Source organism: Burkholderia sp. BCC1993, assembly GCF_905339865.1.
GTDB lineage: Bacteria > Pseudomonadota > Gammaproteobacteria > Burkholderiales > Burkholderiaceae > Burkholderia.
The window spans coordinates 284,024-341,133 of sequence record NZ_CAJPGZ010000009.1 but is presented as its reverse complement, the minus strand read 5'-3'; the positions used below and the strand labels follow the sequence as shown (position 1 = coordinate 341,133).

Annotated in this window: 49 protein-coding genes and 1 pseudogene (1 of these 50 cut by a window edge); 20 read left to right on the top strand and 30 right to left on the bottom strand. The window is 67.4% G+C overall.

The genetic code is table 11. The annotated features are described in order from the left end of the window. Window positions 1–35: 35 nt before the first annotated feature. Window positions 36–830, bottom strand: a complete 795-nt coding sequence (locus U4Y91_RS17705; protein ID WP_321797673.1) for an AraC family transcriptional regulator — start codon at window positions 828–830, stop codon at window positions 36–38. Window positions 831–1,492: 662 nt separating this feature from the next. Between U4Y91_RS17705 and U4Y91_RS17700 the strand changes: the two genes are divergently transcribed. Next, window positions 1,493–2,629 carry a branched-chain amino acid ABC transporter substrate-binding protein gene (locus tag U4Y91_RS17700; RefSeq protein WP_321806119.1) on the top strand — a complete coding sequence of 379 codons (1,137 nt, stop codon included), beginning with the start codon at window positions 1,493–1,495 and terminating at the stop codon, window positions 2,627–2,629. Window positions 2,630–2,950: 321 nt separating this feature from the next. Then, window positions 2,951–4,261: an MFS transporter gene (locus U4Y91_RS17695; protein WP_321806118.1), complete on the top strand. Its 1,311-nt coding sequence runs from the start codon at window positions 2,951–2,953 to the stop codon at window positions 4,259–4,261. A 126-nt stretch (window positions 4,262–4,387) separates the two neighbouring features. Here the strand turns inward: U4Y91_RS17695 and U4Y91_RS17690 are convergent, their stop codons facing one another. The 4 genes from U4Y91_RS17690 to garD form a co-directional block, all read right to left on the bottom strand. Further along, window positions 4,388–4,825, bottom strand: coding sequence for a DoxX family protein (locus U4Y91_RS17690; RefSeq protein ID WP_124497162.1), 438 nt, complete (start codon window positions 4,823–4,825; stop codon window positions 4,388–4,390). A gap of 226 nt (window positions 4,826–5,051) precedes the next feature. Continuing rightward, complete coding sequence (locus tag U4Y91_RS17685; RefSeq protein ID WP_321806117.1) at window positions 5,052–5,507, bottom strand: RbsD/FucU family protein; 456 nt, start codon at window positions 5,505–5,507, stop codon at window positions 5,052–5,054. 79 nt (window positions 5,508–5,586) lie between these two features. Next, window positions 5,587–5,979 carry a nuclear transport factor 2 family protein gene (locus tag U4Y91_RS17680; protein ID WP_321806116.1) on the bottom strand — a complete coding sequence of 131 codons (393 nt, stop codon included), beginning with the start codon at window positions 5,977–5,979 and terminating at the stop codon, window positions 5,587–5,589. Window positions 5,980–6,198: 219 nt separating this feature from the next. Continuing rightward, complete coding sequence (gene garD / locus U4Y91_RS17675) at window positions 6,199–7,752, bottom strand: galactarate dehydratase (protein ID WP_321806115.1); 1,554 nt, start codon at window positions 7,750–7,752, stop codon at window positions 6,199–6,201. A 233-nt stretch (window positions 7,753–7,985) separates the two neighbouring features. Here garD and kdgD point away from each other — a divergent pair, with 233 nt between their 5' ends. Continuing rightward, the gene (kdgD, locus tag U4Y91_RS17670; protein WP_321806114.1) at window positions 7,986–8,900 is read left to right on the top strand and encodes a 5-dehydro-4-deoxyglucarate dehydratase; all 915 of its coding nucleotides are present in this window, start codon (window positions 7,986–7,988) and stop codon (window positions 8,898–8,900) included. 118 nt (window positions 8,901–9,018) lie between these two features. Here the strand turns inward: kdgD and U4Y91_RS17665 are convergent, their stop codons facing one another. Next, the gene (locus U4Y91_RS17665; protein ID WP_321806113.1) at window positions 9,019–9,573 is read right to left on the bottom strand and encodes a hypothetical protein; all 555 of its coding nucleotides are present in this window, start codon (window positions 9,571–9,573) and stop codon (window positions 9,019–9,021) included. A 289-nt stretch (window positions 9,574–9,862) separates the two neighbouring features. Continuing rightward, window positions 9,863–11,440, bottom strand: a complete 1,578-nt coding sequence (locus U4Y91_RS17660; protein WP_321806112.1) for an aldehyde dehydrogenase (NADP(+)) — start codon at window positions 11,438–11,440, stop codon at window positions 9,863–9,865. Window positions 11,441–11,680: 240 nt separating this feature from the next. Between U4Y91_RS17660 and U4Y91_RS17655 the strand changes: the two are divergent. Both U4Y91_RS17655 and U4Y91_RS17650 read left to right on the top strand, forming a co-directional pair. Then, window positions 11,681–11,944 (top strand): annotated as a pseudogene (locus U4Y91_RS17655) (MFS transporter); the annotation flags it as partial. A gap of 120 nt (window positions 11,945–12,064) precedes the next feature. Continuing rightward, window positions 12,065–12,913 carry a helix-turn-helix transcriptional regulator gene (locus tag U4Y91_RS17650; protein WP_321806111.1) on the top strand — a complete coding sequence of 283 codons (849 nt, stop codon included), beginning with the start codon at window positions 12,065–12,067 and terminating at the stop codon, window positions 12,911–12,913. Between the two features lie 6 nt (window positions 12,914–12,919). Here U4Y91_RS17650 and U4Y91_RS17645 read toward each other — a convergent pair whose 3' ends face one another. Next, window positions 12,920–13,546 carry a LysE family translocator gene (locus U4Y91_RS17645; RefSeq protein ID WP_321806110.1) on the bottom strand — a complete coding sequence of 209 codons (627 nt, stop codon included), beginning with the start codon at window positions 13,544–13,546 and terminating at the stop codon, window positions 12,920–12,922. Between the two features lie 174 nt (window positions 13,547–13,720). On the opposite strand from U4Y91_RS17645, the gene U4Y91_RS17640 reads away from it, so the two are divergent. Continuing rightward, a complete protein-coding gene (locus U4Y91_RS17640; protein ID WP_044845745.1) occupies window positions 13,721–14,185 on the top strand; it encodes an Lrp/AsnC family transcriptional regulator in 465 nt (154 codons plus the stop codon). Here the strand turns inward: U4Y91_RS17640 and U4Y91_RS17635 are convergent. The 11 genes from U4Y91_RS17635 to U4Y91_RS17585 form a co-directional block, all read right to left on the bottom strand. Further along, entirely contained in the window at window positions 14,182–15,552 is a 1,371-nt protein-coding gene (locus U4Y91_RS17635) for a dihydroorotase (protein WP_321806109.1), read from the bottom strand. The two genes, U4Y91_RS17640 and U4Y91_RS17635, sit on opposite strands and share 4 nt — an antisense overlap. A gap of 3 nt (window positions 15,553–15,555) precedes the next feature. Then, on the bottom strand, window positions 15,556–16,116 hold the full coding sequence (locus tag U4Y91_RS17630; RefSeq protein WP_321806108.1) for a carbonate dehydratase: 561 nt from the start codon (window positions 16,114–16,116) through the stop codon (window positions 15,556–15,558). Continuing rightward, window positions 16,113–16,694: a 6-carboxytetrahydropterin synthase gene (locus U4Y91_RS17625; RefSeq protein WP_321806107.1), complete on the bottom strand. Its 582-nt coding sequence runs from the start codon at window positions 16,692–16,694 to the stop codon at window positions 16,113–16,115. The genes U4Y91_RS17630 and U4Y91_RS17625 overlap by 4 nt, the downstream gene beginning before the upstream one ends. Then, entirely contained in the window at window positions 16,688–17,608 is a 921-nt protein-coding gene (gene folE2 / locus U4Y91_RS17620; RefSeq protein WP_321806106.1) for a GTP cyclohydrolase FolE2, read from the bottom strand. Before folE2 ends, U4Y91_RS17625 begins: the two co-directional genes overlap by 7 nt. 60 nt (window positions 17,609–17,668) lie before the next feature. Continuing rightward, window positions 17,669–18,877 (bottom strand): zinc metallochaperone GTPase ZigA, encoded by a 1,209-nt coding sequence (gene zigA / locus U4Y91_RS17615; protein ID WP_415750469.1) that lies wholly within the window; start codon window positions 18,875–18,877, stop codon window positions 17,669–17,671. 178 nt (window positions 18,878–19,055) lie between these two features. Then, window positions 19,056–20,267 (bottom strand): acyl-CoA dehydrogenase family protein, encoded by a 1,212-nt coding sequence (locus U4Y91_RS17610; RefSeq protein ID WP_321806104.1) that lies wholly within the window; start codon window positions 20,265–20,267, stop codon window positions 19,056–19,058. Further along, entirely contained in the window at window positions 20,264–21,115 is an 852-nt protein-coding gene (locus tag U4Y91_RS17605; RefSeq protein WP_321806103.1) for a hypothetical protein, read from the bottom strand. Before U4Y91_RS17605 ends, U4Y91_RS17610 begins: the two co-directional genes overlap by 4 nt. A 54-nt stretch (window positions 21,116–21,169) precedes the next feature. After that, window positions 21,170–21,826, bottom strand: coding sequence for a methionine ABC transporter permease (locus tag U4Y91_RS17600; protein WP_044845749.1), 657 nt, complete (start codon window positions 21,824–21,826; stop codon window positions 21,170–21,172). After that, entirely contained in the window at window positions 21,819–23,027 is a 1,209-nt protein-coding gene (locus tag U4Y91_RS17595) for a methionine ABC transporter ATP-binding protein (RefSeq protein ID WP_321806102.1), read from the bottom strand. Before U4Y91_RS17595 ends, U4Y91_RS17600 begins: the two co-directional genes overlap by 8 nt. Before the next feature lie 18 nt (window positions 23,028–23,045). Then, entirely contained in the window at window positions 23,046–24,464 is a 1,419-nt protein-coding gene (locus U4Y91_RS17590; RefSeq protein WP_321806101.1) for an LLM class flavin-dependent oxidoreductase, read from the bottom strand. Window positions 24,465–24,474: 10 nt separating this feature from the next. Next, a complete protein-coding gene (locus U4Y91_RS17585) occupies window positions 24,475–25,305 on the bottom strand; it encodes a MetQ/NlpA family ABC transporter substrate-binding protein (RefSeq protein ID WP_321806100.1) in 831 nt (276 codons plus the stop codon). A 431-nt stretch (window positions 25,306–25,736) separates the two neighbouring features. On the opposite strand from U4Y91_RS17585, the gene U4Y91_RS17580 reads away from it, so the two are divergent. The 5 genes from U4Y91_RS17580 to U4Y91_RS17560 all read left to right on the top strand — a co-directional run bounded on the left by U4Y91_RS17580 (window position 25,737) and on the right by U4Y91_RS17560 (window position 32,078). Then, a complete protein-coding gene (locus U4Y91_RS17580; RefSeq protein WP_321806099.1) occupies window positions 25,737–27,101 on the top strand; it encodes a 2-hydroxycarboxylate transporter family protein in 1,365 nt (454 codons plus the stop codon). 272 nt (window positions 27,102–27,373) lie between these two features. Next, window positions 27,374–29,260, top strand: a complete 1,887-nt coding sequence (locus tag U4Y91_RS17575) for a sensor histidine kinase (RefSeq protein WP_321806098.1) — start codon at window positions 27,374–27,376, stop codon at window positions 29,258–29,260. Continuing rightward, window positions 29,250–30,611, top strand: a complete 1,362-nt coding sequence (locus U4Y91_RS17570) for a sigma-54 dependent transcriptional regulator (protein ID WP_321806097.1) — start codon at window positions 29,250–29,252, stop codon at window positions 30,609–30,611. Before U4Y91_RS17575 ends, U4Y91_RS17570 begins: the two co-directional genes overlap by 11 nt. A gap of 25 nt (window positions 30,612–30,636) precedes the next feature. Further along, window positions 30,637–30,966, top strand: a complete 330-nt coding sequence (locus U4Y91_RS17565; protein WP_321797707.1) for a DUF3579 domain-containing protein — start codon at window positions 30,637–30,639, stop codon at window positions 30,964–30,966. Window positions 30,967–31,226: 260 nt separating this feature from the next. After that, window positions 31,227–32,078, top strand: a complete 852-nt coding sequence (locus tag U4Y91_RS17560; protein ID WP_321806096.1) for an alpha/beta hydrolase — start codon at window positions 31,227–31,229, stop codon at window positions 32,076–32,078. Between the two features lie 95 nt (window positions 32,079–32,173). Here U4Y91_RS17560 and U4Y91_RS17555 read toward each other — a convergent pair whose 3' ends face one another. Next, window positions 32,174–32,614 carry a PACE efflux transporter gene (locus tag U4Y91_RS17555; protein ID WP_321806095.1) on the bottom strand — a complete coding sequence of 147 codons (441 nt, stop codon included), beginning with the start codon at window positions 32,612–32,614 and terminating at the stop codon, window positions 32,174–32,176. Window positions 32,615–32,712: 98 nt separating this feature from the next. Between U4Y91_RS17555 and U4Y91_RS17550 the strand changes: the two genes are divergently transcribed. Continuing rightward, complete coding sequence (locus tag U4Y91_RS17550) at window positions 32,713–33,603, top strand: LysR family transcriptional regulator (RefSeq protein ID WP_321806094.1); 891 nt, start codon at window positions 32,713–32,715, stop codon at window positions 33,601–33,603. A gap of 192 nt (window positions 33,604–33,795) precedes the next feature. On the opposite strand, the gene opcM is transcribed toward U4Y91_RS17550, so the two are convergent. The 4 genes from opcM to U4Y91_RS17530 are packed head-to-tail and all read right to left on the bottom strand — an operon-like array spanning window position 33,796 to window position 40,705. Next, the gene (opcM, locus tag U4Y91_RS17545) at window positions 33,796–35,337 is read right to left on the bottom strand and encodes a multidrug efflux transporter outer membrane subunit OpcM (protein ID WP_321806093.1); all 1,542 of its coding nucleotides are present in this window, start codon (window positions 35,335–35,337) and stop codon (window positions 33,796–33,798) included. 10 nt (window positions 35,338–35,347) lie between these two features. Next, window positions 35,348–38,548 carry a multidrug efflux RND transporter permease subunit CeoB gene (ceoB, locus tag U4Y91_RS17540; RefSeq protein ID WP_321806092.1) on the bottom strand — a complete coding sequence of 1,067 codons (3,201 nt, stop codon included), beginning with the start codon at window positions 38,546–38,548 and terminating at the stop codon, window positions 35,348–35,350. Window positions 38,549–38,594: 46 nt separating this feature from the next. Beyond that, window positions 38,595–39,812, bottom strand: coding sequence for a multidrug efflux RND transporter periplasmic adaptor subunit CeoA (gene ceoA / locus U4Y91_RS17535; protein ID WP_321806091.1), 1,218 nt, complete (start codon window positions 39,810–39,812; stop codon window positions 38,595–38,597). 32 nt (window positions 39,813–39,844) lie between these two features. Then, window positions 39,845–40,705: an alpha/beta hydrolase gene (locus U4Y91_RS17530; RefSeq protein ID WP_044845763.1), complete on the bottom strand. Its 861-nt coding sequence runs from the start codon at window positions 40,703–40,705 to the stop codon at window positions 39,845–39,847. A gap of 173 nt (window positions 40,706–40,878) precedes the next feature. Between U4Y91_RS17530 and ceoR the strand changes: the two genes are divergently transcribed. The 4 genes from ceoR (at window position 40,879) to U4Y91_RS17510 (ending at window position 44,675) form a co-directional block, all read left to right on the top strand. Next, window positions 40,879–41,883, top strand: a complete 1,005-nt coding sequence (gene ceoR / locus U4Y91_RS17525; RefSeq protein ID WP_044845764.1) for a putative multidrug efflux transcriptional regulator CeoR — start codon at window positions 40,879–40,881, stop codon at window positions 41,881–41,883. Between the two features lie 417 nt (window positions 41,884–42,300). Continuing rightward, window positions 42,301–42,597, top strand: coding sequence for a DUF4148 domain-containing protein (locus tag U4Y91_RS17520; RefSeq protein WP_321806090.1), 297 nt, complete (start codon window positions 42,301–42,303; stop codon window positions 42,595–42,597). A 1,018-nt stretch (window positions 42,598–43,615) separates the two neighbouring features. Then, on the top strand, window positions 43,616–43,903 hold the full coding sequence (locus U4Y91_RS17515) for a M35 family metallo-endopeptidase (RefSeq protein ID WP_321806089.1): 288 nt from the start codon (window positions 43,616–43,618) through the stop codon (window positions 43,901–43,903). 13 nt (window positions 43,904–43,916) lie between these two features. Next, entirely contained in the window at window positions 43,917–44,675 is a 759-nt protein-coding gene (locus tag U4Y91_RS17510) for a hypothetical protein (RefSeq protein WP_321806088.1), read from the top strand. Window positions 44,676–44,787: 112 nt separating this feature from the next. Here the strand turns inward: U4Y91_RS17510 and U4Y91_RS17505 are convergent, their stop codons facing one another. The 3 genes from U4Y91_RS17505 to selD form a co-directional block, all read right to left on the bottom strand. Further along, window positions 44,788–45,867, bottom strand: a complete 1,080-nt coding sequence (locus U4Y91_RS17505; RefSeq protein ID WP_321806087.1) for a purine nucleoside permease — start codon at window positions 45,865–45,867, stop codon at window positions 44,788–44,790. Between the two features lie 92 nt (window positions 45,868–45,959). Next, on the bottom strand, window positions 45,960–46,160 hold the full coding sequence (locus U4Y91_RS17500) for a hypothetical protein (protein ID WP_321806086.1): 201 nt from the start codon (window positions 46,158–46,160) through the stop codon (window positions 45,960–45,962). Between the two features lie 72 nt (window positions 46,161–46,232). After that, window positions 46,233–47,297, bottom strand: coding sequence for a selenide, water dikinase SelD (gene selD, locus U4Y91_RS17495; RefSeq protein ID WP_321806085.1), 1,065 nt, complete (start codon window positions 47,295–47,297; stop codon window positions 46,233–46,235). A gap of 115 nt (window positions 47,298–47,412) precedes the next feature. On the opposite strand from selD, the gene U4Y91_RS17490 reads away from it, so the two are divergent. Then, window positions 47,413–48,249 (top strand): DMT family transporter, encoded by an 837-nt coding sequence (locus U4Y91_RS17490; RefSeq protein ID WP_321806084.1) that lies wholly within the window; start codon window positions 47,413–47,415, stop codon window positions 48,247–48,249. 94 nt (window positions 48,250–48,343) lie between these two features. Here the strand turns inward: U4Y91_RS17490 and U4Y91_RS17485 are convergent, their stop codons facing one another. Continuing rightward, complete coding sequence (locus tag U4Y91_RS17485) at window positions 48,344–49,852, bottom strand: PLP-dependent aminotransferase family protein (RefSeq protein WP_321806083.1); 1,509 nt, start codon at window positions 49,850–49,852, stop codon at window positions 48,344–48,346. Window positions 49,853–49,978: 126 nt separating this feature from the next. On the opposite strand from U4Y91_RS17485, the gene U4Y91_RS17480 reads away from it, so the two are divergent. The 3 genes from U4Y91_RS17480 (at window position 49,979) to U4Y91_RS17470 (ending at window position 54,136) form a co-directional block, all read left to right on the top strand. Beyond that, window positions 49,979–51,262, top strand: coding sequence for a 4-aminobutyrate--2-oxoglutarate transaminase (locus tag U4Y91_RS17480; protein ID WP_321806082.1), 1,284 nt, complete (start codon window positions 49,979–49,981; stop codon window positions 51,260–51,262). Between the two features lie 89 nt (window positions 51,263–51,351). Further along, window positions 51,352–52,821 (top strand): NADP-dependent succinate-semialdehyde dehydrogenase, encoded by a 1,470-nt coding sequence (gabD, locus tag U4Y91_RS17475; RefSeq protein ID WP_321806081.1) that lies wholly within the window; start codon window positions 51,352–51,354, stop codon window positions 52,819–52,821. A 115-nt stretch (window positions 52,822–52,936) separates the two neighbouring features. After that, on the top strand, window positions 52,937–54,136 hold the full coding sequence (locus tag U4Y91_RS17470) for a hypothetical protein (protein WP_321806080.1): 1,200 nt from the start codon (window positions 52,937–52,939) through the stop codon (window positions 54,134–54,136). Window positions 54,137–54,207: 71 nt separating this feature from the next. On the opposite strand, the gene U4Y91_RS17465 is transcribed toward U4Y91_RS17470, so the two are convergent. After that, window positions 54,208–55,752, bottom strand: a complete 1,545-nt coding sequence (locus tag U4Y91_RS17465) for a methyl-accepting chemotaxis protein (RefSeq protein ID WP_321806079.1) — start codon at window positions 55,750–55,752, stop codon at window positions 54,208–54,210. 431 nt (window positions 55,753–56,183) lie between these two features. Beyond that, on the bottom strand, window positions 56,184–57,110 hold the 3' portion of the coding sequence (locus U4Y91_RS17460) for a methyl-accepting chemotaxis protein (protein WP_321806078.1). 618 nt of this gene lie beyond the right edge of the window; only the last 927 of its 1,545 coding nucleotides appear in the window; the start codon falls outside the window, past its right edge — the gene reads right to left on this strand; the stop codon is at window positions 56,184–56,186.

Here is a 57,110-nt window from a genome sequence, read left to right as displayed (position 1 = left end):
CCCTTCAGATCCGCCGGCCCGGCCGGCGCGTCACTTCACCCTGCCCGGTCCTGCAGCATCAGCCGGTATTCCGTCGGCGTCACGCCGACCGTCGCCTTGAACTGGCGCGTGAACGCGCTGTGATCCGTATACCCGCATAGCGCCGCGACGTCGGTCACCTTGTCGTGCGTGACCAGCAGCGCCGTGGCCGCATCGAGCCGCGTCTTCAGCAGCACCTGGCGCGGCGTCAGGTGAAACACCTTGTGGAAGTAGCGCTCCAGCTGCGCGACCGACATCCCCGCCATCTGCGCGAGCTGCTTCAGGTTCAGCGGCTGCACGTAGTGATCCTGGATGTGCTGCACCACGTCGGCGAGCTTGCTGTAGGCCGGATGCGAGCCCTCGTGCGCCTTCAGGTCGCGCGAGATGCCCGCGAGGCCGACCACCTTGCCGGCCGCGTCGCGCAGCGGCTCCTTGCAGGTCAGGCACCAGCCCGGCTGGCGGCCCGGATACAGATGCAGCTCGAGCTGGTCCATCAGCTGCTGGCCCGCGGTGATCGTCGCCATGTCCTGCTCGAAATAGGTCTTGCCGAAGCGGCGCGGAAACACTTCGTCGGTCGTCTTGCCGAGCAGGTCGCGCTTGTCCTTGTAGCCGCAGCGCATCGCCAGCGTGCGGTTGACGAGCGCGTAGCGGCCGTTCGCGTCCTTCACGAAGAACGCGACGTCGGGCAGCGCGTCGAACACCGGCTCGAGCAGGCGGAAGTGCGCGAGCATCGCGCCGAGATCGGCGTTGTCGGGCTGGTAGCGCAACGTATCGGACAGGCTCATGGGCGGTGCGGCAAGGAAGGTCGTCATCCCGGCATCTGCGAAGGGGGTGGCTGATGGCGTCGATTATAGGAGCGCCGTCTCGAACGCGTCGCGGCGATCGCGGGTCAGCGATCGGGCGGCCCGGCGAATGGTGGCAAGCGCAACGCACCGCCGATCGGCACTGATCGGGCGACCGCGTGGGCCGGCAAGCACGTCATGCACCGTGCGGTTGTGCGCGCAACCACTGCGCCGCACGCATGTCCGGCGGGCACGATTTCGCATCGGCACGTTGCCTGGCGTCGCGCACGGCCGGCGCCGCCGACGCTATCGGCTCACCCCGCTGGCGCCGGGACTACGCGCGCCCGAACCCGCCATCCTAAAAATGCCGGCGTGTCGCGTCTTGGCGCGTTTGCGCACTCTGCATGACGATTTCAGCATATATCAGGGTTATCGACGATATGCCGAAATCGTCGCCGGCTGCGCTCCGAACGCGCAAGACGCGCGCATTTTCGCTACCTAGACTTCAATCAACGGTTACGAGACGACATCCCGCCGCCGCCGCGCACGCCGATTCCGGCACAACCCGCGCAGCGCATGGCACACCCCGCACGGCTTTCGGAAAGGCCTGCAACCCGATACGTCTCGCCCGGTTTACCGCGCCGGCCGGCTGGCCGGCGGCGGCCCAACCATGCCATCAAGGGGAAGTGAAAGTGAAGCTGAAGGTATCGCACGTCGCGCTGGCTGCTGCCTGCGCACTGTCGGGCGCACACGCCATCGCCGCCGACGTCGTCAAGATCGGTTTCGCCGCACCGCTGACGGGGCCGCAGTCGAACTACGGCGCGGACATGCAGAAGGGCGTGCAGCTCGCGATCGCCGATTTCAACGCGACGAATCCGACGATCGGCGGCAAGCCGGTCACGTTCCAGCTCGACTCGCAGGACGACCAGGCCGACCCGCGCACCGGCACGACGGTCGCGCAGCGGCTGATCGACGACAACGTCCGCGGGGTCATCGGCCACTTCAACTCGGGCACGAGCATTCCGGCGTCCGACCTGTACGATCGCGCGGGGCTGCCGCAGATCTCGATGGCGACGTCGCCGCAATACACGGCGCGCGGCTACAAGACGACCTACCGGCTGCTGACGAGCGACGCGCAGGCCGGCCGCATCGTCGGCATGTATGCGGTGAAGACGCTGCACTTCAAGCGCATCGCGATCATCGACGACCGCACGGCCTACGGCCAGGGCATCGCCGACGAATTCGCGAAGGCCGTGCAGGCCGCGGGCGGCACGATCATCAAGCGCGACTTCACGAACGACAAGGCGCTCGACTTCTCCGCGATCCTGACCAACCTGAAGGGCGTCAACCCGGACGCGATCTTCTACGGCGGCGGCGATGCGCAGTCGTCGCCGATGATCCGCAAGATGCGCCAGCTCGGGATGAAGTCCGCCTTCGTGACCGGCGAGATGTCGCGCTCGCCGACGTTCCTGAAGGTCGGCGGCGATGCGGCCGAAGGCGCGATCGTCTACATGGGCGGGCTGCCGAAGGAAAAGATGCCGGGCTTCGCCGGCTACGCATCGCGCTACAAGGCACGCTTCAATGAAGACGTGATCACCTATTCGCCCTACTCTTACGACGGCACGATCGCGCTGCTCACCGCGATGAAGGACGCGAACTCGACCGACCCGAAGGTCTATACGCCCTATCTCGGCAAGGTGTCGATCAAGGGCGTGTCGGCCCCGAGCATCGCGTACGACGCGAAGGGTGACCTGAAGGATGCGCCGGTGACGATCTACAAGGTCGAGCACGGCGCGTTCAAGCCGGTCGACACGATCGCCGGCAACTGATCGCGCAGGCCCTGTCACGCGCGGCGCGGCAAGCGGTTCTCCCGCCTGCCGCGCCGCGTTCGTTTCGGGCTCGACGAAGTTCGAAGCATGCCTCGGCGCGGCCCCGCGCGCGCGCATTTCGCGCTCCTGTAGAATCCCCCCACCCGCTTTGACGCTTCGTCTGCGTCGTGCCCCATCCCGGTGCGACGGTGCGTGTCACATGCCCCATCCGGCACTCGACGCACGCTCGACGACGCAGGCCGCGCCTTGCCAGTCCATGCCGATAGCGGGTTCTGGAGACGCAGCACCGACAACAACATTCGAAAACCGATCGTCCTGACCATGCAAGCTTCCGAATTGAGCGGCGTGCCTCGCGCCGCCGAACGCGCGCTCACGCGCAGCGACTACAAGACCCTTGGCCTTGCCGCACTCGGCGGCGCCCTCGAGTTCTACGACTTCATCATCTTCGTGTTCTTCGCACCCGCGATCGGGCAGCTGTTCTTCCCGCACGACATTCCCGACTGGCTGCGCCAGTTGCAGACGTTCGGCATCTTCGCGGCCGGCTATCTCGCGCGCCCGCTCGGCGGTGTGATCATGGCGCACTTCGGCGACCTGTTCGGCCGCAAGCGGATGTTTACGCTAAGCGTGCTGATGATGTCGGTGCCGACGCTGCTGATGGGCCTGCTGCCGACCTACGACTCGATCGGCATCCTCGCGCCGGTGTTGCTGCTGCTGTTCCGCGTGCTGCAGGGCGCGGCGGTCGGCGGCGAAGTGCCGGGCGCATGGGTGTTCGTGTCGGAGCACGTGCCGTCGCGCCACATCGGCTATGCGTGCGGCACGCTGACCGCGGGCCTCACGGCCGGCATCCTGCTCGGCTCGCTGGTCGCCGCCGGCATCAACAGCCGTTACTCGGGCGCCGAAGTCACCGCGTTCGCGTGGCGCATTCCGTTCCTGCTCGGCGGCGTGTTCGGCCTGTTCTCCGTGTACCTGCGCCGCTGGCTGCACGAGACGCCGGTGTTCGCCGAGATGAAGGCGAAGAAGGCGCTCGCGGCCGAGATTCCGCTGAAGGCGGTATTGCGCGACCACGGCCGCGCGGTGATCGTGTCGATGCTGCTGACGTGGATGCTGTCGGCGGCGATCGTCGTCGTGATCCTGATGACGCCCGCGCTGATGCAGAAGCAGTTTCACCTGACGCCCGCGACCACGCTGTTCGCGAACAGCATCGCGACGCTGTGCCTGACGGCCGGCTGCATCACCGCCGGCTCGCTCGCGGGCTGGATCGGCGCAAAGCGCGTGCTCGGCATCGGCGGCCTCGTGCTGGCCGCGTGCTACTACCTGCTGTTCGCGCAGGTCGCCGCCGACGCGTCGACGCTGCCGCTGTACTACGGGATCGCCGGCTTCATGGTCGGCACGATCGGCGCGGTGCCGTTCGTGATGGTCAAGAGCTTCCCGGCCGTCGTGCGCTTCTCGGGCATCTCGTTCTCGTACAACGTCGCGTATGCGATCTTCGGCGGCCTCACGCCGGTGATCGTGTCGCTGATGATGAAGTCGAATCCGCTCGCGCCGGTCGTGTACGTCGCGGCGATCTGCGTGCTCGGCGCGATCGCCGTGCAGTTCTCGAAGGATGCGAAGGACCCGAAGGACGCGCGCTGAACGTCGGCGCGCACGCGCCGGCCGGATGAACAAAGGGCCGAATCCCGCGGCGTGCGGGATTCGGCCCTTTTGTTTGGGCTTCAGCGCGGCGACGTGTGCGCGTCACGTCGTCCAGCCTGGTTCAATTCAGCGCAGCGCGCCGTACGACGAACTCGGCCGGCGCAGCGCGTCGATGCTTGCGCCGCCGGCGCCGGTCACGAACAGCAGCAGGAAACCGCCGGCGATCGCGACGTTCTTCCAGAAGTGGATCACCATGTCGTGCTGGACCGCGGCGTCCGTCGCGTCCCAGAAATTGTGCCCGACCATCGCGGTCGCGATCGTATAGAACGCCATCAGCAACGCGAGCGGCTTCACCTTGTAGCCAACGATCAGCAGCAGGCCGCCGAGCGCTTCGATCGTGACGACGACCGGCCCCATCACCTGCGGATAGGGCACGTTCAGCCCATGCAGGTAGCCGATGAAATCGCTGTAGCCGAGCAGCTTCATCACGCCGCCCCACAAGAACAACGCCGCCAGCGCCAGGCGTGCGAAAAAAATGACGCCGGAATCGACGGAACGCGTCATGCCTCTCTCCTCGTATGCAATTCGGCCGTCCGCACGGGGCGCGCCCGTGCGGTTCGGGGTCGCGCGGCCCTGCTGGGCCGGCGGCAAATGGGCCAGCATAGAGGGTCTTTCCGCGGTGTCCAAGAAAAAGGTTGTAGCAAATCTTTACACTGCGGCGGTCATGCAGGCGCGGCGGCACCGCGAAAAACGGCGTTCGGCCCTGGCGGACAAATAACGGGAACAGGCCCTAACCGGCGTCGCTCAACAGCACGCCTTTCTTGAAGATGAAACAGCCGTAGCCGCGCGACTCGCCGGTGACGATCACCGCATACGCCTGCTGGGCGCGCTCGTAGAACGCGAAACGCTCGACGCCCGTGAGCGGCACCGCGCGCCCTTCCGCGCGATCGACCTCGGCCTGCACTTCGCGCTGCACGGGCGGCACCGCGGCCGGATCGCCGACGACTTCCATCCGCCACGCGGGTGTGTCGACGAAGGTGTCGAGCGGCAGCACCGACAGCACCGCGCGCGCGACGCGCGCCGAGTCGGCGCCGTCGATGCGCAGCGCGCGGCCGACCACCGTGTGCTCGGCGACGGATTCCGCCGGGAAATTCGCATCGCAGATCACCACTTCATCTCCGTGGCCCATCGCGCGCAGCGCGTGCAGGACGTCGGCGTGCAACAGCGGATCGAGATTCTTCAACATGTGGGAAAGGCTCCGGGATCGGGAACGAATTGCATAACGTTACCCGATCCCGGCCGCCGCCGGGCATGCGTCGCTCGCATCACGACGCCGCGGCCGGCATTTCGTCGATGAAACCCGTGACCGACTTCAGGCGGCCCGACGCATCGACGGTGCCGAAATCCGAACCTTTCACGACCGCCACGCCTTCGGGCGACACGAGCGCCCACGAGAAACGCAGGTGCTGGCCGAACCCGTCGACGTCGGTCGTGCGGCGAAAGCGATACGCGGGGAAGCGCTCCTGCACCGCGGCGATCATCGTGTCGATGCCCGCGTGGCCGTCGCCGGCCATCAGCGGATCGCGATAGGCCGCGTCGCTCGCGTAGGTCGCATCGATCAGCGCGCGCCGGCGTGCGACATCGAGCTCGTTCCAGGCATCGAAATAGCGGTCGATCAGGTCGGCGTGAGCGGACTGGGCGGTTTGGGCGGTGTTCATGGCGAGGTTCCTTGTGTCGATCGGGGGACGATGTCGCGAACGTTTCGTGTTCGCGTGCCGCCATCGTCGCCGGCCTCGCGTGGGCGGTCGATTACGTGCGAGGTAAGGAATTCGGGCCGGCCGCGGAAAGCACGCATGCGCCGAACCGCGAACCCGCCGCCGCCATCAAAAACGGGCGCCCGAAGGCACCCGCATCGTCTGCCGTCGCAACCGCGCGCGTCAGGTCACCGGCGCCGGATTGAACAGCGTCAACGCATTCGCGAGCTTCCATTGCTCGGCCCACGTGCGGCGCTTGCCGCTCGCGACGTCGAGCATCAGCCGGAACAGTTCCCAGCCCACGTCCTCGATCGACGCCGCGCCGGTCGCGATCTGCCCCGCGTCGAGATCCATCAGGTCGTGCCAGCGGCGCGCGAGATCGCTGCGCGTCGCGACCTTGATCACCGGCACCTGCGCGAGACCGTACGGCGTGCCGCGCCCCGTCGTGAAAACGTGCAGGTTCATCCCCGCCGCGAGCTGCAGCGTGCCGCAGATGAAATCGCTCGCGGGCGTCGCCGCGTACAGCAGCCCCTTTTGCTTCGCGCGATCGCCGGGACGCACGACGCCCGCGATCGGCGCGCTGCCCGACTTCACGATCGAGCCCATCGCCTTCTCGACGATGTTCGACAGGCCGCCCTTCTTGTTGCCGGGCGTCGTGTTCGCGCTGCGGTCGACGCGGCCGCGCTGCAGGTAGCGGTCGTACCAGTCCATCTCGCGGATGATCTCGCGGGCGACGTCCTCGTTTGCCGCGCGCGACGTGAGCTGCGCGACGCCGTCGCGCACTTCGGTCACCTCCGAGAACATGATCGTGGCGCCCGCCCGCACGAGCAGGTCGGCCGCGAAGCCGACCGCCGGATTCGCGGTGAGCCCCGAGAACGCGTCGCTGCCGCCGCACTGCACGCCGACGACGAGATCCGACGCCGGGCAGGTTTCGCGACGGCGGCGGTTCAGCCGCTCGAGATGCGATTCGGCCATCTTCATGATCGAGTCGATCATCGAGTTGAAGCCGACGTGCGCGGCGTCCTGCAGGCACACGACGCCGCCGTTGTCTGTCGCGCCGTCGGCCGCCACCGGAATCGAGCCCGGCGGCAGCAGGCGCTCGGGCTGCAGCTTCTCGCAGCCGAGGCTCACCGTCATCACCTCGCCGCCGAAGTTCGGGTTCAGGCTGATGTTGCGCAGCGTGCGGATCGGTATGTCGGCATCGGGCGCATCGATCGCGACGCCGCAGCCGTACGTGTGCTCGAGCCCGACCACGTCGTCGACGTTCGGGTAACGCGGCAGCAGTTCGTCCTTGATCCGCTTCACCGCGTGCTCGACGACGCCCGACACGCACTGCACGGTCGTCGTGATCGCGAGGATGTTGCGCGTGCCGACCGAGCCGTCGGCATTGCGGAAGCCCTCGAACGTATAGCCTTCGAGCGGCGCCAGCGGCGGCGCGGCACGCGTGGCGAGCGGCAGGTCGTCGAGCCCCGGCGGCTCGGGCATGCGCATCGTGCGCTCGTTGACCCAGCTGCCGCGGCGCAACTCGGCGAGCGCGTAGCCGATCACGACGTTGTAGCGGACGATCGGATCGCCGGCCGCGAGGTCGACCAGCGCGACCTTGTGCCCTTGCGGCACGCCTTCGCGCAGCGTCAGGCCGTCGGCGAACGTCGCGCCCTCGGGCAGGCCGCCGTCGTTGACGACGATCGCGACGTTGTCGTCCGGGTGCACGCGGATATAAAGCGGGGAAGCAGTCATCGGAATTCCTGGGAGGCTACCGGCCAAATCGTTAGTCATCATATGACATTCAACACCAAGCTGCGATGCTGCGTAAACCCTTATCCGGAAAGACCCTATCTTCCGCCAGCCGGCAAACCGCTTGCGCCGCGCTTTCTTGCGTTGTACGATGACATACAACGACATCGCCAATATGGCCCGGATGCCGTACCCGACGAACCCATCAGCACTCGCGCTGGACGGACGACCCAACCATGACTTCACCGCAAGAACTCAAACAGATCATCTCCCACGGCCTGCTGTCGTTTCCGCTGACGGATTTCGACGCGGACGGCAGCTTCCGCCCGGCCACCTATGCCGAGCGTCTGGAATGGCTGGCGCCGTATGGCGCGACCGCGCTGTTCGCGGCCGGCGGCACCGGTGAATTCTTCTCGCTCACGCAGCGCGAGTATTCGGACGTGATCCGCGTCGCGACGGAAACCTGCAAGGGCAAGGTGCCGATCCTGGCCGGCGCCGGCGGCGCGACGCGCGTCGCGATCGAATACGCGCAGGAAGCCGAGCGCCTCGGCGCGAGCGGCGTGCTGCTGATGCCGCACTACCTGACCGAAGCCAGCCAGGAAGGCATCGCCGAGCACGTCGAGCAGGTGTGCCGCGCGCTGAAGATCGGCGTCGTGGTGTACAACCGCGCGAATTCGAAGCTGAATGCCGACATGCTCGAGCGCCTCGCCGATCGTTGCCCGAACCTGATCGGCTTCAAGGACGGCGTCGGCGAAATCGAGAGCATGGTCACGATTCGCCGCCGCCTCGGCGACCGCTTCGCGTACCTCGGCGGCCTGCCGACGGCCGAAGTCTACGCGGCCGCGTACAAGGCGCTCGGCGTGCCGGTGTACTCGTCGGCCGTGTTCAACTTCATCCCGAAGACGGCGATGGCATTCTACGAAGCGATCGCGAAGGACGACCACGCCACGGTCGGCCGCCTGATCGACGAGTTCTTCCTGCCGTACCTGCAGATCCGCAACCGTCGCGCGGGCTACGCGGTCAGCATCGTGAAGGCGGGCGCGAAGCTCGTCGGCCACGACGCGGGCCCGGTGCGTGCGCCGCTCGTCGACCTCACCGACGCCGAAATGGCCGAACTGGACGTGCTGATCAAGAAGATGGGCCCGCAGTAAGCGGCGGGCTGACCAACGGCACGCGATCCAGTGCGTGCCGGCCCGCACGGGACCGGCGGTTCCGCCCGGCGCCCCTCTTTCGACGGCCGCCCCGTGCTTCGCGGGCCGGCCGTTTTCATTACATCTGTGCGATGGTTCCGACGATCCGGTAGCGCAGGCTGCCGAGCCTGAGCCGGGTCGCGGCGATATCGGTGCCGGCCGCCGATCGCCGGAAGCGCGTGTTCGGATCGTCGGCACGAATCTGATCCAGCACGTCGGGATCCACGACCGCATCGAAAAACCGGCCGAGCGTGAGCGTCGCATACTGTTTCGCGGTCGCGAGCTGGCTGTTGGCCTGCATCAGCGCCTCGGTGCGCAGGCCCGGATCGCGTTCGTCGATGCTGCGGCGATGCTTCAGCGCAAACACCAGCGCCTCCATGTCCAGCCGGAACCGCTTGACGGCCTGGCCGAACCTGAGCGAATGCGGATCGGAGCCGGTGACGGGCCGCCCCTGATTGACCGTCACGTCGAATTCACTGCCGCCCAGGTCGCGCTGCAATTCGAACAGCGCATTGGCGAGTACGCGCCCTTCGCTGGTCTCGCCGATCTGGGTGCGCACCGTTTTCGCGACGTCGCCGATCGCTTTCCACAATCCGGCCGCGAACAGGTGGTCGCCACGCTTGCTGATATTCATCGGAGGGCTCCTTGTTGGTTTTTGTCGGTCTCTCAGGCTCGCCTGCGGACCGGCGGGTCCGAGGCCTCGCTACTGTAGGAGAAATTCCGGCGGCGTGGAAGCCGCCATCCATCTCGTCAAGGCGGCGCATTATGAGAAGCATCATTCGATGCCCCCCGCTCTCTAATCGAGCAAAACCAGCCCTCCATCAAAAAGGCGGCGGAGTACCCGTGGGCACCGTCCGCCGCCTTGTTTCAACCTTGCCGGAACGCGTCCCTCCCGGGACGCGGCCTTCAGTCGTCCTGCGCCTTCACTCCGCCTTCCCGTCCCGCAGCCGCGGAATGTCGAGCGGATTGCGTTCCTGCAGCCCTTCCGGCAGCAGGTCGTCCGGGAAGTCCTGATAGCACACGGGCCGCAGGAAACGGTCGATCGCGGTCGCGCCGACCGACGTGACGGCCGGGTTCGACGTCGCCGGGAACGGCCCGCCGTGCACCATCGCATCGCACACTTCGACGCCGGTCGGGTAGCCGTTGACGAGCAGGCGCCCGGCCTTGCGTTCGAGGATCGGCAGCAGGCGGCGCGCGAGCGGTTTGTCGTCGGCGTCCAGTTGCAGCGTGGCCGTCAGCTGGCCCTCGAGTGCGTCGAGCACGCGCGCGACTTCGTCGAGATCGCGGCAGCGCACGATCAGCGACGCCGGCCCGAACACCTCGTGGCTGAACGCCGGCTCGGCCAGGAACGCCTGCGCGGCGACTTCGTACAGCGCGCCACCTGCCTGGCATTCGGTCTGCGCCGCCTCGCCCGCGCCGATTTCGCGCACGCCCGGCAGTTCGGCCAGCTTGCCGCGGCCGTTGCGATACGCGTCGGCGATGCCGCGCGTCAGCATCACGCCGGCCGGCTTCTTCGCGAGCGCCTGTGCGGCGACGGACTCGAAGCGGTCGAGATCGGGGCCGTCGACCGCCAGCACGAGACCCGGGTTCGTACAGAACTGGCCGGTGCCGAGCGTCAGCGAATCGACGAAGCCGGTCGCGATCGCGTCGCCGCGCGCGGCCAGCGCGGCCGGAAACAGCACGACCGGGTTGATGCTGCTCATTTCCGCATAGACGGGAATCGGTTGCGGGCGCGCGTTCGCGAGCTGCACGAGCGCCATGCCGCCCTGCCGCGACCCGGTGAAGCCGACGGCCTGGATCGCCGGATGGCTGACGAGCGCCGCGCCGATCACGCGGCCGGGGCCGATCAGCAGCGAGAACACGCCGGCCGGCATCCCGCATTTCGCCACCGCCGCGCGGATCGCGCGGCCGACCAGCTCGGACGTGCCGAGGTGCGCCTCATGGGCCTTCACGATCACCGGGCAGCCGGCCGCGAGTGCCGACGCGGTATCGCCGCCGGCCACCGAGAACGCGAGCGGGAAGTTGCTCGCGCCGAACACGACGACGGGCCCGAGCCCGACCTTCTGCAGCCGCAGGTCCGAGCGCGGCAGCGGCGTGCGCGCGGGCTGCGCGGGATCGATCGACGCGGCGAGGAAGCGCCCGTCGCGCACGACGCGCGCGAACAGCCGGAGCTGGCCGACGGTGCGGCCGCGCTCGCCCTGCAGCCGCGCGACGGGCAGGCCCGTTTCGGCGTGCGCGCGTTCGATCAGCGCGTCGCCGAGCGCGACGATTTCGTCGGCGATCGCCTCGAGAAACGCCGCGCGGGCCGCGAGCGGCTGCGTGCGATACGCGTCGAAGGCGTCGCGCGCGAGTTCGCACGCGCGCTCGACATCGGCCTGCGTCGCGACGCCGAAGGCCGGCGCATCGATCGGCGCGCCCTTCGTCGGGTCGAACGCGCGCAGGGTACCGGCCGAGCCGGCCACCGCGTCGGCGCCGATCAGCATCTCTCCAGTCAGTTGCATGGGTGTGCTCCGTGGTTCGGGAATGGTTCGCTCATTGTAGCCCAACAGATACGATGTCTGCTGATGATATGGCGAGATTCCCGTCGCACTTCCGTTACTCGACCGCAGGCCGCAAACCCTTATCCATTCGGCCAAAGCAGGAAATTCTTGCCTCTCGCATTGCCATCCGAAGGGAAAACCCGAGGTTTCTGCACGCCCTCTTTGCAGGTGAGATTTCGCTCATGTCATACGACGACATACATTAGAGCCCCGATCAGACCACCTCCCGCGATCTTCCGATCGAACTCGCCGGCAGCGCGCGCGCCGCACCGCCGTGCGCTACTGGATCCTGAAGCTGCTGTTCGTCGTCACGACACTCACTATGCGGACCGCGCGACGCTGTCGATCACCGGCACGCCGATCCGCAAGGCGTTCGGCATCGATCCGGTGACGATGGGCCACATCTTCTCGGCGTTCAGCCGGGCGTACGTGCTCGCGCAACTGCCGAGCGGCTGGCGCCTCGATTCGTCGATCGAGTTGCTCATCGAGCGCAGGCAGCGGGCGGCATCGGCGCTGCACACCGATCCGGAATGCTTACCTCGCAGGTAATGCCCGGCGCGCGCGGGATTGCCTATCATCTTCGTCATGAACTCGACCGCCACCTTCCAATCGCTGCCCCCGTCCGCCGGCCGCGCATCCGGCATCGGCTCGCTGCTGCGCACCTGGCGTCAACGCCGGCGCCTGAGCCAGATGGCGCTCGCGCTGGAGGCCGACGTGTCCGCGCGGCACCTGAGCTTCGTCGAATCGGGGCGTGCGCAGCCGAGCCGGGAGATGGTGCTGCATCTCGCGGAGCGCCTCGACGTGCCGCTGCGCGAGCGCAATGCGCTGCTCGTCGCGGCCGGCTATGCGCCGCTGTTTCGCGAGCGGCCGTTCTCCGATCCGCAGCTCGATGCGGCGCGCCAGGCGGTCGAAGCCGTGCTGCGCGGCCACGAGCCCTACCCGGCACTCGCCGTGGATCGCCACTGGACGCTGCTCGCCGCGAACCGGATGCTCGGCGCACTGGTCGCGCAGGCCGATCCGGCGCTCCTGCGGCCGCCCGTCAACGTGCTGCGGCTGAGCCTGCATCCGGACGGCCTCGCGCCGCAGATCGTCAACTGGCACGAATGGCGCGCGCATATCCTGCACCGGCTGCAACGGCAGATCGACGCGAGCGGCGACCGCACGCTGCATGCGCTGCGCGACGAACTCGTGGCCTGTCCGGCACCGGCCGGCCAGCCCGACGACACGCAGGCACGCGCCGACTACGCGGACATCGCGGTGCCGCTGCGGCTGCGCACGGCAGCCGGCGAACTGACGTTCTTCAGCACGACGACGGTGTTCGGCACGCCGGTCGACGTCACGCTGTCGGAACTCGCGATCGAGGCGTTTTTCCCCGCGAATCCGCAGACGGCGGACGCGATGCGCGCGCTGGCGGACGGGTTGCCGACGCAGTGAGCATCGTCAACGACGCTCGAACGCCAGCTTCACGCCCAGCCCGAGGAGGACCGCGCCGCTCATCCGGTGCATGCGGGTCAGGATGCGCGGATTGCGCCGGATCGACGTCGACAGCAGGCCGGCGAACAGCGCGACCGGCCCCTTGACGAGAAACGTCAGGCCGGCAAACGTCGTGCCGAGCACGAACAGCGCCAGCATCGGATGCGCGGCGCCCGCGGGGACGAACTGCGGCAGGAACGCTAGATAGAACAGCGCGACCTTCGGATTCGACACGTTGGACAGCGCGCCCTGCGCGAACGTGCGCAACCCGGACGCCGGCGCGTCGCGACCGCTCGCGAGCGTCAGCTCGCCCGACGAACGCAGCAGCGTGATGCCGAGGTACAGCAGATACAGCGCGCCGATCATCTTCAATGCAGTGAACAGCCATTCGGATGCCTGAAGAAGCGCACCCAGCCCGAGCGTCGCGAGCATCGTATGCACGAGCAGCCCGACGCTGACGCCCGCCGCGGTCACGAGGCCCGCCCGCGTGCCGCCGGATAGCGTGCGCGACATCACGAGCACCATGTCCTGGCCCGGCGTCAGAATGATCAGAAGGGAAGTGGCCATGAACGGCAACCAGGCTACGTGCGGCATCGGAACTCTCCTGAAAACGGCGCCGGGCGGGACGGGCGGGAATCGCGCGCGTCCGCTGAGCCGGGCAGTCATCGGATTATCGGCAACTTGCCGTGGAGAATGGCTGCGAAGTCGGCTACTTTCGAGGCATGATTTGGCGTTATTCTCCAACATCGACATCATCGGTAGTCAAAAATGCCAATCAAGCTGGATGCCATCGATCGGCGCATTCTGCGTGCGCTGCAACGGAACTCGAACCAGACGAACGCCGAACTCGCGCAGCAGGCCGGCCTCTCGCCCACGCCCTGCCTGCGCCGCGTTCACCTGCTCGAGGAACAGGGCGTAATCGACGCGTACGTCGCCCTGTTGAACCCGGCGGCCGTCGAGCTGCGGTTCACGGCATTCGTGCGCGTCACGCTGGAACGCCAGGACAAGACGACCGTCGAGCGCTTCGCGCGCGAGATGGAGCAGGCGCCGGAAGTGCTCGAATGCCATCTGATGGCCGGCAGCTACGACTATCTGCTGCGCGTCATCGCGAAGGATCTCGACGACTATCAGCGCTTTCAGATGGAGACGCTCACGCAGATCGAAGGCGTACGCAACGTCGAAACCGAGATTCCGCTGAAGCGCATCAAGCAGACGGTGCGTCTGCCGATCTAGGCATCCAGAAACGTCACGGGCTGCCCTGCCGGCTGCCCGTTCAGCACACCGTCGCGCACGGCGACCTGCCCGCGCACGACCGTATGCACGGGCCAGCCCGTGACCGCGCACCCATCGTAAGGCGTCCACCCGCTCACGCTGGCGATCCAATCGTCGCGGATGATCCGCCGCGCGCGCAGGTCGACGATGCTGAAGTCGGCGTCGTAGCCGGTCGCGATGCGCCCTTTCCCCTCGATGCCGAAGATCCGCGCCGGCCCGGCGCTGGTCAGGTCGACCAGCCGTTCGAGGCTCAGGTGACCCGCCTGCACGTGGTCGAGCATCAGCGGCAGCAGCGTCTGCACGCCGGTCATGCCGCTCGGCGATTGCGGGTAAGGCCGGCGCTTTTCGTCGCGCACATGCGGCGCGTGATCGCTGCCGATCACGTCGACCACGCCGTCGCGGACGGCCTGCCACAGCGCATCCCGATGATGCCGTTCGCGCACGGGCGGATTCATCTGCGCGAACGTGCCGAGCCGCTCGTAGCAATCGGGCGCATGCAGGCTCAGGTGATGCGGCGTGACCTCGACGGTCACGCGCCGCCGGTGCTGCGCAAGAAACGCCATTTCCTCGGCGCTGGACACGTGCAGCAGATGCAGCCGGCGGCCCGTCTCGGCGGCGAGTCCGACGATGCGCCGCGTCGCAGCCAGCGCGCTTTCCTCGTCGCGCCAGCGCGGATGATCGCGCACGTCGCCGCTCGCTTCCACGAGCGCCCTGCGTTCGCGCAGCCGCGCTTCGTCTTCCGCGTGCACGGCCATGCGCCGCCGCCCGTTTCGCAGGATCCGGCGCAACACCGTTTCGTCGTCGGCGAGCAGGTCGCCGAACGAACTGCCCATGAAGACCTTCACGCCCGCGCAGCCGGGCAAAAGCTCGAGCACCGGCAACCGTTCGGCGTTCACAGCCGAGCCGCCGATGTAGAACGCGTAGTCGCACCACGCACGGCCGCGCGCGAGATCCAGCTTCGCGTTCAGATCCTGCTCGTCCAGCGTCAGCGGATGCGTATTGGGCATCTCGAAGATCGTCGTGACGCCGCCGAGCACCGCGCCGCGCGTGCCGGCCTCGATGGTCTCCTTGTGCGTCAGGCCCGGTTCGCGGAAATGCACCTGGCTGTCGACGACGCCCGGCAACACATGCAGCCCGCCGGCATCGAGCAGGACATCGGCGCTCCATGTTCCGTGCAACGCGCCCAGCGCAACGATGCGGCCATCCGCACAAGCGACGTCGATCCGCCCGGCACCGTTGGGCGTCATCACCGTGCCGCCGTGCACGAGCAAGTCGGCGTGGCGTCGTCCCGGTTCGCCACGCCCCTCGCGTCGAGTCCGCCCGCCCATGGCTCAGAACGCGCTCTGGATGCGCTTGTAGCCGAGCACCGGCGCTTTGTTCGTTCGCGCGACGTCCGCGGAGAAGTCGCTCGCATCGGCCGTCGCCCACGGCAACGCGGCGAGGTCGGTTTCCGGCCCGATGCGTTCGGTCGAGCGCACGTAGAAGCCTGGCGGCAAGTGGCAGCCGTCGACGACCGCGTTGTAGCGCACGACGCAACCGTCGCCGATGGTGCAGTTGCACAGCACGCTGTTGAACCCGACGAACACGCCGTCGCCGACCTTGCACGGCCCGCGGACGATCGCGCGATGCGCGATCGACGTGTGCCGGCCGATGGTGACGCGCGCGCCCGACTTCGAATGGATCACCACGCCGTCCTGGATGTTCGAATGCGCACCGATCACGATCGGTGCGATCCGGCCGCCGGCGTCCGTTTCGTCGGCGCGGATCACCGCATACGGGCCGATGAACACGTTTTCCTCGACGATCACGAGCCCGCACAGGATGGCGGTCGGATCGACCAACGCGCTGGGGTGAATCTGCGGCAGGTCGCCGCGCGGGTTCCTTCTGATCATGAGGATTCCTGCCGAGAAATCGGGTTGTCGCGCTTGAGCCGCTCAAACATGCCCGGATCGCGCCACTGCGCGACGACGGCGGGCGAGAACACGATGTCCTCCAGGGCGATGCGGCCCATGCGCGGATTGAACGCATCGTCGCGAAAGCACTGTGCGTAGCCGGTCTCGGTCTCGTGAACGATGACCGAATGCAGCCGCACGTCACCTTCGCCGTTCGACATGCGGGTACAGGACAGCGCCGCATCGACGAGACGGAAGAACACGCGCGAGAACTGCTCGGCGCTCGGCGAAACGGGCAGCAGCACCCAGCGCTCCGAGTGGCGGCGCATGCTGTCGAGATAGCCCGGATCGTCGCCCGACCACAGCGTCACCGCATGGTCGAACGCATCGATCAGGTCGCGCACACCGCCCTTGAGCAGCCCGAAGTCGTAGATCATCTGCCCGTGGTCGAGGGCATGCGCGTCGAGCAGCAGCTCGACGCGGTACGAATGGCCGTGGATCGAATGCGAGCAGCGCCGCGTGCTGCAGCCGCGCACGACGTGCGCATTCTCGAAGCGGAACAGCTTGCGGATCAGCATGCGTCGACGCCTTCTCGAACCGGCGCGGCCCATGCCACCGCATCGTGCGGATGCAGGCTTTCCAGATGGCGCACGTGGACGCGCGGGTTCGCATGGCGGCCGTCCAGCGCGGCCTGGACGCGGCGCGCGGCATCCTCGACGAACATCAGGTTGCCGCCGTTCAACACCGCGAACGCCTGTTCGTCCGCGCGCTTGACGGCCGTCTGCACCGGCGTGCCGAGCGCGTGCTCGACGCGATCGATCAGGTCGATCAGCCCAAGCGCCGTGGCGTCGGCGGCCAGCGCCACGCTCACGACGGCTTCACTGCGCTGGCTGTGCGGCGTCGCCGCCGTCGCATGCCGCTGCAGCCACGCGGCGATCGCAGCCGGCGCCACGCGATCCTCGCGGCCGAACGCCGCGAGAAACACCTGTTCGATCCAGTGCCGCGACAGCGCGGCCGAGCACGGGCACGTCGACGCATAGACGACCGTCACTTGTGCGCGCAGTTCGAACCCCGCGCCGGTCAGCGTCGCGTCGACACGAACCGGATAGGACTTCCACCCGGCCAGCCCATTCGTCACCAGCGCCGCGCGCCGCGCCAGCAGGTCGAAGTGCAGCCGCACCCGCGCGCTGCGCGTGTCGCAGTCGCGATGGCTGTCGACCATCGCGCGCAGCACGTGCCGCAAACCGGCCGGCGACAGCGCTTCGCCATCTCCAAGCCCGTCGAGCAGCCGGTACAGCCGCGACATGTGGATGCCCTTCACATGCGGCGCAGGCAGATCGACCTGCACGTCGGCGCGCGCATGCACGTCGCGCCGGCAGCCGGGCTCGGCCACGATCACGGGCAGGTCGATGCCCTGCATGCCGACCCACTCGAGCGGTCGGCCGCCCGGCGCGGCATCGGTCAGCGAAATATCGGGAAGGACTGCATTCATGCTGGAAATCCGGTGAAGCGCCTTCTCCATCCGGATCGATGCAGGAAGCGCGCGTTCAGGTCAGGGCCAGTCGCGAAACGGGTTGTCCCACGTGGTCCAGTGTTCGGGGCCGCCGGCCATCTCGGCGTCGGTCAGCAGACATGCGTCGAAGCGCGCGCGCAGCGCGGGTTCATTCATGTCGATGCCGATCAGTACGAGTTCCTGCCGCGCGTCGCCGACGCGCTCGTCCCATCTCGCGCGGATCTGCGCGACGGCTTCCGCGTCCCTCGGCCAGCGCTCGGGCGGCACGGCCGCCCACCAGTAGCCGGCCGGCCCGTGTCGCGCGACCGCGCCGGCCTGTGACCACGACCCGGCGACCGTCGGATGAGTCGCCAGCCAGAAGAACCCCTTCGAGCGGACGACGCCCGGCCATTCGCTTTCGACGAAATCGAAGAAGCGCCGCGGATGGAACGGCCGCCGCGCGCGGTAGACGAAGCTGCGGATCCCGTATTCGTCGGTCTCCGGCGTGTGCGTGCCGCGCATCTCCTGCAGCCAGCCGGGCGCGCGCGACGCCTCGTCGAAATCGAACAGGCCCGTGTCGAGCACGCGCTCGAGCGGCACCTTGCCGAATTCGGCGATCTCGATCCGCGCGCGCGGGTTCAAGCCGCGCAGCAGCGCGACCAGCCGCTCGCGCGCGCTGTCGTCGATCAGGTCGATCTTGTTGATCACGATCACGTCGCAGAACTCGATCTGGTCGATCAGCAGATCGACGACCGTGCGCGTATCCTCGTCGCCCATCGATTCGCCGCGCGCCTGCAGGTTGTCGCGCGACGCGTAGTCGCGCAGGAAATTGAACGCGTCGACCACCGTCACCATCGTGTCGAGCCGCGCGACTTCGCCGAGGCTGCGGCCGTCCTCGCCTTCGAACGTGAACGTCTCGGCCACCGGCAGCGGTTCCGAGATGCCGGTCGATTCGATCACGAGCTGGTCGAACCGGCCTTCGCGCGCGAGCCGGTCGACCTCGATCAGCAGATCCTCGCGCAGCGTGCAGCAAATGCAGCCGTTGCTCATCTCGACCAGCTTCTCGTCGGTGCGCGACAGCCCCGCGCCGCCGTCGCGGACGAGCGCGGCATCGATGTTGACCTCGGACATGTCGTTGACGATGACCGCGACGCGCCGGCCCTCGCGATTGTTGAGGATGTGGTTGAGCAGCGTCGTCTTGCCGGCGCCGAGAAAGCCGGACAGGACGGTCACGGGAAGCCGCGTGGACGGATGGAGTGCGGGGCGCATCGGGCGATTCCGGAAGAGGACGTTGAGGATGAAATGATATATTGTGTCGCTACGATATAACATATCATTTCGGTCGTCCAGCGGGCGGAACGAATGATGTGTCGGCACGGGCGGCAGGCATCGGCGCTCGCCGGTCGGCATGGAGCCGCCGCGAAGCGCCCCCGCGCCGGCCCCGTCGTCACGTATAAAGCGACGCCTGCGGCAATTCCCCCGTCAGCGCGAACCGGCCGACGTCGCGCAGCCGATAGTCGAGCGGATCGTGCAGCGTATGCGTGCGCGCGTTGCGCCAGAAGCGGTCGAGGCCGAGCGACGCGGCCGTCGCTCGTGCGCCGCACGCGTCGAACAGCGCCTCGCCGTTCTCGAGCGCCGCGCGCTGCGCGACGATCTTCGCGTCCGACACGGCGAGCGCCACGTCGGCCCGTTCGTCGGCGCTCAGCGCTTCGCGCCGCGTCCATGCGCGCTGCAACGCGACGGCCGCGCGGTCGGCCAGCGATGCCGCCGCGACCGCCTGCACGCGCATGTCGCCGAAGCGCTGCAGCGTATAGGGATCGTCGCTCGCCTGCGCGACGCCCGCATTGATCCACGGCCGGCCGTGCTTCAGCACGTAGTCGCGCGCCTCGGCCAGCGCGCCTTCCGCGAGCCCGACGAACAGGTTCGTCAGCACGAGCTGCGACACCAGCGTGCGCAGCGTCGCGCGCGGCGTCGGCGGCGTCTCGGAGCGGTGCAGCACCTCGTCCGGCGCGAGCGTCACGCCGTCGAAGCGCACGCTGCCGCTGTCGGTCTGGCGCTGGCCGATCGGATCCCAATCCTCGTTGACCGTGATCCCGTCGCGATCGGTCGGCACCACGCCGAACACGGCGCGGCCCGTTTCCGGATCGTGCGCGGACACGGTCATCCGCTGCGAGCCGCGCGTGCCCGAGCAGAAGCCCTTCACGCCATCGAGCCGGTAGCCGCCGTCCGGCGTCGCGGTCGCCGCCAGCCGCGTGTCGAGCGGGTTGACCGCGTTGCCCCACCACCAGCGATGCTCGACCGTGCCGCGCAGATACCGCTCGCGCTGCGCCGCGCTGCCCCACACGTCGACGCTCACCACCTGCAGGATCTGGAACCCGACCAGATGCGCGAGCGCGCTGTCAACGCGCGCGATCCGCCGGATCGTGTCGTAGATCGCCGGCCACTCGGCTTCCTGTCCGCCGAATTCGCGCGGCACCGCGAGCGTCAGCAGGCCCGCGTCGGCGAGCCGCTGCTTCTCGTCGGCCGCGTGACCGCCCGCGCGATCGCGCTCGACGGCGGTTTCGCGCAGCGTTTCGATGACGCGCGCCAGTGCGTCCGGATCGACGGCTGACACATCCGTTGCAGCGGCGAGCGTCGCCGGGCCGCGGGGATCGTTCATGCGACGGCTTCCTGTTCCTGGGTCGAGACAGCTTCCGACAACGGCACGAGTTTCCCGAGTTCACGCCTGCCGGTCAACCGCGCGAGGATCTCGCGCCGCCAGTCGTCGTAGATCGCGCGGTATTCGGCGATATCCGCACCGAACACGTGCGCGGTGTGCGCGTATTCGTCATGCAGGTAACCGTCGAGCCGCGCCTGAGTTTCCTCGTCGGCCGCGATCACGCGGTCGATCAGCGCGTCGCGCTCGGCGGGCGGCAGCGCGTTCAACGTGTCGAACCACCACTGGACGATCTGCACGCGATGCCACTCCTCGTCCGGACGGATCCGGTTCTCGCCGTGCTCGCGCATCGCGCCGTCGGCGATGCGGCCGGTCTTGCGCTGGATCCACAGCTTCGCGAGGATGTGCAGCTCGTAATGCCATTCGAACGCGAGAAAGCCCGCGACGTCGCGCACCGCGATGTCGCCGATGCGTTCCCAGTGCGCGGCGACGAGCCGCTCGACCTCCGGCAGCGGATCGCGGCCCGTCAGTTCGGTCACGCGCTCGCGCCCGATCACCGCGTGCGCGCCGTCGTCGCCGAGCTGGCGCGACAGGATCAGCTGGAAATGCGGGTCATCGCGGAACAGCGTGTCGATCGCCTTCGCGACGACCTGCACGATGAACAGGTCGTGCGACGCCATCTTCGTGTAGTAGTCGGCGACGGCGGCGAGCTCGTCTGCGCTGTGCGGCTCGCGCGGCGGCGTCGCCAGTTTGTCCGGGAAGCCGGGGCGATGGCGTCGTGCGACGTCCAGAAACAGCGCTTCCTCGAATTGTCCGTTCCATTCGCGCGGCGCGCCGATGGGCAAGGTCATGGGTATCGTTCTCTCAGGGTCTTCAATGAAAAGAGCCGGCGCTCGTGGCGCCGCTCAGGTACGCCGGGTCACGCGTCGGACCAGGCGGTCGCCCGTGATTTGCACGGCCGAAACGAGTGCGATCAGGATCACGATCACGGTCACCATGACGGTGGTGTCGAAACGCTGATAGCCATAGCGGATCGCGAGATCGCCGAGCCCGCCCGCGCCGACGGCGCCCGCCATCGCGGTCGAGCCGATCAGCGCGACGACGGTGATCGTGAAACCGCCGAGCATGCCGGGCAACGCCTCCGGCAGCAGCACGTGCCACACGATGTGGCGGCGTTTCGCGCCCATCGCGAGCGCGGCCTCGATCAGCCCGCGATCGACTTCGCGCAGGCTCACTTCCGCAATCCGCGCGAAGAATGGAATCGCCGCGATCGACAGCGGCACGACGGCCGCCCACACGCCGATCGTCGTGCCGATCAGCACGCGCGTGAACGGCAGCAGCGCGACGAGCAGGATGATGAACGGTGTCGAGCGGAACACGTTGACGAGCGCGCCGAGCACCGCGTTCAGGCCACGCCGCGCGTAAATGCCGCCGGGCGCGGTCGTCACCAGGATCACCGCGAGCGGGATGCCGATCAGCGCGGCGATCGCGGCCGACGCGGCGACCATCGACAGCGTGTCGCGGATCGCGTCGAGCAGTTCGGGCCACCAGAGTTCAAACATAGCCGAGCACCTCCGCATGATTCGCGTGGCGGCGCGCGCGTTCGAGCAACGCGGCGACCGCGCCGCCGCGTGCCGGCGACTGGCCGGCGTCGTCCGCGCGCAGCGACGCCGCGATCACGAGGCGCCCCTGTGCATGCCCCTGAATGCGCTCGATCCCGCCGTGCAGGAAGCGCACCGAGCCGCCGAGCGCCGCCGCGAGCGCGCCGACGTCCGGCTCGCCGCCGCTTTCGCCCGTATAACGGACGTCCAGCACGACCTGCGCGCCGTCGGGCAGCGCGGCCTGCTCGGGCAATGGCTGCACGCGCGCGGCGAGTTCAGCCGGCAGGTCGTGCACGAGCGTGCTGAGCAGCGCGCGTGTCGCGCCGTGGCGCGGATCGCCGAACACGCGCCACACCGGGCCGGTTTCGACGACCTCGCCCTGTTCGATCACCGCGACCGTGTCGCACACCGCGCGGATCACTTCCATCTCGTGCGTGATCAGCACGATCGTCAGTCCGAGGCGGCGGTTGATGTCGGCGAGCAGCGCGAGGATCGATTGCGTCGTCTCGGGGTCGAGCGCCGATGTCGCCTCGTCGCACAGCAGCACCTCCGGGTCGTGCACCAGCGCCCGCGCGATGCCGACGCGCTGCTTCTGGCCACCCGACAGGCTCGCCGGATACGCGTCGCGTTTCGCGGCCAGCCCGACGAGATCGAGCAGCGCCTCGGCCTTGCGCGTGCGCTCGGCCTTCGGCACGCCGGCGATCTTCAGCGGCAGCGCGACGTTCTCGAACACCGTCTTCGCCGACAGCAGGTTGAAATGCTGGAACACCATGCCGGTGCGACGCCGTAGCGCGACGAGCCCGTCCTCGTCGAGCGCGCCGACGTCGACGCCCTGCACGCGCACGCTGCCCGAACTCGGACGTTCGAGGCCGTTCACGAGCCGCAGCAGCGTCGACTTGCCGGCACCGCTGCGGCCGATGATGCCGAACACCTCGCCGCGCCGCACGTCGAGCGTCACGTCGCGCAGCGCGGCGGCCTGGCCGCGCGACGTCGCGAACACCTTGCCGACGTGTGCGAACGACACGGCGACGACCTCGTCTGTCAGCGCGTTTGCTTCGCGATACGAATCATGTACCTCACGTGCGTCACGCACATCTGCGCCCGCACCGGCCCGCACGGCCGATGCCTCGATGAAACCCAGCGTGTCGAACAATTGCGTCATCGCTTCGCTCCGTCACGTTCACGCATGCGCGGGATGCGCGGGTTCGGGCGCCGGCACGGCGGCCGGCCGGTGCTGCGCGCCCGTGTGCCACGCGGGCAGCCGCGCGCCGGCGCCGAACAGCTTCTCGCGCAGCGTCGGCGCGGGATCGTAGTCTTCCTTGTAGATGCCGCGGTTCTGCAGTTCGGGCACGACCCAGTCGACGAAATCCGCGAACGATTCGGGCATCACGGTGCGCGTCAGGTTGAAACCGTCGATGCCCGTCTCGTCGATCCACGACTGCAGTTCGTCCGCGACCTGCGACGGCGAGCCGACGATCGGCGCATAGCGGCCGCCGAGCGACATCTGTTCGAGCATCCGTCGCACGGTCCACGTGCCGGTCGTGCTCTTGCGCGAGATCGCGTCGACGGCCGACTGGATCGAGTCGGTCTTCACGTACGAGATCGGCTCGTCGAGGCCGTACTGCGCGAAGTCGATGCCGGTCGAGCTCGCGAAATGCGCGAGGCCGGCTTCCGGGCTCGCATAGCGCCGGTATTCGTCGAACTTCTCGCGCGCGAGCCGCTCGGTTTCGGCGGTCACGACGCTCACCCCGGCGAAAATCCGGATCGATGCCGGGTCGCGCCCCTGCCGTGCGGCGGCTGCGCGAATATCCAGCGCCGCCGCGCGCGCAGCGGCCTTGCTCTGACCGTTCACGAACACGCACTCCGCATGCCGCCCCGCGAACTCGACGCCGCGCGCGGACGAGCCGGCCTGGTACAGCACCGGCGTGCGCTGCAGCGACGGCTCGCTCAGGTGGATCGCGTCGACCGAATAGAACGGCCCGTCGTGCTTCACGCGCCGCACCTTGCCCGGCTGCGCGAACACGCGCGCCTGCGCGTCGCGGATCACCGCGTCGTCGTCCCAGCTCTGTTCCCACAGCTTGTAGACGACGTCCATGTAGTCGTCCGCGCGTTCGTAGCGGTCGTCGTGGCCGATCTGCTGTGCGAGGCCCATCCCGCGCGCGGCGCTGTCGAGATAGCCGGTCACGATGTTCCAGCCGACGCGCCCCTTCGTCAGGTGATCGAGCGTCGACATGCGGCGCGCGAACAGGTAAGGCGGCTCGTAGGTCAGGTTCGCGGTCACGCCGAAGCCGAGATGTTGTGTGACCTGCGCCATCGCGGGCACGAGCAGCAGCGGATCGTTGACGGGCACCTGCACCGATTCGCGCAGCGCGGCGTCCGGGCCGCCGCCGAACACGTCGTACACGCCGACGATGTCCGCGAGAAAGATCCCGTCGAACTTGCCGCGTTCGAGCGTCCTCGCGAGATCGGCCCAGTAGTCGAGATCGGTGTAGTGCGCGGAGCGGTCGCGCGGATGCGTCCACAGCCCGTGGTTGATGTGCCCGACGCAGTTCATGTTGAACGCGTTGAGCAGGATCTTCTTACGATTCGCCGTCGTCATGTCGCCTCCGTCACCACGCGATCGCGTACAGCGAGCCGAATGCGTTGTCGAGCGCACGACGCACCGCCGGCGAATGCTGGTAGATCGCGATGAACTTGCGGATGCGCGCGTCGTTCACGCTCTCGGGCCGCACGACCCACTGGATCGCGAAGTTCTTGTTCTCGGTACCGTCGAACAGCAGCGCGCTGTTCGGATCGGTCGTGCCGGCGAGCTTGATGAAGCTCGGGTAGCCCTGCGCGAGGTCGACGTCGTCGAGCGAGCGCGCGAGCTGCGACGCTTCGAGCGGGATGATCTTCAGGTGCTTCGGGTTGGACACGATGTCGTGCGTCGTCGCGCGGTAGTCGGCGCCCGGCTTCAGCGTGATGAGGCCCGCGCGCTGCAGCAGCAACAGCCCGCGCCCGCCGTTTACCGGATCGTTCGCGATCGCGACGCGCGCGCCGTCCTTCAGCTCATCGAAGCGCTTCACCTTCTTCGAGTAGAGGCCGATCTTCATGATCGTGCCCGGCGCGATCGAGACGAAGTCATAGCCGCCCTGCTTCTTCGCGTTCTCGAGAAACGGGATGTGCTGGAAGTAGTTGACGTCGATGTCCTTGTTCGCGAGCGCCGCGTTCGGCGTATTCCAGTCGGTGAACTCGACGATCTTCACGTCGAGACCCTGCTCTTTCGCCTCCTTCGCGGCGATCTTCAGCGCTTCGATCTGCGGGCTCGTCGAGATGCCGACCTTCAGCGGCGCGGTGTCGGCACGGGCGCCGTTCAGCATCACGACGCCGAGCAGCGCGGCTGCCAGCAGGCGGGCCACGCGGCCGGAGGAAACGCGGGCGGAAAAAACGGCATGCAGCATGGGAACCACTCTCCTGTCCAAAGACGGTATCGACGGACGAGCGACGCCGCGGCGAACGCGCGGGCGTTCTCCGGACAGTCGTCGTCGCATCGGAAAAGGATCAGCCGATGATAGAGAGCGGCAGGAAGGCGGTCTACGAAGCGATTGTGCGAAGAAAATCGCGTGCGGCGATATGGCGCCAGGGCGCGCGTCCGATGCGCGGGCGGCGCCCGGGCCGGCCATCGGGCCGAAATCTCGGCCTCCCCGCCGGGCGAATTCCGAAATCTCGGCCAGCCTGTCGCGGCAACCCTTTCCGCAGACGAAACAAATCCGTTAAGAATCAATGCATTAAAAATATCCGGCCAGACCGGATTCCTGGCATGGGGGTTGCATAACAGACGGCACACGATGCCGCGAAGCCATGCGGGCATTCCAACATCAGGAGACACGTCTTGCAGACCTCAATCCCTACCCAATCCCGTCCGGAGGCACTTGCCGAAGCCGGTCCCGCCACGCGCACACGCTTCTGGCCGGAAGGCTGGTGGAAGCTGATGGAAATCCGCATCGGCATCATCCCGCTGCCGGTCTACGTGATCCTGTTCGGGCTGATCGTCGGGTTCGCGGTGACGGGCAAGGTGCCCGGCGAGATCTCGATGGCGATCGCCGTGCTCGCGTTCTTCGGCTTCACCTGCGCGGAACTCGGCAAGCGCCTGCCGCTCCTGCGCAACATCGGCGCGGCCGCGATCTTCGCGACCTTCGTGCCGTCGGCGCTCACCTACTACCACGTGCTGCCGAAGCCGGTGCTGAACCTCACCGTCGAGTTCACGAAGTCGACCAACTTCCTGTACCTGTTCATCGCGTCGATCATCGTCGGCAGCATCCTGAGCATGGACCGGCGCGTGCTGATCCAGGGCTTCGTGAAGATCTTCATTCCGCTCGCGGCCGGTTCGGTCGCGGCCGCGATCGTCGGCACGGCGGTCGGCACCGCGCTCGGCCTCGGCGCGCGCCACACGCTGCTGTATATCGTCGTGCCGATCATGGCGGGCGGCGTCGGCGAAGGTGCGATTCCGCTGTCGATCGGCTATTCGGAACTGATGCACCTGCCGCAGGGCGAGATGTTCGCGATGGTGCTGCCGCCGGTGATGCTGGGCAGCCTGACCGCGATCATCCTGTCGGGCGCGCTCGACATGCTCGGCAAGCGCCTGCCGCACCTGACCGGCAACGGCCGCCTGCAGGTCGGCGAAAGCGGCGACATGACGCCGGAAAACGAGGAAATCCGCGGCCACGTCGACGTCACGCACATCGCGGGCGCCGGCATCACGGCCATCACGCTGTACCTCGTCGGCCTGATGGCGCACAAGCTGTTCGGCCTGCCCGCACCGGTCGCGATGCTGTTCCTCGCGGTGCTCGTTAAGCTCGCGCGCGCCGTGTCGCCGCCGCTGCAGGAAGGCGCGTTCGTCGTCTACAAGTTCTTCTCGACCGCCGTCACGTATCCGCTGCTGTTCGCGATCGGCGTCGCGATGACGCCGTGGGACAAGCTGACCGCCGCCTTCACGATCGTCAACGTCGTCACGATCGTGTCGACCGTCGCGACGCTGATGGGCACCGGTTTCGTGGTCGGCCGCCTGCTGAAGATGTACCCTATCGACACCGCAATCGTGAACGCCTGCCACAGCGGGCAAGGCGGCACCGGCGACGTCGCGATCCTGACCGCCGCGAACCGGATGCAGCTGATGCCGTTCGCGCAGATCGCCACGCGCATCGGCGGCGCGATCGTCGTCACGGTGACGCTGATCCTGGTCGCGCACTTCGGATGACGCGCCGCTGCGCGCACCGTCGCGCAGGCTGCTTCGCACGCGCCGCCGCCGGCTTTGCCGGTGCGCGGCGCGTGTCGTTGTGGCGGGGCGTTTGAGACGGCCGGTTGCGGACGACCGGAGTTGCGGACGGTCGGTTGCGGACGGTCGGTTGCGGACGGCCGGTTACGGACGGTCGGTCGCGGACGGCCTGTTGCGGACGGCCGATCTCGGACGGCCGGTCTCGGACGGCCGGTCTCGGACGGCCGGTTGCGAGCGGCCAGTTACGGGCTTCGATGAGGGCGAACGTGCAGAAGAGCTTCAAGGGAATCCCGTGGTGGGGCTGGGCGTCGGCCGCCGTGCTGTATGTCGGCGTGGCGGGCGCGGCGGTCGATTTCGCGTGGGAACGCGCGATCGACGCGCTCGAGGAAACCGGCGCGCACCGACTCGATCTGTACGCGTCGAGCCTGAAGAGCGAACTCGGCCGCTTCGAGATCCTGCCCGGCCTGGTCGCCCGGCAAGACGGCGTGCGCGCGCTGCTGCGGGCCGCGCCGCAAGACCGGCCCGCGCTCGCGCACACGGTGAACACGTATCTCGAAGCCGTGAACCGCGACGCGGGCAGCGGCGCCGTCGACGTGATCGACCTGCGGGGCGAAGTGATCGCCGCCAGCAACTGGAACGAGACGATCAGCTTCGTCGGCACCAACGTGTCGTACCGGCCGTACTTCAAGGATGCCCTGGCGCACGGCAGCGGCCGCTTCTTCGGGATCGGCACCAACACCGGCGTGCCGGGCGTCTATTTCGCGAGCGCGGTGCGCGACGACGGCGTGCCGATCGGCGCGGCGGCCGTGAAGATCAGCGTCGACCCGCTCGAATCCGCGTGGCGCGCGCCGGGCGTCGCCGCGATGGTGGTCGACGGCAACGGCGTGGTCGTGATCTCGACCGAGCCGGCGTGGAAGTTCACCGCGCTGCGCCCGATCACCGCGCAGCAGCAGCGCGACATCCAGGCGTCGCGGCAATACGCGGGCCGCACGGTCGACATGCTGCCCTACCGCCACCTCGGCGACCGCAGTGCCGCTGCATGGTTCGGCACGTTCCCCGATCCGCGTCACGCCGGCCGCAGCACGCGCTATCTCGTGATGTCGCGGCCCGCGCCGCAGGCCGGCGATTCGCTGATGGTGCTGCTCGACATCGCCGGCGCGCGGCGCCAGCAGCAGACCGCGTTCGTGTTCGTCACCGGCGCGTTCCTGATCGCCGCGCTGCTGGCCGGCTACGCGATCCAGCGACGCCGGGCGATCATCGCGCGGCTGAACGCGCAGGACGCGCTGCGCCGCGCGAACGACCGGCTCGAGCTGACCGTCGCGCAGCGCACGGCCGCGCTGACGGCGACCAACGAGCGGATGCAGCGCGAGATCGTCGAGCGCGAGCGCACCGAGCAGCGGTTGCGCGATTCGCAGCAGGAAGTCGTGCACGCGGGCAAGCTCGCGGTGCTCGGGCAGATGGCCGCCGGCCTCACGCACGAGCTGAACCAGCCGCTCGTCGCGATCCGCACGCTGTGCGACAACGCGCGCACCTTCTTCGAGCGCGGCCAGCCGGCACCGGCGCTCGCGAACCTCGAACGGATCGGCAAGCTGGTCGACAGCATGGCCGTGCTCACCGGCGAGCTGAAGACCTTCGCGCGCAAACCCGACGTCGAGCGCGTCGCGGTGTCGCTGAACGAGGCCGTCGCACATGCGCGCCTCATCTACGACGCGCGGATCCGCGACGAAGGCGTGCGGCTCGACGTGAACATCGCGCCCGGCACGACGGTGTCCGCGGAATCGAGCCAGTTGCAGCAGGTGATCGTGAACCTGCTCGGCAACGCGCTCGACGCGGTGCACGACGCGCCGGTGCGGCGCATCGTGATCGAAGCCACCGGGCCGGACGACGCCGGCCACGTGCGCTTCTCGGTGGCCGACAGCGGCGCGGGCATCGCGCCCGACGTGCTGCCGCACCTGTTCGAGCCGTTCGTCACGACCAAGCCGCGCGGCCAGGGCCTCGGGCTCGGCCTCGCGATCACGTCGCGCATCGTCGAGGCGTTCGGCGCGAAGATCGCCGCGACGAACCGCGACGAAGGCGGCGCGCAGTTCACCATCGAATTCGCGGCGGTCGCGCCGCAACAGAGGATAGAGCATGGAAGATGAGATTCGCGTTCTGGTCGTCGAGGACGATGAAAACGTCCGGATCGGCGTCGAGCAGGCCGTCGCGCTCGCCGGGTTCCCGGTCGACGCATTCGCGTCGGCCGCCGACGCGCTCGCCCACGTCGCGCCCGGCGCGCCGCTGGTGATCGTGTCGGACGTGCGGATGCCGGGCATCGACGGGCTGCAGCTGCTCGATCGCGTGATGGCCATCGATGCGCAGATCCCGGTCGTGCTGATCAGCGGCCACGCGGACATCTCGACGGCCGTCGGCGCGATGCAGGTCGGCGCATACGACTTCATCGAGAAGCCGTTTTCGTCGGACGTGATCGCCGGCCGCGTCGCGCGCGCGGTCGAGAAGCGCCGCCTGACGCTCGAGGTGCAGGGGCTGCGCGCGGCGCTGAACAACTGGCAGGGCATCGAGGCGTTCGTGCTCGGCAAGTCGCCCGCGATGGCCGACGTGCGCAAGAAGATCCTGCGCCTCGCCGATACGTCGGTGTCGGTGCTGATCACCGGCGAAACGGGCACCGGCAAGGAACTGATCGCACGCAGCCTGCACGACTTCGGCGGCCGGCGCGATGCCCATTTCGTCGCGCTGAATTGCGGCGGCCTGCCCGAGCAGATCTTCGAGAGCGAACTGTTCGGCCATGAAGCCGGCGCATTCACCGGCGCGATCAAGAAGCGCATCGGCAAGATCGAATGGGCGCACGGCGGCACGCTGTTCCTCGACGAGATCGAGACGATGCCGATTCCGCTGCAGATCAAGATGCTGCGCGTGCTGCAGGAGCGCGTGGTCGAGCGGCTCGGTGCAAACGAGCTGATTCCGGTCGACTGCCGCGTGGTGGCCGCATCGAAGGCCGACCTCGCCGAACTCGCAGCCGACGGGCGCTTTCGTGCGGACCTCTTGTATCGCCTCAACGTCGCGCAGATCGAGCTGCCGCCGCTGCGCGAACGGCGCGAGGACGTGCCGCTGCTGTTCGAGCATTTCGTGCTCGCGGCCGCGCGGCGCTTCGGGCAGCCGGCGCCGGTCGTCACGGCTGCGCAGGTGTCCGAACTCATGACGCATGCATGGCCCGGCAACGTGCGCGAGCTGCAGAACGTGGCCGACCGTTTCGTGCTCGGGCTGACCGGCGACAGCCTGCTGTCGTCCGGCGACGCGCCGGCCGTGGGCGATACGCTCGCGGAACAGCTCGCGTATTTCGAGCGGATGCTGATCGAGGACATGCTGCAGCGTCACAACGGCAACGTTGCGGACGCAAGCATTGCACTCGGCATGCCGAAGAAGACGCTTTATCACAAGCTGCGCAACCTGCGGATTCCCGCGCGCGGCGACGCGGCGGCCGACGGCGGCGAATGACGCGAACGAGGATACGCAAAACAACATGGATCGCATCGAAGTCACCGAACACGGCCGCATCACCGGGCACCTGATCCGCGGCGTCACGCGCGCGCAGAAAACCTTCCGACCGAGCGACTGGCCCGAGCGCCTCGCGGGTGTCATCACGCTGTTCGTCGGCGAGCGGCGGCCCGGCTATCCGTGCGCGCTGTCGCGGCTCGCGATGCCGGTCGTCGACGGCGGCGCCAAATGCCTGTTCGTGTCGGACGAATTGCGCGACGTATGCGCCGACGCGTTCGACTTCGCGATGCAGTTCGCCGCCGACAACGACCTTCCCGTCGAGCTTCAGACCGCGCCCGCGCTGGCGGTGCGGTGATGCACGGGTCGCGTGCGGCGGCCCTTTCTCCCGTTTTCCCCCCGCTCCGATGCGCACCTGCGCAGGCGTTCGCACGCGCTCTCAGCGGCCGAACAAATCATCAGATGATTTAAGACTTCGGCACTTCCCCACGCTGCGACAAGGGTTTTCAGCCGAGCCATCAATAAAATTGATCGTCACGATGAAAATTATGCGTTTTCCTTGCAGGTCGCCGTGATGCATAGTTGCGTCGTGTTGACGCACCTTTGAGTCTTTCAGTCATGAACATGCGAATCGAGCCGTCCGTGCTCGCGAACCCCGACCTGCAATTTGCGACGCTTTCGTCAGGCATCAGCCTGCCGTATGTCGAGCGGGGCAGCGGCGCGCCGATGGTGTTCGTGCACGGCTCGCTGTGCGACTACCGTTACTGGGATCCGCAACTCGCGTCGCTGTCGGCCCACTACCGCTGCATCGCGCCGAGCCTGAGCCATTACTGGCCGGCCGTCGAGGCGGGCATCCAGGACGAGTTCAGCTGGCAGAACCACGTCGACGAGCTCGCCGAATTCATCGATGCGCTCGATCTCGGCCCCGTGCATCTCGTCGGCCATTCGCGTGGCGGTAGCGTCGCGTTCAACGTCGCGCGCCAGCATCCGCAGCTCGTCGACACGCTGACGCTCGCCGATCCCGGCGGCCCGCTGCAACAGCCGGGCGTGCGCGAAGCCGCATTGCCGGCCGGCGCGATCGCGCTGCGCACGCAGGCCGTGAACCTGATCGGGCAAGGCGAAGTGGAAGCCGGCCTCGAGATGTTCGTCGACTCGGTGAGCCTGCCCGGCGCATGGAAGAAGAGCACGTCGCGCTTTCGCACGATGGCGATCGACAACGCGAGCACGCTGCCGAAGCAGTTGCAGGATCCGCTGCCCGCGTATTCGCAGCACACGGCATCGGATATCGCGTGCCGCACGCTGCTGATCGACGGCCAGCGCAGCCCGAAGATGTTCCGCAACAACGTCGACACGCTGTCGCAGTGGATCGGCGATGCACAACGGCAGACCGTCGCCGGTGCGTCGCACGGGATGAACGCGGCGAGCCCCGCGGTGTTCAACCGTTACGTGCACGAGTTCGTCGCCGCGTAACGCTCGCGGGCGGCATTCGCTCCGCCCGTCACTTCCCGTCCCTTTCCTGAACGAAGCGATACGGGCTGCCCCGCATCGCTTCGCCCGCCTCCGCGTCAGATGATCGGTTCGGGCTTGCGCGTCACAGCATCCGGCAACCCGAACACGCTGTCGAACGACCAGTTGTACGCGAACGTGAAGATCGGGAAGAACACGATCAGCACGGCGTCGTACAGGAACGCCTGCCACAGCGACACGCCGAGCCACCAAGCGATCAGCGGAATCAGTAACGTCACGAGCGCGACCTGGAAACCGATCGCATGCACGACGCGCCGCGCGACGGTGCGCGTCGTTTCCGCACGCCGCCGCTCCCACGCCTCGAACCCCAGGTTGTACAGAAAATTGACGATGACGCCCGTCGTCGAGATCATCACGCCGAGCAGGCCGCTCGCCGTCGCGCTCGCGCCGCTCAGCATGCCGAGCACCGACGACGCGACGAGGATGCCGAGCACCTCGAACATCACGACGTAGACTATGCGTCTCTTCCAACCTTGCATGACCCACCACCTTCATATCGAACAAGGTGGCGAGACTACAGCGGGCATTTCGCCGGCAAAAGTCAGGTCCTTTCAATTTTTCTGACAGGAAGCCACGCATGCTGACCAGCGACCACATCGACATGCTGCTGACCGTCATCGACAAAGGCTCGTTCTCGGCGGCCGCGCGTGCGCTCGGCCGCACGCCGTCGGCGGTCAGCATGGCGATCGCGAATCTCGAGGCCGAGCTGGACCTCGTGCTGTTCGACCGCGGCACGCGCGAGCCGACACCGACCGCCGCGATGGCTGCGCTGCTGCCCGATGCGCGGTCGATCGCCGAACGGCTGCAGGCGCTGCGCGCGCATGCGCAGCATCTGTCGGAAGGCGTCGAGGACACGCTGCGGCTCGGCCTCGCCGCGGAGCTCGACAGCGCGCCCGTTGCACGCGCACTGACCGCCGTCGCCGCGAAGTATCCGGCGCTCGCGATCAGCATCGTCACCGCGCCGCAAGACGCGATCGTCGACGCATTGCATCGCGGCGCCGTCGATCTCTGCGTCGCGTACGGCGGACTCGATCTTCATCCACAGGAACAGATCCACGCGCTGTGGACCGAGACGCTGATTGCCGTCGCGGCACCCGGTCATCCGTCGATCGCCGAAGCCGCGCATCCCGAGGCGATCGAGCGATTGTCGGGGTTTCGGCAGATCGTGATCGCCGATCCGGAACGGCCGCTCACTGACGTGCGTCCCGTGATCGGCAACCGCACCTGGAAGGTGACCGACATGGCGACCGCGATCGCGCTCGTGAAGGCCGGGCACGGTTGGGCGAACCTGCCCGAATCGCTGATCGGCCGGTATGTCGCCGACGGCGAACTCGCGCCGCTCGTGTTCGCGAACATCCGCAACGGGCTGCCGCTGCCGGTGTATCTGCGCCGGCCCAAACACACGGGGCTCGGCAAGGCGGCGAGCGAGTTGGTGCGTGCGCTGCGGGCTGAAGGCCACGCAGCCTGATCGGGGCGCGCGGCGGCGTTTCGCCGCGCGCCCCGCTTGCAGATGCGGAATGAACTTGACCGTTAGTTGCGATATGGGCCCGGTTGCCATGAAAAACCCCGGTCACGCAGGCCTGAGCCTGCATGCCGGGGTGCTTCGCTTCACTGCCAGCAGCCAACAGCCGACGGGCGATGAATCGCCCGTCATTCGCGCTCAGCGCGCAGCCACTTCCGCCTTGCCCGCCGCCACATCGCCGACCGCGGCCGGCGCCTGCGCCGCCCCCCACCCGCCGCCCAGCGCGCGGATCAGGTTCACGGTCGACACCGCCTGCGCACCGGTCAGCTGGTTCGCCTGCAACTGCGACTGCAGCACCGACCGTTCGCTGTCGATCACGTCGAGATAGGCCACTTCGCCTTCCTGATACTGCGTCCGCGACAGCGTCGCCGCACGGCGCGACGCATTGACGGCCGCATCCTGCGCGCGAATCTGGTCGTCGAGCAGGCGCAGATCGGCGAGATTGTCCTCGACCTCGCGGAACGCGACGAGCACCTGCTGCCGGTAGTTCGCGACCTGCTCGTCGTACTGCGCGCGCGCCTGCTGCACGCCGGCCGCACGGCGCCCGCCGTCGAACAGCGGCAGCGTCAGCGCGGTGCCGGCGAACGGCCCGAGCAGGAACGTGCGGCTCGACCACATGAACAGGTTGCCGAGCGTCGACGCCTCATAACCGAATGCGCCCGTGATATCGAGCTTCGGGAAGTACGCCGACTTCGCGAGACCGATCCGCGCGTTCGCGGCCGCCATCGCGCGCTCGGCCGCCGACACGTCCGGGCGGCGTTCGAGCAGTGCCGACGGCAGGCCCGGCGGAACCTTCACCGCGACCGGCACGATCGGCGTTTCCTTGAACGCGAAGTCCGCGGGCGCCTTGCCGAGCAGGATCGCGAGCGCATGCTCGGACGCCGCGCGCCGGCGCGCGACGCCGACCGCATCGGCCTGCGCGGTTGCCAGCTCGTTCTTCGCGCGCGACACGTCGAGCTCGCTGATGTCGCCTTCGTTGAAGCGGCGCTGTACGAGCTTCAGTGCCTGGTCACGCAGTTCGACCGTGCGGCGGTACAGGTCCTGGTCCGAGTCGAGCTGGCGCAGTTCGAAGTAGTTCTGCGCGACGTCCGCCTGCAGCGCGAGCTGCACCGAACGGAACAGCGCCTCGCTCTGCGCCTGGTCGGCACGCGACGCCTCGACGTTGCGGCCCACGCGGCCGAACAGGTCGGCCTCGTAGGACACCGTGCCCTGCGCGCGCCACAGCGTCGCGGTGGTCGGGCCCGTGCCCTGCGGCTGGAACTGCGACGCCGACGACAGCCCTTCACGCGTCGGCCCGAACCCGGCGCCGACCTGCGGGAACCACTGCGAGCGCGCGGTGCGGGTCGCCGCACGCGCTTCCTCGACGCGCGCCGCCGCGGCCTTCAGGTTCTGGTTCGCGGCGAGCGCCTGCGACTCGAGCGCGTCGAGCGTCGGATCGCCGAACGCCTTCCACCATTCGCCGCGATGCTCGCCGTCCGCCGGTTCGGCGGTCTTCCACGTGCCGGCCTGTTCGCCGGCCGCGAGCGTCGGCGCTTCCTTGAACGCCGCGGGCGTCGACACGTCCGGGCGCTTGTAGTCGGGCCCCACCGCGCACGCGGCGAGCAGCGTCGCGAGCAGGGTACTCGCGGCCGCCACCTTCGCGAAGCGCATCAGACCTTTCGTGTTGTGCATGTTGTCCATCTTGTTGTCCTCAAGCATCCGAAGCCGACGCACCGGAAGGCGACACGCCATAGCCGGCCGAGTCCTTGCCCGCGACGTGGATCTTGCCGCCCGCGAGCGTGCGCAGCACGACATAGAACACCGGCGTCAGCATCAGCCCGAACAGCGTCACGCCGAGCATCCCGAAGAACACCGCGACACCCATCGCATGGCGCATTTCCGAACCCGCGCCCGTCGACGTGACGAGCGGCACGACACCCATGATGAAGGCGATCGACGTCATCAGGATCGGGCGCAGCCGCAGCCGGCTCGCCTCGATCGCGGCCTCGAACGGCGTCCTGCCGTCATGCTCCAGTTCGCGTGCGAATTCGACGATCAGGATCGCGTTCTTCGCGGACAGCCCCACCAGCACCATCAAGCCGATCTGCGTGAAGATGTTGTTGTCGCCCTGCGTGAGCCACACACCCGTCAGCGCCGACAGAATGCTCATCGGCACGATCAGGATCACCGCGAGCGGCAGCGTCAGGCTTTCATACAGCGCCGCGAGCACGAGGAACACGAGCAGCACGCTGATCGGGAACACATACATCGCCGAATCGCCGGCAAGAATCTGCTGGTACGTGAGGTCGGTCCATTCGAACCGCACGCCGCGCGGCAGCGTTTCATGCGCGATGCGCTCGATCGCGGCCTGCGCCTGCCCCGACGAGAAGCCCGGCGCCGGGCCGCCGTTGATGTCGGCCGCCGTGTAGCCGTTGTAGCGCACGACCATTTCCGGGCCGAACGTCGGCGTCACCGTCACGAGCGACGACAGCGGCACCATCTCGCCACGATCGTTGCGCGTCTTCAGCTGCAGGATGTCGTCCGCGCGCTGACGGAACGGCGCATCGGCCTGCACGCGCACCTGGTACACGCGCCCGAAGCGGTTGAAGTCGTTCACGTACAGCGAGCCGAGATACACCTGCATCGTGTTGAACACGTCGGTGACCGGCACGCCGAGCTGCTTCGCCTTCACGCGGTCGAGATCGACGTTGAGCTGCGGCACGTTGATCTGATAGCTCGTGAACAGCGGGCCGAGCTCAGGCGCCTGCTGCGCGCGCTTGATGAAGTCGTTGGTCGCATCCGACAGCTTCGCGTAGCCGACCGCACCGCGATCCTCGATCTGCATCTTGAACCCGCCGAGCGTGCCGAGGCCGAGCACCGGCGGCGGCGGGAACACCGCGACGAACGAGTCCTTGATCGCACCGTACTGCTGGTTCAACGCGCCGGCGATCGCACCGGCCGACAGCGCCTTGCCGTGCCGTTCCGAGAACGGCTTCAGCGTGACGAACACGATGCCCGCGCTCGAGCTGTTGGTGAAGCCGTTCACCGACAGCCCCGGGAACGCGACCGCGCTCTCGACGCCAGGCTGCTTCAGCGCGATCGAGCCCATGTCGCGGATCACCTTCTCGGTGCGGTCGAGCGACGCGCCGTTCGGCAGCTGCGCGAACGCGATCAGGTATTCCTTGTCCTGCGCGGGCACGAAGCCGCCCGGCACGACCTTCGACACGAGCACGGTCGCGCCCACCAGCACGAGGTACACGCCGAGCATCAGCGTCTTGCGCGACAGCACGCCGCGCACGCCGCGGCCGTAGTTCTCCGCACCGCGATGGAACACCTTGTTGAAGCCGCGGAAGAAGCCGCCGAGCACGCGGTTCATCACGCGCGTGAGCCAGTCTTCCTTGTCGCCGTGGCCCTTCAGCAGGATCGCGGACAGCGCCGGCGACAGCGTCAGCGAGTTGAACGCCGAAATCACCGTCGAGATCGCGATCGTCATCGCGAACTGCTTGTAGAACTGGCCGGTCAGGCCCGACATGAACGCGAGCGGCACGAACACGGCGACGAGCGTCAGCGCGATCGCGATGATCGGCCCGCTCACTTCCTGCATCGCCTTGTAGGTCGCCGCCCGTGCGTTCATCCCGCTTTCGATGTTGCGCTCGACGTTCTCGACGACGACGATCGCATCGTCGACCACGATCCCGATCGCGAGCACCATCCCGAACAATGACAACGCGTTGATCGAATACCCGAACGCCAGCAGCAGCGAGAACGTGCCGATGATCGACACCGGCACCGCGATCAGCGGAATCAGCGACGCGCGCCAGGTCTGCAGGAACACGATCACGACGATCACGACCAGCGCGATCGCTTCGAGCAGCGTGTGCACCACGGCCTTGATCGACGAGCGCACGAACTGCGTCGGGTCATAGACGATCTTGTAGTCGACGCCGGCCGGCATGTCCTGCCTCAGCTCGGCCATCGTCTTGCGCACTTCGTCGGAGATCTGCAGCGAGTTCGCGCCCGGCGACTGGTTGATCGCCATCGCGACGGCCGGCTTGTTGTCGAGCAGCGAGCGCAGCCCGTACTCGGACGCGTCCAGCTCGATGCGCGCGATGTCGCGCAGGTGCGTGACGCCGCCGTCCGGCGTCGTCTTCACGACGATGTCGCCGAACTCGTCCTCCGTCTGCAGACGGCCGCGCGCGTTCACCGACAGCTGCAGCGGCGTGCCGGGCAGCGACGGCGACGCACCGATCACGCCGGCCGCGACCTGCACGTTCTGCTCGCGGATCGCCTGCACGACGTCCTCGGCCGACAGCCCGCGCTGCGCGACCTTCTGCGGATCGAGCCACACGCGCATCGCGTAGTCGCCCGAGCCCCACAGCTGCACCTGGCCGACGCCCTGGATCCGCGACAGGCGATCCTTCACGTTGATCAGCGCGTAGTTGCGCAGGTAGGTCATGTCGTAGCGGTTGTCCGGCGAGATCAGGTGGACCACCATCGTCAGCGTCGGCGAGCTCTTCACCGTGGTGATGCCGAGCCGCTGCACGTCTTCCGGCAGGCGCGGCAGCGCCTGGTTCACGCGGTTCTGCACGAGCTGCGTGGCCTTGTCCGGATCGGTGCCGAGCTTGAACGTGACGGTGATCGTCATGTTGCCGTCGCTGTTCGCCTGCGACTGCATGTAGAGCATGTCCTCGACGCCGTTGATCTGCTCTTCCAGCGGCGACGCGACCGTCTCGGCGATCACTTTCGGGTTCGCGCCCGGATACTGCGCCTTCACGATCACGGACGGCGGCACGACTTCCGGATACTCCGAAATCGGCAGCAGGAACATCGCGATCACCCCGCCGAGCAGGACGATCACCGATAGGACTCCTGCAAAGATCGGCCGGTCGATAAAGAATTTGGAAATGTTCATGGGTTGCTCTGTCTGGTTGAACGCGGAAAGCGAAGCGGCGAACCGCTTACGATTCCGCCTTCGCCGGTGCGGCCGGCTTCGCGGTGCCCGCGAGCGGCGCGGACGGCGCATCGCCGCCGGTCATCGGGACCATGTGCGGCTTCACTTGCTCGCCCGGCCGCACGCGCTGCGTGCCGTTCACGATCACCCGATCGCCGGCGGCAAGGCCGCTCACGATCACGCGCCGGTTGCCGTGCTGCATGCCTTGCTGCACTTCGCGATACGACACGCGGCCCTGCTGGTCGACGACGAACACGAACTTCTTGTCCTGGTCGGTGTTGATCGCCGCATCGTCGACGAGCAGCGCCTCGTGCGGTGCGCTGCCGCCCACCTTCACGCGCGCGTAGAGCCCGGGGACGAGCGTGCCGTCCGCGTTGTCGAAGCGCGCGCGCACGCGGATCGTGCCGGACGACGTGTCGAGCCGGTTGTCGACCGAGTCGATCTCGCCGCTGCGCGAGTAGCCGGTTTCATTCGCGAGGCCGAGCTCGACCGGCACCTTGCGGCCGTTGCGCGCGCCGTTGATGTATTGCAGGTAGGTCTGCTCGTCCGCGTCGAACGACGCGTAGATCGGCGACACCGACACCAGCGTCGTCAGCGGCGCGGCGGACGCGCCGGCCGACACGACGTTGCCGAGCGTGATTTCCGCGCGCGACACGCGGCCCGCCACGGGTGCGGTGATGCGCGTATAGCCGAGGTTGATGCGCGCCGTTTCCAGCGCGGCGTCGGCGGCCTTCAGGTTCGCCGTCGCTTCGCGCGCCGCGTTCTGCTTCTCGTCGTAGTCGCGCTTCGCGATCGCGTTGTCGCCGATCAGCCGCTGCGCGCGCTGCCAGTCGGTTTGCGCATAGCCGTTGCGGGCCTGCGCGGCGGCGAGCTGCGCGGCCGCGCGGTCGGTTTCCGCCTGGTACGGGCGCGGATCGATCACGAACAGCACGTCGCCCTTCTTCACGAGCGCGCCGTCCTTGAAGTTCACCGCGACGATCGTGCCCGACACCTGCGGGCGCACGTCGACTTTCTCGACCGCCTCGAGGCGGCCCGAATAGCCTTGCCAGTCGGTGACGGTCTGCGGCACGACGGTCGCGACGTCGACTTCGGGCAGCGGCGCTGCCGCCTTTTCGGGCGCGTTCGCGTTCACGCGCATCGCGCCGAACGTGCCGAGGCCGACGACGGCGAGCGTCACGATCGCCGCGGTCGCGATTCGGGAGCGGGAGGTGCGTAGGATGGCCATGTGGATCTCCAATAAGCGTGGATTGGTTCTGGTTATTCGGAACGGTTCGGCTGGCGCGCCTGGAAGCGGCACTGGAAGAAGCGCACGGCTTCCTCGAGCGCGGCTTCGTGCGTCGCGAGCGCCGCGTGCGTGACGTCCGGGTAGCGGATCACCTGCGTGAGCACGCCCGATGAAATCAGGCAGCCCGCATATTTCTCCGCTTCGACGTGCAGCACGTCGTTCTGCGCGGTGACGACGAGCGTCGGCGGCAGGCCCGCGAGGCGCACCGATTCGAGCGGCGCCGCATACGGGTGCATGCGCTGCGCCGCCTGCGGCAGATAAGCGCGATAACAGGCCGCGCATTCGCGCGCGGTGATGTCCGACGCAAGGCGTTCGGCGTCGCCGATGCGCGTCATGCTCGGGTCGAGCATAGGCCCGAACAGGGCCTGCGCGGCGATCGACACTTCGCCGCGATCGCGCGCGATGAACGCGAGACAGTTCGCGAGCTGGCCGCCCGCATCGTGCCCCGCGACGCCGATCTTCTTCGGATTGCCGCCGAACGCGCGGGCGCGTGTCGCGGCCCACACGGCCGCGCGATACGCATCCTCCGGCGCGGCCGGAAAAGGAAAGGCCGGCGCGAGCGAATAATCGACCGACACTACGAGAGCCGGTAAGCGTTCTGCTAAAAAGCGCGCGGCGAAATCGGCGTCATCCAGCGTGCCGCGCACGAAACCGCCGCCGTGAAAGTAAAGCACTACCGGCAATCCGGTCTTGTCCGCGCGCCGATAGAGGCGCAGCACGATGTCCTGCGCGTAGCCGGGGATTTCCACCTCCGCGACCGTCAGTGCCGCGCCGGCTCTGGCTTCGGCGGGCAACGCGGCTTTCAGGAATTTGCTGAATTCAGAAGCGTCCATGACGATGCAGCATCCATTTCGAGATGGAACGAATTCTGGCTCCGGCAGACATCCGGATAAATGCCTATAATCCGGCAACACAATTCAACGCCCCCGAACAATCCAGGCTGCGCTTACCCATGAGGTAGCGCAGCCTTGTCGTTCGGGCGGCAAATTAGATTGCGGAGGTTGTGATGGACCGGCTTCAGGCCATGCAGGTGTTTACTCGCGTCGTCGATACAAGCAGCTTCACCAAGGCAGCAGAGTCGCTCAGCCTGCCGCGGGCGTCCGTCACGACGATCATCCAGAATCTCGAAGCCTTCCTCGGCGTGCGGTTGATGCACCGGACCACGCGCCGGCTGTCGCTCACGCCGGACGGGGCCGCGTACTACGAACGCTGCGTGCGGATCCTCGCCGATGTCGAGGAAACCGAAGCAAGCTTCCAGAACAACAACCGCAAGCCGCACGGAAAGTTGCGTATCGACATGCCGGGCTCGATCGGGCGGCTGCTGGTGATTCCGTCGCTGTGCGAATTCCACACGCGCTATCCGGACATCGACCTGCAGCTCGGCCTGTCCGACCGGCCGGTCGACCTGCTGCAGGAAGGCGTCGACTGCGTGATCCGCGTCGGTGCGCTGCAGGACTCGTCGCTGGTTGCGCGCCGGGTCGGATTGTTCGAGTGCGTGTCGGTCGCCGCGCCCGCGTATCTCGAGAAGTTCGGCGAGCCGCGGACGATCGAGGATCTGAACGACCACAAGGCCGTCAACTACTTCTCGAGCCGCACGGGCCGCACGATCGACTGGACGTTCCTGACCGACGGCAAGGAAGTCGAGGTCAAGATGAACGCCATCGTGTCGGTCAACGATGCCGATGCGTACGTGACGTGCGGGCTCGAAGGCTTCGGCCTGATCCAGCCGCCGCTGTTCATGGTGCTGCCGCACCTGCGCGACGGCCGGCTCAAGGAAGTGCTGCCCGGCCTCAAGCCGCTGCCGATGCCGATCTCGGTCGTGTATCCGCACAGCCGGCATCTGTCGCCGAAGGTACGCGTGTTCGTCGACTGGATCGCCGAAGTGTTCGACCGCTGCCCGCTGCTGAGCGGCAAGGGCAGCCTCGACGCGACGTGCAGCAAGCGCACGTTCGAGGAAGCCGAGCGCGCACCGGCGCTCGACACGCCGGTCATCAACGAGTGGGTCGCGTAATCGTCTGAACCGCGGCGCGCGGGCTGTGCGGCCCGCGCGCCGTCCTGCCTTCGCGCCCCGTGGCGTCACGTTCGTGCCGCCTTCCCCGCCCCGCACTGCGCCTTTCCTGATTCCGCATCACACCTTTGCGCCGCGCGCGGCAATCGGCCGCGTGCATGACGGCGCGCGCCGCGCCACATCGCCGGGAGCCCTGCTGCAGGCGGCTGTGCGCGATTTTCGAGTAACCCTGCCGACGGTACGGATGGCGATTGTTCCACCATCACGACAATTCAATTCGCGTCAGCCGCATTTATCGCGCCGGAACGGCCCCCTAGAGTAAACCCTGTCGCGCACCTCGTTGCGCATCGAACAGATCCCGCTTGATGGGACCGGAGCCAGCGCCGACGCGCCAACTCCGATCAACACAGGAGTTACGTCATGAACCGCCGCCACCTTCTCTCTGCCGTCGCCCTCGCACTCGCCGTGTCCGCACCGGCCTTCGCCGATACGACCACCCCGCACGCCGGCGACTACACCAACACGTCGTGGTACACGCAGCACAACAACGGCCCGCGCACGCGCGCCGAAGTCAGCGCGGAAGTCGAGCAGGCCCGCCGCGACGGCACGCTGGCCTGGCTGCGCAAGGCGAATTCGTATCCGCAAGGGCTCGAACTCGCGCAAGGCCCGTATCGCTCGATGCCGGAAAGCAACCAGCTCGCCGGCGGGGGCCGGTAAACGCGCAACGCCGCGCAGCGGGTCGCCCCGCGCGTGGCGTCGCGACACACCTATCAATGACTCGCTGAGTCAGTTAGTTGCAGGAGCACATGATGAACGACCAACTTCCTTCGCCGCTCGATCACTGGGACGACACCACGCCGGTCTGGACGCCTTTCCGTTCGGCCCCGCACTCGCATTGACCACCGGCTGAACCGTCGCGTGGCCCTTACCGGCGCGTCACGCCATTCGCCCCCAGTGCGTCACGATGTCCTGACCGAGCGGATTGCCCGCGCGGTACAGGTTTTCGGTCGCCGGGGCGAAGCGTCGGCCACTGCGGCATATTTGTGCCGTAGTCACTGCACCACTGTAGCGACACAATTGGTGACGTTATCCAAGGTCAATCCAACGACCAAGTCGCATCCATGCTCGATATAACGATTGACACTAGATGATTAGCCTGTTAGTCGCGTTCGCCGTTGTAGTCGATGGTCTATCGGCTGCATATTGCATGTCCAGCGGGCTCAATCCAGATCTTCTCGCGGGTTGAGCCAGCGAAAGGTCACCTGTTCGCCGCAAGAACCCGCCGTCTTTCCCACCTTCCATTCACACTTCCCAAGACTCATTCGTTGTGTCGACCGAAATCTGGTACACCATCGGTCTACTTCAGGCACATAACATCAGCACTCCAAATGATATCCATATGGAGAGTGCCTATGACAACATCGCCACTGCCTGGTGCATCGCTCGATGGACCACCAATCTGTCCGAACATGACGGACGCGGCGTTCAGGAAACGGATGCTCGAATTGCGGGACGAAGCAGTCGAGATCACACTGCGACGGCGCAGGGAACTGATGCTCTGGAATCCGGCCACGGAAGCACGAGTCATCGAGTGGTTCGGTTCGGCAAATAGCGATACAGACGCAGACTTACTTCGGGGCTCGACGCCCTCGCCAGGGTGATGGCCAGTCTCGGGCCAGAAAATTTCGTCCGCATCGGTTCCGATGCCGACCGCGCAACAGGATGTCTTCCAAACATGAAACATCTCGACGCCGAGGTCGCGCATGTCTGTCGCCCCGACACCGCAACTCATACAATCGCCATCAATCTCCCGTTCTGCTCGCTACCCGAGCGATCAGCCGGGAACCTCTCCTCGCAGCAATTGACCATCGTTCACGAATGCGCGCATTTTGCAGACACTTTCGACGCGGGCGACCATCCAGCGGCATACGGTCGACGGGCCAGCGCCCAGTTCGCGAAACGCTACCCGGGCATGGCGATCGGTAATGCAGACAACATCGCGTGGTTCATTCTGGCGCGTTGAATCGGAGCAACTCATGCGACGTGCCCTCCCTGTCATATTCGGCGCCCTCCTGTCACTCCCGATACAGGCCAATGCGTGCAAGGTCCTGTTGACCGACAGCATGGAACTGCCGCTGAATTCGACCGAGATCGCCAACAGCGACAGACTCTCCGTCGTCAGACACTACCTGACCGCCAGGGAATGGACGCGCGAAGGGGCCGCGGCCTCGATCGACGCGACGGCCTACGATTGGGAAAACCGCCCTAATCAACTCGCGCGGCAACGCGGTGCGCAGATGAAATCGTTTCTCATGCAACTTGGAATATCGCCCGACGACATCTACATCGACGAGCGAATCGTGTCGCGCAGGAACGGCAAGCTCGATCCCGATGACAGGAAGCAGCTTTGGGTCCAGTTCGTTCCGAAATGCCCGCCTGCGGGGTGTCAGAGTCTTTGCAACTCGGCAGGTACGCCCGGTGTCGCCAGTCATGCACCGACACCCGAGACGCCGGGGCCCGAGCCCGACTCGAGCCGCTTTTCATGCGGCGACAGTCGGGAACCCACGTCGGCACGTTTCGTGACAACGGAGCGCTGGACCGCACGCACGCGCAACCAGACCTTGCTTTTGCGAAATCAAGACCACCGGCCGCTAACGCACACCTGCTACCGAATCAGCACCAGTGCCACGCAATACATCGGCATGACGGACGAGCACGGTGAGACTGCGCCCATGCAGTTATTGGGGCCAGAATATACGCGCATCGAACTCAAACTCGCGCGCCCCGGCCCGTGATCCTCCGCAGCCGGTCCCGCGGGCCCCAATCCGGTCGCTCCAGGCGATATTGACTCGCCCGGAGCCCGGCCACGCGTGAATGATCGAGTGACTCCAGCGCGGCGCTACCCCCTCACCGGCGCGGCACGCCGTCGCGCCATTCGCCCCAGTGCGTGACGATGTCCTGAACGAGCGGATTGCCCGCACGGTAGAGGTTTTCGGTCGCCGGGGCGAAGCCGCCCTGGTCCGCGTAGTTCAGCAGGTTGTCCGCGCTCGTCTGCCCTGCATACGGCCGGTCGAAATCGGAACCCGTGCGCACCACCGCGACGCGCGACAGGTCGACCCGCTTTACGCTCGCCGCGCGCTTGAGCGCTTCATACGTCGCGTTGTCTTCCTGCGCGGTCATGCAGTAGGTACCCTTGCCGTCGGTGAGGATCTTGGTCCACTGACGCGCGCGCTCGCCGATCAGCGTGCCCGAGAACCACGTATTGCCCGATGACGTGTCGCACTGGATCACCGTCGGCGGCCGGTTCGCCGGCGCATACGTGAACTTCGCACGCGCGGCCTGGGCCTGCGCGCTGTCGGCGAGCACGACGTTGCGCGACAGCGCATACGCGGCATCGGTCAGCTGCGGGTTGAGCTGGAACACTTCGGTGCGGTAGTCGAGCGGCGGCTTGTCGTTCGGGCTCTTCGTATTGATGCCGAGAAAGCCGGTGTTCCAGCCGGCAGGAATCTCGCGCGCATCGAGCTCCCACTGCAGGCTGAAGTCGACCAGGTATTTCGACCAGGCGGCGGAACCGACCGTGCCTTGCGCGGGGTCGACGCCCGCGATGCCCGACACGAGGAAGTACGTGCGGCGCAGGTCGAAGCGCTGCGAGAACGTGAGCGCCATGATCGTCGCGGACGCGTTCGCGTAGCCCATGCCGGTCGTCACCACGCACACGTCCTGCTTGTTGCAGTGAACGGCCGGATAGTCGGGCGACAGGCCGGGCACGGTGATGTCGCGCCACGGGCCGAGCCGGTCGAGCCACGCCTGGCCTTCCGGACCGAACATCGTGATGATCATGACCTTGACCGGGCGGCCCTGTGCACCGGTCTCGGCGAATGCAGCGTTGCCCGCATCGTTGCCCTGGTTGTCCTGCGCGATCGACGGCGCGGTCGCACAGGCGGCAAGCGAGAATGCAGCTGCGGAAAGGATGGAGCGAGTCAGCATCGGCGTTCCTTGTTTCGGAGATGTTGGGTGAGAACGGCTCTCGGAGACTGCGCGAGGGAGTATAGAACGCGCGTGTGCGATGCGGAACCCGACTACGAAACGGCGGGCGGTGTGCGCGGCTCCAGGATTCGCATGAAACGCGTGACGGGATCGACATGCGCGCCGCGCAATAACATCAGGAATACTATCTGATCGACCGACCCACGAGCCAACGTCGATGCGAATGACTGGATGCAAACCACGACGAACCTTGCGTGGCTCTCGATCCACGGCCCGAACAGGAAATCGTTCATCGGTCGTCGATGCCTTCGAGGGAAGGCATCGATTCTAGCGACCGATAGCGATCCGGCGTGAAAAAAAACGCGTCAGGCGACGTCGACGCGCGCGGGCCCGTCCGCCATCTCGCCGATCACGGCCGCGCGGTCGAAGCCGTCGGCACGGAAGCACGCGAGCACGTCGTCGACTGCATCCGGCGCGCACGCGACCAGCAGGCCGCCGGACGTCTGCGGATCGGTCAGCAGCGCCTGCGCGACGGGCGGCAGCCCGTCGGCGAGCCGCACGTCGGCGCCATACGCGGCCCAGTTGCGGCCCGATGCGCCGGTGAACACGCCGTCGGCGACGAACGCCTCGACGCCCGCCAGCCACGGCAGCGACGCGTAATGCACGCGTGCGGTCAGATTCGCGCCGCGCGCCAGTTCGAGCGTATGGCCGAGCAGCCCAAAGCCCGTGACGTCGGTCAGCGCATGCACGCCCGGCAGCGCGGCGAGTTCGGCGCCCGGCCGGTTCAGCTTGGTGGTCGTCGCAACCATCTGCGCGTAGCCCGCGTCGTCGAGCTGGTTCTTCTTCAGCGCGGCCGACAGCACACCGACGCCGAGCGGCTTGCCGAGCACGAGCACGTCGCCCGCGCGCGCGGCCGCGTTGCGCTTCACGCGCGACGGATGCACGACGCCGATCGCCGCGAGCCCGTAGATCGGCTCGACCGAATCGATCGAATGGCCGCCCGCGACCGGAATGCCGGCATCCGCGCACACCGATTCGCCGCCGCGCAACACGGCCGCGATCGTCTCGTGCGGCAGCACGTTGATCGGCATCCCGACCAGCGCGAGCGCGAGAATCGGCTTGCCGCCCATCGCGTAGACGTCGGACAGCGCGTTGGTTGCCGCGATGCGGCCGAAGTCGAACGGATCGTCGACGATCGGCATGAAGAAGTCGGTCGTCGCGACGATCGCCTGCTCGTCGTTCAGCCGGTAGACGGCCGCGTCGTCGGAGGTTTCGGTGCCGACCAGCAGGTCCGGGAACAGCGCGGGCGGCGTCGCCCGCTTCAGCAGCTCGGACAGCACGCCCGGCGCGATCTTGCAGCCGCAGCCGCCGCCATGCGACAGGCTCGTGAGGCGCGGAACGGCGGGCGGGGTGAGGGTGGCTTCGGTCATCGTCGGCATCCGGTGAATAACAACGTTCTATTATCGACAATTCCGCGCGAGTACGCCCGATACCCACATAATTGACGGCGCCCGCCCGCTTCTACCCTCGTCCGCCCCTTCATCGATGGATCACGTCTTCATCGGCCTCGTGCTGTGCTCCGCCCTCTTGCACGCGATCTGGAATGCATTCCTCCATGTCAGCGAAGACCGCCTCGTCCAGCTCGGCACGATGTCGCTGCCGTATCTCGCGTTCGGCATGGCGGGCGTTGTACTGCTGCCCGCGCCGGCGCGGGCCGCGTGGCCGTATGTCGCGGCATCGGCGGTGCTCGAGGTCGCGTACTGCTTCACGCTCGTGCGCGCGTACCGCAGCGGCGAATTCGGCCAGATCTACCCGATCGCACGCGGCATGTCACCGCTGCTCGTGTCGGTGCTCGCGTTCGCGGTGCTGCACGAGCAGCCGACGCCATTCGGCTTCGCAGGCATTGCGCTCGTGTCGTTCGGCATCATGTCGCTCGCGTTGCGGCGCGGCTTCCGGTTCTCCGGCGAAGGCGTGCCGTACGCACTGCTCACGGGCGTGTTCATCGCCGCGTATTCGATCTGCGACGGGATCGGCTCGCGCGTGTCGGGCAGCGCGCTCGGCTATATCGCGTGGGTGTACCTGCTGTGGAGCGTGCCGCAGCTCGCGCTCGTCTGTGCGCTGCGCGGCGGCCCGCGCGTGGTGTTCGGTTCGCGCGCGTCGCTGCGGCAAGGCGCGATCGCCGGCACGATCTCGCTCGCCGCATACGGGATCGTGATCCTCGCATACCGGCACCTGCCGGTCGCGACCGTGTCGGCGCTGCGCGAGACGAGCTCGATCTTCGCGGTCGCGATCGGCTGGTTCGTGATGCGCGAGCGGCCCGGCGCGCAGCGGCTCGCCGCGTGCGCGCTGGTGGTCGCGGGCGCGGCGTTGATCCGGCTTTGACGCGCCGGCGATTCTTCCCGACGGTGAAGACGATCGCGCGCCCCACATTCGACGGCTGCCCTCGCATCGCCCGTATGCCGCAGCACGGTTCCCGTCAAACACTCGCGGCGACCATGTCGAAGGCCCGCTCGTCGATCGCCTCGGCCAGCGTCGCGAACGCCGTCGCGATTTCGTCCTCCGGCACGCACGCATAGCCGAGCAGCAAGCCCGACGCCGCGCGTTCGCGCTCCGCGTAATAGCCGGACAGCGGCCGCACGACGATGTTGCGTTCGAGCGCGGCCTGCGCGACCGCGCGATCGTCGACCCCGTCCGGCAGCCGCGTGACGAGATGCAGCCCCGCATCGCTGCCGAGTGCCTGCAGCGTGTCGCCGTAGCGGCGCGCGACCGCATCGAGCAGCACCTCGCGGCGCTGCCCGTACAGCGTGCGCATCTTGCGGATATGCGACACGAAGTGCCCTTCCGCGATGAACTCGGCGAGCACCGCCTGCTGGAGCAGCTGCCCTTCGCGATACAGCTCGGCGCTCGCGGTCGCGAAGCTCTCCGCGAGCGGCTCCGGCGCGACCAGATACCCGACCCGCAGCCCCGGGAACAGCGTCTTGCCGAAGCTGCCGACGTAGATCACCTGCCCGGCCGTATCGAGCCCCTGCAATGACGCGAGCGGCCTGCTGCCGTAGCGGAATTCGCTGTCGTAGTCGTCCTCGATGATCCAGCAGCCGTGCTGGCGCGCGTATTCGAGCAGCATCCGCCGCCGCGCGAGGCTCATCACCATCCCGAGCGGATACTGGTGCGACGGCGTGACGAGCATCAGCTTCGGCGGCTCGGCGAGATCGGCGGCCGACGGCGCGATCCCTTCGTCGTCGACCGGAATCGGCCGCGTGGTCAGCCCCGACACGTTCAGCACGCTGCGCACGCCCCAGTAGCACGGATCCTCGGTCCAGATCGCGTCGCCCGGATCGGTCAGGAGCCGCACCGCGAGGTCGATCGACTGGTGGATCCCGGTCGTGATCACGATCTGCTCGGGCGTGCAGCGCACCGAACGCGACGTGCGCAGGTAGTCGGCCAGCGCCTCGCGCAACAGCGCGAGCCCGCCGCCCGGCGCGTAGGTCAGCAGGTCCGGGCGCAGGCGCCGCCAGTACTTGTTGTGCAGCCGCGTCCACACGCGCGCCGGAAAGCGCGACACATCGGGCACGCCGGGCATGAACGCGCCGCCCTGGCGCTTCGACACGCCCGCGCCCTCGACGAGCCGCGTGCCGCGCGCGGACAGCCGCCGCGCGGACGATGGCGCCACCGCCGGGCCGGCGGCCGGGTCGGGCGATGCGCCGACGATCTCGTCCGGCGCGCTGTCGGCGACGAACGTGCCGCGCCCCGTCGCCGAGTTCACATAGCCTTCGAGCGCAAGCTGTTCGTAAACCTGCGTGACCGTGTTGCGGGCGATCCCGAGCTCGGCCGCCAGCAGCCGCGACGACGGCACGCGCGTGCCGGCCGGCAGTTCGCGCGACAGGATCGCCTGTTGCAGCAGCCGGTGAAGCTGCCGGTAGATCGGCTGTTCGCCGCCGCGCACGAGGCGCTGCGCCAGCCAGTCCGACAACACGCTCGCGCGCATGATTGGCTCCTGAATATTTATTGAAATGGCTCTGATTGCCAGAGCCAAATGTGATTATAGTCGCCTCCATGGGCTGCCAATGCGGCCGATTTTTATCCCACCGGACAGAACATCAAGGAGATGACCGTGAAGAATGCCGACCTGCAGGCCCGCAAGAACGCCGCCACCCCGCGCGGCGTCGGCGTGATGTGCGATTTCTACGCAGCCCGCGCCGAGAACGCGGAGCTGTGGGATGTCGAAGGCCGCCGCTTCATCGATTTCGCTGCCGGCATCGCGGTGCTGAACACGGGCCACCGCCACCCGAAGATCGTCAAGGCGATCGCGGATCAGCTGAACAGCTTCACGCATACCGCTTACCAGATCGTCCCGTACGCGTCGTACGTCGAGCTGGCGGAAAAGATCAACGAACGCGCGCCGGGCGACTTCCCGAAGAAGACCGCGTTCTTCACGACCGGCGCCGAAGCCGTCGAAAACGCGATCAAGATCGCGCGCGCCGCGACCGGCCGTCCGGGCGTCATCGCGTTCTCGGGCGGCTTCCACGGCCGCACGATGATGGGCATGGCGCTGACCGGCAAGGTCGCCCCGTACAAGCTGAACTTCGGCCCGTTCCCGGGCGACGTGTTCCACGCCCCGTACCCGAACGCGCTGCACGGCGTGACGACGGCCGACTCGATCAAGGCGATCGAGATGCTGTTCAAGGCCGACATCGATCCGAAGCGCGTCGCCGCGATCATCTTCGAACCGGTCCAGGGCGAAGGCGGCTTCAACCCGGCACCGGCCGAATTCGTGCGCGCACTGCGCAAGATCTGTAACGAACACGGCATCCTGCTGATCGCCGACGAAGTGCAGACCGGCTTCGCGCGTACCGGCAAGCTGTTCGCGATGCAGCACTACGACGTGCTGGCCGACCTGATCACGATGGCGAAGAGCCTCGCGGGCGGCATGCCGCTGTCGGGCGTCGTCGGCCGTGCGGACGTGATGGACGCAGCGGCTCCCGGCGGCCTCGGCGGCACGTACGCGGGCAACCCGCTGGCCGTCGCGTCGGCGCACGCCGTGCTCGAGATCATCGACGAAGAGAAGCTGTGCGACCGCGCCACGCAACTCGGCGACGTGCTGAAGGCGAAGCTGAATGCGCTGCAGGCCGACGTGCCGCAGATCGCCGACGTGCGCGGCCCCGGCGCGATGATCGCGGTCGAGTTCCTGAAGCCGGGTTCGGGCGAGCCGGATGCGGAATTCACGAAGCGCGTGCAGACGCGCGCGCTCGAGCGCGGGCTGCTGCTGCTCGTGTGCGGCGTGTACTCGAACGTCGTGCGCTTCCTGTTCCCGCTGACGATCACACAGGCCGTGTTCGACGAAGCGCTCGTGATCCTCGAGGAAGTGCTGAAGGAAACGGTCGGCGTGCCTGCCTGAGTTCCTGTCCACGTCAACTGAATGCGCCGCCGCCGTCGTCAGGACGGCGGCGGCCTTTTTATCCGTCATTTTCAAGGCAGGCGATTCATATGAGCACCGTTCAGGAAACCCTGGCACTGAAAGATCCGTCGCTGTTCCGCCAGCAGGCGTATGTCAACGGCGAATGGCAAGGCGCGGCGAACGGCGAGTCGTTCGACGTCCGCAACCCGGCAACCGGCGGCCTGCTCGGCACCGTGCCGGCGATGGGCACGGCCGAGACGCGCCACGCAATCGAGGCCGCGAACGCCGCATGGCCGGCATGGCGCAAGAAGACCGCGAAGGAACGCGCGGCGATCCTGCGCAAGTGGCACGACCTGATGATGGAAAACGCCGACGACCTCGCGCTGATCCTGACGACCGAACAGGGCAAGTCGCTGGCCGAGGCGAAGGGCGAGATCGGCTACGCGGCCTCGTTCCTCGAGTGGTTCGCGGAGGAAGGCAAGCGCGTGTACGGCGACACGATCCCGACGCCGGCGAGCGACAAGCGCATCGTCGTGACGAAGGAAGCGATCGGCGTGTGCGCGGCGATCACGCCGTGGAACTTCCCGGCGGCGATGATCACCCGCAAGGTCGGTCCGGCGCTCGCGGCAGGCTGCCCGATCGTCGTGAAGCCGGCTGAAGCAACGCCGTTCTCGGCTCTCGCGATGGCCGTGCTGGCCGAACGCGCGGGCGTGCCGGCCGGCGTGTTCAGCGTCGTCACGGGCGATCCGAAGGCGATCGGCGGCGAGCTGACGTCGAACCCGATCGTGCGCAAGCTGTCGTTCACCGGCTCGACGCCGGTCGGCCGCCTGCTGATGTCGCAATGCGCGGCGACGGTCAAGAAGGTGTCGCTGGAACTCGGCGGCAACGCACCGTTCATCGTGTTCGACGACGCCGATCTCGATGCCGCCGTGCAGGGCGCGATCGCATCGAAGTACCGCAACAGCGGCCAGACGTGCGTGTGCACGAACCGCTTCTACGTGCACGAAGCCGTGTACGACCAGTTCGCACAGAAGCTCGCGGCGGCGGTCGGCCAGCTGAAGGTCGGCCGCGGCACGGAGCCGGGCGTCACGCAGGGTCCGCTGATCAACGAAGCGGCCGTGCTGAAGGTCGAGGCGCACATCGAGGACGCGCTCGCGAAGGGCGCGACCGTCGTGACGGGCGGCAAGCGCCACGCGCTCGGCCACGGCTTCTTCGAGCCGACCGTGCTGACGGGCGTCACGCCGGCAATGAAGGTCGCGAAGGAAGAGACGTTCGGGCCGCTCGCACCGCTGTTCAAGTTCGGCAGCGACGACGAGGTGATCCGCCTCGCGAACGACACCGAGTTCGGTCTCGCCGCGTACTTCTACAGCCGCGACATCGGCCGCGTGTGGAAGGTCGCCGAAGCGCTCGAGTACGGGATGGTCGGCATCAACACGGGCCTGATCTCGAACGAAGTCGCGCCGTTCGGCGGCGTCAAGCAGTCGGGCCTCGGCCGTGAAGGCTCGCACTACGGCATCGACGACTACGTCGTGATCAAGTACCTCTGCCTCGCCGTCTGACGGTTCGGGGCCTGGCGCTTCGGCGACAGGCCCTGACCGCCCGGCCGGAACCGGGCGGTCACGACGCGGGCCGGTACCTCCTCTCCGCCGTGCCCGCGTCACCTTGCCGCGCGCGATGTCGGCACGCCTCCCGTGCGCGACGTCGATGCCGCATCGGCCGAACGTCATGCCGTTCGGCAATTTCGTTCAAGTCTCATTTCTCGTTCTACTGCCAGCCGCTAGATTGAGCGTTCCACCTCGATCCGGTTTGCCTGCGCATGAACAGTTCCTCCGTCCGCCCGACCTGCGTATCCCCAGCGCGCAGCGCCCTGGTCGCGCTTCCTCGCACCCGCCCCGGCATCGCGCCCCGCACGAAAGGAGCCCGCACATGAGCGTCGGATCAGCCGATCGTCGCACCTGCCCGCCCGAGGAAAGGCCCGGCGGCCCGAGCAATCACCAGCCGTTCAACGTCGTCTACGACGGGCCCGCGCTCGGCGAGCACCGGATGGACGTGCGTGACCTCGCACCGGTGCTGCTCGCGATCGCCGACCTGTTCTCGTCCGCCAACAAGGAACTCAATGGCGACCACTCCGAGGTTCGTCTCGAGGTCAGGGGCAGCTTCAAGGCCGGCTCGTTCCATGCCGAACTGATCTTCGTCCAGTCGCTCGCGAGCCAGATCCGCGATCTGTTCGCCGGGCCGAACGCCAATGCGTTCAGCAACGCACTGGCAATCCTCGCCGCACTGGGGATCATCGGAGGCGGCGGACTGATCGGCCTCATTCGCACGCTGCGCGGGCGCAAACCGCATCGCACCGAGCCGGATGGAGCGCATGTCAGGATCTGGATGTCGGAGCAGGAATGCTTCGTCGTCGATGAACCCATCGTCCGGCTGTATCGGAACCGGGCCGTTCGCGTCAACCTGCAGAAAATGCTCTCGCCGCTCGAACATGACGGCATCGACAGCTTCGGCATCGTCCGCGACGATATCGTCGAACTCTCGATCGAACGCGACGAACTCGGTGCGTTCGCGAGCAGCGACGATCCCGGCGAAGTGGTCACCGACACGATCGCACTCAAGATGCTGAAGCTCGAATCCGTCGTGTTCAAGGACGGCAACAAATGGCGCGTGCACGACGGCACGTCCGCGTTCTATGCGTCGCTGGACGACGAACAGTTCATCGCGAAGGTCGATGCCGGCGAGCGCTTCGGAAAGGGCGACGTGCTGGTCGTCGATCTGCGTCAGACGCAGATCGTCACCGACGACGGGCTTCGCAACGAATACCGGATCGTCAAGGTTCGCGAGCACCGTGCACCGTTGCAACCGGCGCTGATTTGATCTACGTCCCCAGGGAGGTGACGCGCGGGCGCCCCTCTCCGCCGTGCCCGCGTCACCTGCCTTCCCCGCCTTCAACGAAACACGTTCACCGCATCCACGAGCCGCGTCGCCTGCTGCTTCAGGCTTTCCGACGCCGCCGCGCTCTGCTCGACCAGCGCCGCGTTCTGCTGCGTGATGTTGTCCAGATGCACGACCGCCTGGTCGACCTGCGCAACCCCGGTGCTCTGCTCGGCCGTCGACGAGCTGATCTCCGCGATCAGGTCCGACACGCGCTTCACCTGCGTGACGATGTCCTCCATCGTCCTGCCCGCGCCGTCGACGATCCGTGCCCCCGATTCGACCCGGTCGACACTCGCGCCGATCAGTGTCTTGATTTCCTTCGCCGCGTTCGCGCTGCGCTGCGCGAGCGCCCGCACCTCGCCGGCGACCACCGCGAAGCCGCGTCCCTGATCGCCCGCGCGCGCCGCCTCGACCGCCGCGTTCAGCGCGAGGATGTTGGTCTGGAACGCGATGCCGTCGATCACGCCGATGATGTCGGAAATCTTGTGCGAACTCGCCGTGATGTCGTTCATCGTCGTGACGACTTCGCTCACCGCCCGTCCGCCGCGCTCGGCCGCCTCGCTCGCCGAAACCGACAACTGGTTCGCCTGCAGCGCCGTCTCCGCATTGCTCGATACGGTGGCCGTCATCTCGGCCATCGACGCGGCCGTCTGCTGCACGCTGGTCGACGCCTGTTCGGTCCGCGCGCTCAGGTCGTTGTTGCCTTGCGCGATCTCGTTGCTCGCGCGTTGCACGTTGTGCACCTGCTCGCTGACGTCGTCGACGAGCCAGCGGAACATCAGCCCGAGCTGGTTGATCGTGCGCAACGTCATGCCGATCTCGTCGACGCGGTTCATCGCCACGCCCGAGCGGCTCTCGCCGGTCGCGACGCGCAACGCCTGGTCGCGCAACTGAATCAGCGGACGCACGATCTGCGCGTCGAGCCACAGGCCGGCCGCCACCGCCACGCCGACCGCCGCACCGGCAAACGCCGCGAGCCCGCCGCCAGTCAGCCCGCACGCCCACCCCGCGCCGACGACGGCCGGCGCCAGCACGCACAGGGTCGAATGAACGCGCGCGCGCACCGACATGGTCTGGAACAGCGACGCGACACGCATCAGCCCGGTACGGACGATCAGCCCCTTGTGGAAACGGCGATTGCCGGCCTTGCCTTCGCGGAACGCGCGGTACAGCGCGTCGGCCGCCGCGATCTCGTCGCGCGACGCCTTGGTGCGCACCGACATGTAACCCGTCGGCTGCCCGTTGCGCATCACCGGCACCGTATTCGAACGAACCCAGTAATGATCGCCATTCTTGCGACGATTCTTCACGAGCGCGGTCCACGGTTCGCCGTTCTTCAGCGTCGCCCACATGTCGGCGAACGCCTCTTTCGGCATGTCCGGGTGTCGCACGACGTTGTGCGGCTGACCTTCGATCTCCTCGGGGGAAAATCCGCTGACCTGGATGAACGCGGCATTCGCGTACTTGATGTAACTGTCCGCATCGGTGGTCGACATCAGCGTCGCGCCGTCGGGAAAATCGAATTCGCGTTGCGTGACAGGCTGGTTATTGCGCATGGTTGGAGTTCCCGGGTTGCGGATCTTTGCGTCCGCTTGTGGATTGAACCGAGACCGTACGCATCGCGGTCGTCCCGCATGCGTTCGATCAGACTCCTGCGCTTTCGGCAAATCCGGCGAAAACATTATGCCGGCTGCGGGTAAATATGCATTAATTTCGCATCATCTTGATTCAGCCGAAAACTTTGTTTATATGTAAATAAAAATCCAGTCCTATCAAATACTTGTGGCGTCAATCGCGTGACTATTCCGGCACTTGTTCCGACGGGATTCACGAGTCGATCCGGAAGCGCGAATGCGAATCCCTCTCGTTTGATGCTTGATGCCTGCAAATCGAAACGAAAATCGGAGATTTCGCCGCCTTGCCCTGCTTTGCTTCGCCTCGCCTCGCCTCGCGGTGGCGGGAACGCGCAAGCACGCGCCCCCGACGATTACCGAAACACGTTCACCGCATCCACGAGCCGCGTCGCCTGCTGCTTCAGGCTTTCCGACGCCGCCGCGCTCTGCTCGACCAGCGCCGCATTCTGCTGCGTGATGTTGTCCAGATGCACGACCGCCTGGTCGACCTGCGCGACCCCGGTGCTCTGCTCGGCCGTCGACGAGCTGATCTCCGCGATCAGATCCGACACGCGCTTCACCTGCGCGACGATGTCCTCCATCGTCTTGCCCGCGCCGTCGACGATCCGTGCGCCCGATTCGACCCGGTCGACACTCGCGCCGATCAGTGTCTTGATTTCCTTCGCCGCGTTCGCGCTGCGCTGCGCGAGCGCCCGCACCTCGCCGGCGACCACCGCGAAACCGCGCCCCTGTTCGCCCGCGCGCGCCGCCTCGACCGCCGCATTCAGCGCAAGGATGTTGGTCTGGAACGCAATCCCGTCGATCACGCCGATGATGTCGGCGATCCTGCGCGAGCTGTCGGTAATGTCGTTCATCGTCGTGACGACTTCGCTCACCGCCTGCCCGCCGCGCTCGGCCGCCTCGCTCGCGGATACCGCGAGCCGGTTCGCCTGCAGCGCGGTCTCCGCATTGCTGTCGACGGTGGCCGTCATCTCGGCCATCGACGCGGCCGTCTCCTGCACGCTCGACGCGGCCTGTTCGGTGCGCGCGCTCAGGTCGTTGTTGCCTTGCGCGATCTCGTTGCTCGCGCGCTGTACGTTGTGCACCTGCTCGCTGACGTCGTCGACGAGCCAGCGGAACATCAGCCCGAGCTGGTTGATCGTGCGCAGCGTCATGCCGATCTCGTCGACGCGGTTCATCCGCACGCCGCGGCGGCTTGCGCCGGTCGCGACATTCAGCGCCTGGTCGTGCAGCTGCTTCAGCGGACGCACGATCTGCGCATCGAGCCACAGGCCGGCCGC

Bases quoted from the DNA above. Each gene is read 5' to 3' on its own strand.
- U4Y91_RS17705 (WP_321797673.1), bottom strand. From the start codon at position 830: ATGACGACCTTCCTTGCCGCACCGCCCATGAGCCTGTCCGATACGTTG.
- U4Y91_RS17695 (WP_321806118.1), top strand. From the start codon at position 2,951: ATGCAAGCTTCCGAATTGAGCGGCGTGCCTCGCGCCGCCGAACGCGCG.
- U4Y91_RS17690 (WP_124497162.1), bottom strand. From the start codon at position 4,825: ATGACGCGTTCCGTCGATTCCGGCGTCATTTTTTTCGCACGCCTGGCG.
- U4Y91_RS17685 (WP_321806117.1), bottom strand. From the start codon at position 5,507: ATGTTGAAGAATCTCGATCCGCTGTTGCACGCCGACGTCCTGCACGCG.
- U4Y91_RS17680 (WP_321806116.1), bottom strand. From the start codon at position 5,979: ATGAACACCGCCCAAACCGCCCAGTCCGCTCACGCCGACCTGATCGAC.
- garD (WP_321806115.1), bottom strand. From the start codon at position 7,752: ATGACTGCTTCCCCGCTTTATATCCGCGTGCACCCGGACGACAACGTC.
- kdgD (WP_321806114.1), top strand. From the start codon at position 7,986: ATGACTTCACCGCAAGAACTCAAACAGATCATCTCCCACGGCCTGCTG.
- U4Y91_RS17665 (WP_321806113.1), bottom strand. From the start codon at position 9,573: ATGAATATCAGCAAGCGTGGCGACCACCTGTTCGCGGCCGGATTGTGG.
- U4Y91_RS17660 (WP_321806112.1), bottom strand. From the start codon at position 11,440: ATGCAACTGACTGGAGAGATGCTGATCGGCGCCGACGCGGTGGCCGGC.
- U4Y91_RS17650 (WP_321806111.1), top strand. From the start codon at position 12,065: ATGAACTCGACCGCCACCTTCCAATCGCTGCCCCCGTCCGCCGGCCGC.
- U4Y91_RS17645 (WP_321806110.1), bottom strand. From the start codon at position 13,546: ATGCCGCACGTAGCCTGGTTGCCGTTCATGGCCACTTCCCTTCTGATC.
- U4Y91_RS17640 (WP_044845745.1), top strand. From the start codon at position 13,721: ATGCCAATCAAGCTGGATGCCATCGATCGGCGCATTCTGCGTGCGCTG.
- U4Y91_RS17635 (WP_321806109.1), bottom strand. From the start codon at position 15,552: ATGGGCGGGCGGACTCGACGCGAGGGGCGTGGCGAACCGGGACGACGC.
- U4Y91_RS17630 (WP_321806108.1), bottom strand. From the start codon at position 16,116: ATGATCAGAAGGAACCCGCGCGGCGACCTGCCGCAGATTCACCCCAGC.
- U4Y91_RS17625 (WP_321806107.1), bottom strand. From the start codon at position 16,694: ATGCTGATCCGCAAGCTGTTCCGCTTCGAGAATGCGCACGTCGTGCGC.
- folE2 (WP_321806106.1), bottom strand. From the start codon at position 17,608: ATGAATGCAGTCCTTCCCGATATTTCGCTGACCGATGCCGCGCCGGGC.
- zigA (WP_415750469.1), bottom strand. From the start codon at position 18,877: ATGCGCCCCGCACTCCATCCGTCCACGCGGCTTCCCGTGACCGTCCTG.
- U4Y91_RS17610 (WP_321806104.1), bottom strand. From the start codon at position 20,267: ATGAACGATCCCCGCGGCCCGGCGACGCTCGCCGCTGCAACGGATGTG.
- U4Y91_RS17605 (WP_321806103.1), bottom strand. From the start codon at position 21,115: ATGACCTTGCCCATCGGCGCGCCGCGCGAATGGAACGGACAATTCGAG.
- U4Y91_RS17600 (WP_044845749.1), bottom strand. From the start codon at position 21,826: ATGTTTGAACTCTGGTGGCCCGAACTGCTCGACGCGATCCGCGACACG.
- U4Y91_RS17595 (WP_321806102.1), bottom strand. From the start codon at position 23,027: ATGACGCAATTGTTCGACACGCTGGGTTTCATCGAGGCATCGGCCGTG.
- U4Y91_RS17590 (WP_321806101.1), bottom strand. From the start codon at position 24,464: ATGACGACGGCGAATCGTAAGAAGATCCTGCTCAACGCGTTCAACATG.
- U4Y91_RS17585 (WP_321806100.1), bottom strand. From the start codon at position 25,305: ATGCTGCATGCCGTTTTTTCCGCCCGCGTTTCCTCCGGCCGCGTGGCC.
- U4Y91_RS17575 (WP_321806098.1), top strand. From the start codon at position 27,374: ATGAGGGCGAACGTGCAGAAGAGCTTCAAGGGAATCCCGTGGTGGGGC.
- U4Y91_RS17570 (WP_321806097.1), top strand. From the start codon at position 29,250: ATGGAAGATGAGATTCGCGTTCTGGTCGTCGAGGACGATGAAAACGTC.
- U4Y91_RS17565 (WP_321797707.1), top strand. From the start codon at position 30,637: ATGGATCGCATCGAAGTCACCGAACACGGCCGCATCACCGGGCACCTG.
- U4Y91_RS17560 (WP_321806096.1), top strand. From the start codon at position 31,227: ATGAACATGCGAATCGAGCCGTCCGTGCTCGCGAACCCCGACCTGCAA.
- U4Y91_RS17555 (WP_321806095.1), bottom strand. From the start codon at position 32,614: ATGCAAGGTTGGAAGAGACGCATAGTCTACGTCGTGATGTTCGAGGTG.
- U4Y91_RS17550 (WP_321806094.1), top strand. From the start codon at position 32,713: ATGCTGACCAGCGACCACATCGACATGCTGCTGACCGTCATCGACAAA.
- opcM (WP_321806093.1), bottom strand. From the start codon at position 35,337: ATGGACAACATGCACAACACGAAAGGTCTGATGCGCTTCGCGAAGGTG.
- ceoB (WP_321806092.1), bottom strand. From the start codon at position 38,548: ATGAACATTTCCAAATTCTTTATCGACCGGCCGATCTTTGCAGGAGTC.
- ceoA (WP_321806091.1), bottom strand. From the start codon at position 39,812: ATGGCCATCCTACGCACCTCCCGCTCCCGAATCGCGACCGCGGCGATC.
- U4Y91_RS17530 (WP_044845763.1), bottom strand. From the start codon at position 40,705: ATGGACGCTTCTGAATTCAGCAAATTCCTGAAAGCCGCGTTGCCCGCC.
- ceoR (WP_044845764.1), top strand. From the start codon at position 40,879: ATGGACCGGCTTCAGGCCATGCAGGTGTTTACTCGCGTCGTCGATACA.
- U4Y91_RS17520 (WP_321806090.1), top strand. From the start codon at position 42,301: ATGAACCGCCGCCACCTTCTCTCTGCCGTCGCCCTCGCACTCGCCGTG.
- U4Y91_RS17515 (WP_321806089.1), top strand. From the start codon at position 43,616: ATGAAACATCTCGACGCCGAGGTCGCGCATGTCTGTCGCCCCGACACC.
- U4Y91_RS17510 (WP_321806088.1), top strand. From the start codon at position 43,917: ATGCGACGTGCCCTCCCTGTCATATTCGGCGCCCTCCTGTCACTCCCG.
- U4Y91_RS17505 (WP_321806087.1), bottom strand. From the start codon at position 45,867: ATGCTGACTCGCTCCATCCTTTCCGCAGCTGCATTCTCGCTTGCCGCC.
- U4Y91_RS17500 (WP_321806086.1), bottom strand. From the start codon at position 46,160: ATGAACGATTTCCTGTTCGGGCCGTGGATCGAGAGCCACGCAAGGTTC.
- selD (WP_321806085.1), bottom strand. From the start codon at position 47,297: ATGACCGAAGCCACCCTCACCCCGCCCGCCGTTCCGCGCCTCACGAGC.
- U4Y91_RS17490 (WP_321806084.1), top strand. From the start codon at position 47,413: ATGGATCACGTCTTCATCGGCCTCGTGCTGTGCTCCGCCCTCTTGCAC.
- U4Y91_RS17485 (WP_321806083.1), bottom strand. From the start codon at position 49,852: ATGCGCGCGAGCGTGTTGTCGGACTGGCTGGCGCAGCGCCTCGTGCGC.
- gabD (WP_321806081.1), top strand. From the start codon at position 51,352: ATGAGCACCGTTCAGGAAACCCTGGCACTGAAAGATCCGTCGCTGTTC.
- U4Y91_RS17470 (WP_321806080.1), top strand. From the start codon at position 52,937: ATGTCGGCACGCCTCCCGTGCGCGACGTCGATGCCGCATCGGCCGAAC.
- U4Y91_RS17465 (WP_321806079.1), bottom strand. From the start codon at position 55,752: ATGCGCAATAACCAGCCTGTCACGCAACGCGAATTCGATTTTCCCGAC.